General features: G+C 66.2%; 51 protein-coding genes, 2 tRNA genes and 1 pseudogene (2 of these 54 only partly in view). 17 read left to right on the top strand and 37 right to left on the bottom strand.

The window, feature by feature from the left end:
- Both LXE91_RS11755 and LXE91_RS11750 read left to right on the top strand, forming a co-directional pair.
- Nucleotides 1-339, top strand: partial view of a porin gene (locus LXE91_RS11755; protein WP_039347568.1) — the end only. Its footprint begins 822 nt before the window's first position; only the last 339 of its 1,161 coding nucleotides appear in the window; the start codon falls outside the window, past its left edge; its stop codon occupies nt 337-339.
- 403 nt (nt 340-742) lie between these two features.
- Nucleotides 743-1,969: a lytic transglycosylase domain-containing protein gene (locus tag LXE91_RS11750; RefSeq protein ID WP_039347571.1), complete on the top strand. Its 1,227-nt coding sequence runs from the start codon at nt 743-745 to the stop codon at nt 1,967-1,969.
- A gap of 31 nt (nt 1,970-2,000) precedes the next feature.
- On the opposite strand, the gene LXE91_RS11745 is transcribed toward LXE91_RS11750, so the two are convergent.
- The 3 genes from LXE91_RS11745 to LXE91_RS11735 all read right to left on the bottom strand — a co-directional run bounded on the left by LXE91_RS11745 (nt 2,001) and on the right by LXE91_RS11735 (nt 3,880).
- Nucleotides 2,001-2,588 carry a hypothetical protein gene (locus tag LXE91_RS11745; RefSeq protein WP_223274283.1) on the bottom strand — a complete coding sequence of 196 codons (588 nt, stop codon included), beginning with the start codon at nt 2,586-2,588 and terminating at the stop codon, nt 2,001-2,003.
- Nucleotides 2,585-2,914, bottom strand: coding sequence for a hypothetical protein (locus tag LXE91_RS11740; RefSeq protein WP_039347574.1), 330 nt, complete (start codon nt 2,912-2,914; stop codon nt 2,585-2,587). Before LXE91_RS11740 ends, LXE91_RS11745 begins: the two co-directional genes overlap by 4 nt.
- 219 nt (nt 2,915-3,133) lie before the next feature.
- Nucleotides 3,134-3,880 (bottom strand): MipA/OmpV family protein, encoded by a 747-nt coding sequence (locus tag LXE91_RS11735; protein ID WP_039347577.1) that lies wholly within the window; start codon nt 3,878-3,880, stop codon nt 3,134-3,136.
- Nucleotides 3,881-4,126: 246 nt separating this feature from the next.
- Between LXE91_RS11735 and LXE91_RS11730 the strand changes: the two genes are divergently transcribed.
- Together LXE91_RS11730 and LXE91_RS11725 are read left to right on the top strand one after the other, a co-directional pair.
- Nucleotides 4,127-4,852, top strand: coding sequence for a response regulator (locus tag LXE91_RS11730; RefSeq protein ID WP_039347579.1), 726 nt, complete (start codon nt 4,127-4,129; stop codon nt 4,850-4,852).
- Nucleotides 4,853-6,229, top strand: a complete 1,377-nt coding sequence (locus LXE91_RS11725; RefSeq protein ID WP_039347582.1) for an ATP-binding protein — start codon at nt 4,853-4,855, stop codon at nt 6,227-6,229.
- A 50-nt stretch (nt 6,230-6,279) separates the two neighbouring features.
- Here LXE91_RS11725 and LXE91_RS11720 read toward each other — a convergent pair.
- The 5 genes and pseudogenes from LXE91_RS11720 to LXE91_RS11700 all read right to left on the bottom strand — a co-directional run bounded on the left by LXE91_RS11720 (nt 6,280) and on the right by LXE91_RS11700 (nt 12,613).
- Nucleotides 6,280-7,319 (bottom strand): annotated as a pseudogene (locus LXE91_RS11720) (FecCD family ABC transporter permease).
- Nucleotides 7,316-8,335, bottom strand: a complete 1,020-nt coding sequence (locus tag LXE91_RS11715) for an ABC transporter substrate-binding protein (protein ID WP_046196045.1) — start codon at nt 8,333-8,335, stop codon at nt 7,316-7,318. Before LXE91_RS11715 ends, LXE91_RS11720 begins: the two are co-directional and overlap by 4 nt.
- 5 nt (nt 8,336-8,340) lie before the next feature.
- Nucleotides 8,341-9,138, bottom strand: a complete 798-nt coding sequence (locus LXE91_RS11710) for an ABC transporter ATP-binding protein (protein WP_039347880.1) — start codon at nt 9,136-9,138, stop codon at nt 8,341-8,343.
- Nucleotides 9,138-11,228: a TonB-dependent receptor gene (locus LXE91_RS11705; RefSeq protein WP_039347589.1), complete on the bottom strand. Its 2,091-nt coding sequence runs from the start codon at nt 11,226-11,228 to the stop codon at nt 9,138-9,140. Before LXE91_RS11705 ends, LXE91_RS11710 begins: the two co-directional genes overlap by 1 nt.
- Before the next feature lie 461 nt (nt 11,229-11,689).
- Nucleotides 11,690-12,613, bottom strand: a complete 924-nt coding sequence (locus tag LXE91_RS11700) for a LysR family transcriptional regulator (RefSeq protein WP_039347592.1) — start codon at nt 12,611-12,613, stop codon at nt 11,690-11,692.
- A 118-nt stretch (nt 12,614-12,731) separates the two neighbouring features.
- On the opposite strand from LXE91_RS11700, the gene LXE91_RS11695 reads away from it, so the two are divergent.
- Entirely contained in the window at nt 12,732-13,613 is an 882-nt protein-coding gene (locus tag LXE91_RS11695; protein ID WP_039347593.1) for an intradiol ring-cleavage dioxygenase, read from the top strand.
- 108 nt (nt 13,614-13,721) lie between these two features.
- On the opposite strand, the gene LXE91_RS11690 is transcribed toward LXE91_RS11695, so the two are convergent.
- Complete coding sequence (locus tag LXE91_RS11690; protein ID WP_039347596.1) at nt 13,722-14,162, bottom strand: nuclear transport factor 2 family protein; 441 nt, start codon at nt 14,160-14,162, stop codon at nt 13,722-13,724.
- Nucleotides 14,163-14,205: 43 nt separating this feature from the next.
- On the bottom strand, nt 14,206-16,230 hold the full coding sequence (locus LXE91_RS11685) for an NADPH-dependent 2,4-dienoyl-CoA reductase (RefSeq protein WP_039347599.1): 2,025 nt from the start codon (nt 16,228-16,230) through the stop codon (nt 14,206-14,208).
- A 150-nt stretch (nt 16,231-16,380) separates the two neighbouring features.
- Here LXE91_RS11685 and LXE91_RS11680 point away from each other — a divergent pair, with 150 nt between their 5' ends.
- Nucleotides 16,381-16,917: a PadR family transcriptional regulator gene (locus tag LXE91_RS11680; protein WP_172625589.1), complete on the top strand. Its 537-nt coding sequence runs from the start codon at nt 16,381-16,383 to the stop codon at nt 16,915-16,917.
- 30 nt (nt 16,918-16,947) lie between these two features.
- A complete protein-coding gene (locus tag LXE91_RS11675) occupies nt 16,948-17,592 on the top strand; it encodes an SGNH/GDSL hydrolase family protein (RefSeq protein ID WP_039347882.1) in 645 nt (214 codons plus the stop codon).
- A 71-nt stretch (nt 17,593-17,663) separates the two neighbouring features.
- On the opposite strand, the gene LXE91_RS11670 is transcribed toward LXE91_RS11675, so the two are convergent.
- The 9 genes from LXE91_RS11670 to LXE91_RS11630 all read right to left on the bottom strand — a co-directional run bounded on the left by LXE91_RS11670 (nt 17,664) and on the right by LXE91_RS11630 (nt 27,471).
- Entirely contained in the window at nt 17,664-18,644 is a 981-nt protein-coding gene (locus LXE91_RS11670; RefSeq protein WP_039347605.1) for an NADPH:quinone oxidoreductase family protein, read from the bottom strand.
- Nucleotides 18,645-18,792: 148 nt separating this feature from the next.
- Complete coding sequence (locus LXE91_RS11665; RefSeq protein ID WP_039347608.1) at nt 18,793-20,622, bottom strand: acyl-CoA dehydrogenase; 1,830 nt, start codon at nt 20,620-20,622, stop codon at nt 18,793-18,795.
- 107 nt (nt 20,623-20,729) lie between these two features.
- Nucleotides 20,730-21,497 (bottom strand): class II aldolase/adducin family protein, encoded by a 768-nt coding sequence (locus tag LXE91_RS11660; protein ID WP_039347885.1) that lies wholly within the window; start codon nt 21,495-21,497, stop codon nt 20,730-20,732.
- Nucleotides 21,498-21,565: 68 nt separating this feature from the next.
- On the bottom strand, nt 21,566-23,890 hold the full coding sequence (locus tag LXE91_RS11655) for a xanthine dehydrogenase family protein molybdopterin-binding subunit (RefSeq protein ID WP_039347612.1): 2,325 nt from the start codon (nt 23,888-23,890) through the stop codon (nt 21,566-21,568).
- Entirely contained in the window at nt 23,887-24,348 is a 462-nt protein-coding gene (locus LXE91_RS11650) for a (2Fe-2S)-binding protein (RefSeq protein ID WP_039347615.1), read from the bottom strand. The genes LXE91_RS11655 and LXE91_RS11650 overlap by 4 nt, the downstream gene beginning before the upstream one ends.
- A 233-nt stretch (nt 24,349-24,581) precedes the next feature.
- On the bottom strand, nt 24,582-24,830 hold the full coding sequence (locus LXE91_RS11645) for a hypothetical protein (protein WP_052760100.1): 249 nt from the start codon (nt 24,828-24,830) through the stop codon (nt 24,582-24,584).
- 87 nt (nt 24,831-24,917) lie between these two features.
- On the bottom strand, nt 24,918-25,568 hold the full coding sequence (locus tag LXE91_RS11640; RefSeq protein ID WP_135370767.1) for a hypothetical protein: 651 nt from the start codon (nt 25,566-25,568) through the stop codon (nt 24,918-24,920).
- A gap of 827 nt (nt 25,569-26,395) precedes the next feature.
- Nucleotides 26,396-26,472 (bottom strand) — tRNA-Arg (locus tag LXE91_RS11635).
- A 168-nt stretch (nt 26,473-26,640) separates the two neighbouring features.
- Nucleotides 26,641-27,471 (bottom strand): undecaprenyl-diphosphate phosphatase, encoded by an 831-nt coding sequence (locus tag LXE91_RS11630; RefSeq protein WP_039347620.1) that lies wholly within the window; start codon nt 27,469-27,471, stop codon nt 26,641-26,643.
- Nucleotides 27,472-27,948: 477 nt separating this feature from the next.
- Between LXE91_RS11630 and LXE91_RS11625 the strand changes: the two genes are divergently transcribed.
- The 5 genes from LXE91_RS11625 to LXE91_RS11605 all read left to right on the top strand — a co-directional run bounded on the left by LXE91_RS11625 (nt 27,949) and on the right by LXE91_RS11605 (nt 33,475).
- Nucleotides 27,949-28,860 (top strand): aldose epimerase family protein, encoded by a 912-nt coding sequence (locus LXE91_RS11625; RefSeq protein WP_039347623.1) that lies wholly within the window; start codon nt 27,949-27,951, stop codon nt 28,858-28,860.
- 152 nt (nt 28,861-29,012) lie between these two features.
- On the top strand, nt 29,013-29,714 hold the full coding sequence (locus LXE91_RS11620) for a peptidoglycan DD-metalloendopeptidase family protein (RefSeq protein ID WP_039347625.1): 702 nt from the start codon (nt 29,013-29,015) through the stop codon (nt 29,712-29,714).
- 367 nt (nt 29,715-30,081) lie between these two features.
- Nucleotides 30,082-31,701, top strand: coding sequence for an acyl-CoA synthetase (locus LXE91_RS11615; protein ID WP_039347629.1), 1,620 nt, complete (start codon nt 30,082-30,084; stop codon nt 31,699-31,701).
- Nucleotides 31,702-31,776: 75 nt separating this feature from the next.
- Nucleotides 31,777-32,100, top strand: coding sequence for a DUF2288 domain-containing protein (locus tag LXE91_RS11610; RefSeq protein WP_039347631.1), 324 nt, complete (start codon nt 31,777-31,779; stop codon nt 32,098-32,100).
- Between the two features lie 10 nt (nt 32,101-32,110).
- A complete protein-coding gene (locus LXE91_RS11605; RefSeq protein WP_039347634.1) occupies nt 32,111-33,475 on the top strand; it encodes an MATE family efflux transporter in 1,365 nt (454 codons plus the stop codon).
- A 19-nt stretch (nt 33,476-33,494) separates the two neighbouring features.
- On the opposite strand, the gene LXE91_RS11600 is transcribed toward LXE91_RS11605, so the two are convergent.
- Complete coding sequence (locus LXE91_RS11600; RefSeq protein WP_095146129.1) at nt 33,495-33,671, bottom strand: hypothetical protein; 177 nt, start codon at nt 33,669-33,671, stop codon at nt 33,495-33,497.
- Between the two features lie 136 nt (nt 33,672-33,807).
- Here LXE91_RS11600 and LXE91_RS11595 point away from each other — a divergent pair, with 136 nt between their 5' ends.
- Entirely contained in the window at nt 33,808-33,978 is a 171-nt protein-coding gene (locus LXE91_RS11595) for a hypothetical protein (RefSeq protein ID WP_171026759.1), read from the top strand.
- Between the two features lie 200 nt (nt 33,979-34,178).
- Here LXE91_RS11595 and LXE91_RS11590 read toward each other — a convergent pair whose 3' ends face one another.
- Entirely contained in the window at nt 34,179-34,985 is an 807-nt protein-coding gene (locus tag LXE91_RS11590) for a GNAT family N-acetyltransferase (protein WP_034206968.1), read from the bottom strand.
- A 170-nt stretch (nt 34,986-35,155) separates the two neighbouring features.
- Nucleotides 35,156-35,617: a phosphohistidine phosphatase SixA gene (gene sixA / locus LXE91_RS11585; protein WP_039347640.1), complete on the bottom strand. Its 462-nt coding sequence runs from the start codon at nt 35,615-35,617 to the stop codon at nt 35,156-35,158.
- Between the two features lie 159 nt (nt 35,618-35,776).
- On the opposite strand from sixA, the gene LXE91_RS11580 reads away from it, so the two are divergent.
- Together LXE91_RS11580 and LXE91_RS11575 are read left to right on the top strand one after the other, a co-directional pair.
- A tRNA-Pro gene (locus tag LXE91_RS11580) sits at nt 35,777-35,853 on the top strand.
- 358 nt (nt 35,854-36,211) lie between these two features.
- Nucleotides 36,212-36,646, top strand: coding sequence for a hypothetical protein (locus LXE91_RS11575; RefSeq protein WP_039347888.1), 435 nt, complete (start codon nt 36,212-36,214; stop codon nt 36,644-36,646).
- A gap of 87 nt (nt 36,647-36,733) precedes the next feature.
- Here the strand turns inward: LXE91_RS11575 and ppx are convergent, their stop codons facing one another.
- Entirely contained in the window at nt 36,734-38,248 is a 1,515-nt protein-coding gene (ppx, locus tag LXE91_RS11570; RefSeq protein WP_039347642.1) for an exopolyphosphatase, read from the bottom strand.
- 278 nt (nt 38,249-38,526) lie between these two features.
- On the opposite strand from ppx, the gene ppk1 reads away from it, so the two are divergent.
- A complete protein-coding gene (ppk1, locus tag LXE91_RS11565; protein ID WP_039347645.1) occupies nt 38,527-40,590 on the top strand; it encodes a polyphosphate kinase 1 in 2,064 nt (687 codons plus the stop codon).
- A gap of 126 nt (nt 40,591-40,716) precedes the next feature.
- Here the strand turns inward: ppk1 and phoR are convergent, their stop codons facing one another.
- The 11 genes from phoR to LXE91_RS11510 form a co-directional block, all read right to left on the bottom strand.
- A complete protein-coding gene (phoR, locus tag LXE91_RS11560; protein ID WP_039347647.1) occupies nt 40,717-42,036 on the bottom strand; it encodes a phosphate regulon sensor histidine kinase PhoR in 1,320 nt (439 codons plus the stop codon).
- Between the two features lie 57 nt (nt 42,037-42,093).
- Entirely contained in the window at nt 42,094-42,795 is a 702-nt protein-coding gene (phoB, locus tag LXE91_RS11555; RefSeq protein ID WP_027787869.1) for a phosphate regulon transcriptional regulator PhoB, read from the bottom strand.
- Nucleotides 42,796-42,825: 30 nt separating this feature from the next.
- The gene (gene phoU, locus LXE91_RS11550; RefSeq protein WP_039347650.1) at nt 42,826-43,530 is read right to left on the bottom strand and encodes a phosphate signaling complex protein PhoU; all 705 of its coding nucleotides are present in this window, start codon (nt 43,528-43,530) and stop codon (nt 42,826-42,828) included.
- Nucleotides 43,531-43,548: 18 nt separating this feature from the next.
- Nucleotides 43,549-44,397 (bottom strand): phosphate ABC transporter ATP-binding protein PstB, encoded by an 849-nt coding sequence (pstB, locus tag LXE91_RS11545; RefSeq protein ID WP_039347653.1) that lies wholly within the window; start codon nt 44,395-44,397, stop codon nt 43,549-43,551.
- A gap of 15 nt (nt 44,398-44,412) precedes the next feature.
- Nucleotides 44,413-45,306, bottom strand: a complete 894-nt coding sequence (gene pstA, locus LXE91_RS11540) for a phosphate ABC transporter permease PstA (protein ID WP_039347656.1) — start codon at nt 45,304-45,306, stop codon at nt 44,413-44,415.
- Entirely contained in the window at nt 45,303-46,289 is a 987-nt protein-coding gene (gene pstC / locus LXE91_RS11535; protein ID WP_039347659.1) for a phosphate ABC transporter permease PstC, read from the bottom strand. The genes pstA and pstC overlap by 4 nt, the downstream gene beginning before the upstream one ends.
- A gap of 94 nt (nt 46,290-46,383) precedes the next feature.
- Complete coding sequence (pstS, locus tag LXE91_RS11530) at nt 46,384-47,418, bottom strand: phosphate ABC transporter substrate-binding protein PstS (protein ID WP_039347662.1); 1,035 nt, start codon at nt 47,416-47,418, stop codon at nt 46,384-46,386.
- A gap of 449 nt (nt 47,419-47,867) precedes the next feature.
- Nucleotides 47,868-49,223 (bottom strand): phosphoglucosamine mutase, encoded by a 1,356-nt coding sequence (gene glmM, locus LXE91_RS11525; protein WP_039347665.1) that lies wholly within the window; start codon nt 49,221-49,223, stop codon nt 47,868-47,870.
- A gap of 28 nt (nt 49,224-49,251) precedes the next feature.
- On the bottom strand, nt 49,252-50,145 hold the full coding sequence (gene folP / locus LXE91_RS11520) for a dihydropteroate synthase (protein WP_039347892.1): 894 nt from the start codon (nt 50,143-50,145) through the stop codon (nt 49,252-49,254).
- A gap of 83 nt (nt 50,146-50,228) precedes the next feature.
- Nucleotides 50,229-52,127 (bottom strand): ATP-dependent zinc metalloprotease FtsH, encoded by a 1,899-nt coding sequence (gene ftsH, locus LXE91_RS11515; RefSeq protein WP_039347669.1) that lies wholly within the window; start codon nt 52,125-52,127, stop codon nt 50,229-50,231.
- Nucleotides 52,128-52,293: 166 nt separating this feature from the next.
- Nucleotides 52,294-52,956, bottom strand: coding sequence for an RlmE family RNA methyltransferase (locus LXE91_RS11510; RefSeq protein WP_039347671.1), 663 nt, complete (start codon nt 52,954-52,956; stop codon nt 52,294-52,296).
- Between the two features lie 193 nt (nt 52,957-53,149).
- Between LXE91_RS11510 and LXE91_RS11505 the strand changes: the two genes are divergently transcribed.
- Nucleotides 53,150-53,677, top strand: coding sequence for a YhbY family RNA-binding protein (locus LXE91_RS11505; protein WP_039347674.1), 528 nt, complete (start codon nt 53,150-53,152; stop codon nt 53,675-53,677).
- 79 nt (nt 53,678-53,756) lie between these two features.
- On the opposite strand, the gene LXE91_RS11500 is transcribed toward LXE91_RS11505, so the two are convergent.
- From LXE91_RS11500 to carB, 3 genes are all read right to left on the bottom strand, one after another.
- The gene (locus LXE91_RS11500; RefSeq protein WP_039347677.1) at nt 53,757-54,215 is read right to left on the bottom strand and encodes a DUF4149 domain-containing protein; all 459 of its coding nucleotides are present in this window, start codon (nt 54,213-54,215) and stop codon (nt 53,757-53,759) included.
- A 14-nt stretch (nt 54,216-54,229) separates the two neighbouring features.
- Nucleotides 54,230-54,706, bottom strand: a complete 477-nt coding sequence (greA, locus tag LXE91_RS11495) for a transcription elongation factor GreA (RefSeq protein WP_039347681.1) — start codon at nt 54,704-54,706, stop codon at nt 54,230-54,232.
- A gap of 118 nt (nt 54,707-54,824) precedes the next feature.
- A protein-coding gene (gene carB, locus LXE91_RS11490; RefSeq protein WP_039347683.1) for a carbamoyl-phosphate synthase large subunit crosses the window boundary here: on the bottom strand, nt 54,825-57,533 show its 3' portion. 546 nt of this gene lie beyond the right edge of the window; only the last 2,709 of its 3,255 coding nucleotides appear in the window; the start codon falls outside the window, past its right edge; its stop codon occupies nt 54,825-54,827.

Genomic DNA, 57,533 nt, shown 5'->3' with positions numbered 1-57,533 from the left:
GATGGCAGCTCGGTGTTCGGCTCGAACGAGCACTACAACACGGGGCAAGGCTTCGTGAACTACCAGGCGACCAATGCGCTGCTGGTCGGCGTCGGCTACAGCTACACGCGCTCGGGCGGCGACACGTCGGCCACTTATCACCAGGTATCGGCCGGCGCGGACTACAACCTGTCGAAGCGCACCGACGTTTACGTGAGCGCCGCGTACCAGCACGCAAGCGGCCAGACCGGCGACGGCAACGGCGGCTCGATGGCCGCGCAGGCGTCGATCGGTTCGTACGGCTATGCGGGCACGAGCTCGCAGACGATGGTCAACCTCGGCCTGCGTCACCGCTTCTGATACAACACGGCCGGCTGCGCGCCGCGCGGCCGGTGGAATCCGCTTTCACCGAAACGGCGGCTTCGGCTGCCGATGCTTTCGAACGGCCTTTTCTTCACCTTTTTCAACCCGCCTGCCGCCCGATTTCCGTCCGGTTTGATTCAGCACCGATTTCCCCATGCGAATGACGCAGCGCGTCATTATTCCGGCGCCGCCACTACCCCGGCATTCGCGCGAAAATCCGGCCATTTTTACCGATAATGCGTCGCCGAACCCCGTGATCGGACGCGATAAAAATGCGTAGCGAACGCATGGGGAAATGCAAAGGAAAGTTTGACGCGCGCCATTTGCCTGCCCGCTATGGCACACTTCGCGTCTGCGTAATTTCCTTGCATCGGGCGGACGGATTCCGCCCCATCCTGCCATGCCGCGTCATACAACCCGTTCGATCAGCCGAGCTACGCTGAAAATCGCCGCGACGATTGCGATGTCGTACGCGCTGCACGGTGTTGCGCGGGCCGATTGCCTCGACGACGCGGCCGCATTCCAGCACGTGAGCGTAAGCCTGATGCGCGGCATCGCGCAGGTCGAATCGGGCATGAATCCGCGCGCCGTCAACACCAACACGAACGGCACGGTCGACATCGGCCTGATGCAGATCAACAGCACCTGGCTGCCGACGCTCGCGCGCGAAGGCATCACGCGGGAAAGCCTGTTCGATGCCTGCACGAACGCGTATGTCGGCGCGTGGATCCTGTCGCAGAACATTCGCCAGCTCGGCGCCAACTGGAACGCGATCGGCGCGTACAACTCCGCATCGCCCGACAAGCGCCTCGCGTATGCGCGCAAGGTCTATGATGCAATCCGGACCATGCCGGATTCGCCGGATACTCCCATGCCCATCCTTCCACCGTCCTTTACGCCGCCGCAACAGGCCGAGGCGTACAACCCGTTCGCCAGCCTGAGCGTGTCCGCCCCGCAGCAGGTCACGCGTCCGCGCACGATTTCGTCGGCCCCGCCGCCGCCTCCGCCGCAGGGCGGCCCCGCCGGCCCGGCCGGCTCGTACAACTTCGGATGGACGGTCACCGGCGCGGACCAGGCAAAGCCGACCCAGGTCTTCGACGACGGCGCACGGATCTACGTGCAGTTCAGCGACATGAAGCACGTGCCGGCGATCTTCACCGAGACGTCGTCCGGGCGCGTGCTGATGTCGTGGGAGCTGCAGTTTCCGTATGCCGTCCTGACGCGCCCCGCGCAAACGTTAATCTTCCAGCTCGGGCCGTTCGAGGCGCGCGCGCAGCGTAGCGCGGGCAATGGCGCCGGCATGACGGCGCAGGCCGGGACGGGGGGCGCGGCTCCGGCCGCCGGATCGAAAAAGCCGGCGAACACGGCGACGAATGCAGCCGCCAATCCGACGGCAACGACCGCGACAGCGGCAAAACGCACGGCGTCGGCCGATGCGCTGTGGTACGTGAATACGCCGTCGACGTCGGGAACCACGGCGGCCTCGCCGTCGACCGCGAACATTCCGGCCACGCTGCCGACCGCGATCACGTCGAACACGCCGCCGCCCGCGCCGGCCCAGGTGCCGGCTGCAGCCGCTCAGCCTTCGCGCGCGAGCGCGGATGCGCTGTGGTACATCTCGAAGTAGCGCACCGCCGATCGCACGCGTCGCGTGGCGATCATTGCGCCACGGTCGGCGGCAGCTTGGGCGCGTTCATGTCGTCCACCCATTGCAGCTCGGCCGTGCCGTTCATCCTGAAATACACGCGCAGATAGCGCGACGTCGACGATTCCGGCTGCGGAATCGTCACGTCGATCGTCTTGTGCTCCGCCGCGACGCCGCGCTCGATCTCGTCCAGCGGTTGCGCGAACACCCACGCGAGCTTCGCCGCTTGCCCCGGCGTCACCTGGCAGCCGCAGGCGAACCCGCCCCCACCGCCGAAGGCCTCGCCTGCCTCCCGTGCAGAAGGATTGCCGAAGCATCCGGACCGGTGTTCGTTGTCGAGCCAGAACTCGTGAAGCTTGCGGGTGTACTCGTTATAGCCGGTGATGCAAACGGTGCGACGCGCCGACGACGCTGCGTCGTCATGTCGTCCGCATCCGGCCAGCACGCCGAGCACGACCAGCGCCGCCCGTGTCAGCGCGCGGGCACCTGCCCTGGACGGCGTCGAGCTCCGTGCAGACTCGTCAATGCCGGGCGCCGCACACATGCCGACGACATTCACGCGCGTACCCGCACGCACGCCGCCACCGGCCACACCGCTCACCCGCGCCGCACCCAGATCACCTTGCCGTCGCGAATGCCGAGATTGCGACGTTCCTGCCGGTAATCCATGGTGCCCGGCAATGACTTGCCGTCGCGCTCGAGCACGCGCCACAGGCAGCCGTCCAGTTGCGCCGCCGCATCGGCCTCGGTCTTGCCGACCAGCGCGTCATCCGGCCCCGCGTCTGCCTTGCAGGCCTGCGACGTGCGTGCCGGCTCGCCATTCATCACCATGCCGCCCGCGGTCGCGTTCTTCGTTTTCATGTCCGTGCACCCCGCAAACGTTGCGCCCGCAACCAGTGCCATCATCATCGCGATCGTCTTCTTCATCGGATTCTCCCTGTTGCGCCCCGTGGAACCTGTGCGGGGTTCCCGCCGACCGGGCGTTGCATGCATGTTCGGTCCGCGCACCCGGGCCACGCGATTCTGCGTGCCCCCGGCCGCGGGTTCGGCCTGCCGCCGAAGCCGCCTGCATGTTACCGCACGCCGCGCGGCGCGAAGGCACCTGCAGGCCGGCTGCGCCACACGATGCGTGCCGCGACGACTCGCTCAGAACTTGTAGGTCGCGCCCGCGATGGCGTAGTAGTTGCTGCGCGACTGGACGATCGGGCTGTCGCCGTAGCGACCGAGCAGCCGCGTCACGCCACCGGTCGCGAGCACCGACCAGTGCTGCGACAGCGTCCAGTTCCACGCGACCGCCATCGACGCGCTGTCGATCCCGCCGCTCGTCGAATACGGCCGGAACCGGCTCGTCATCGACTGCGCATCGGTCACGCCGTAGAACGTCTGCGTGTAGCGCCCCGAGCCCGCATGCACGGTGCCCGTCACGATGATCTCGTGCTGCGCGGTCTTGAACACCGGCACCGCGAGATCCATGTGCCCCGACACGCCGCGCGACGTGTGCGTCACGGGTGAGTCGATCGTGACGCTCAGTTCCGCCGCGTTGAACAGCGTCACGCCCGCGCGCACGCCCACCAGCACCGAGCCCGGAACCCGGCCCATGCCCTTCAGGTAGTCGGAGCCCGGCATGTCGAAGCGGTTCTCGTCGGCTCGACCCGCGTCGTAGCTCACGGCCGCCGACACGAACGCGCCGTGCGGCAGGTCCAGCCGGTAGCCCGCGCCCTGGGTACTGTCGATGAAGAAGCCATTGCCGAACTTCGCAGCGAAACCCGGTGCGGCGACGCCGCGATACTGGTTGCTGCCCGGGTAGCGCGGCGCGAAACCGCCACCGAGCGACAGCGAATACTGGTTTTCCGCGTGGGCGGCGGCGGCGAGGGTCAGGCCGGCGAGCGGCATGCAATAGCGGTAGCGGCGGAGTATTGGGCGCACAATATTGAGATAAGAGTGACGGAGCCCGCAGTCTAGGTGCCGCCCTGCGCCGCAACTGTCCTGAATATTCGGGGAATCTGTGCCCAATTGTGTTCGATTGTTCGAGATTGTCGCCCCGCTCCCCCGGCCTTCGGTGCACCGGATAGAATTCGCGTGCCGCGCCACGCACCGGCTTGCCAGGGCGTGAGTTCGCGCGTGCGCCCCGAGGAGACCATGAACGAAGACCCACTCAAATACCGTGTACTGCTGATCGAAGACGACGACCGCCTGGCCCAGCTCGTCCGCGAGTACCTCGACGGCTATGAATTCGCGGTGACGGTCGTGCGACGCGGCGACCTCGCCGTCGCCGCGGTGCGCGAGCACCAGCCGGCCCTCGTGATACTCGACCTGATGCTGCCGAACCTCGACGGCATGGAAGTCTGCCGGCGCATCCGTGCGTTCACCAACGTCCCCGTGCTGATCCTGACCGCGCGCCTGGACGTCTACGACCAGGTCGCGGGCCTGGAGACAGGCGCCGACGACTACGTGACGAAGCCGATCGAACCGCGCGTGCTGGTCGCCCGCGCCCGCGCGCTGCTGCGCCGTGCGCAGCGGGCCGCCGCGGAAGCGCCGGTGGCCGCGCCCGAAGCGCTCGTGTTCGGCGAACTGGCGATCTCGCCGCCGAACCGCACCGTCACGTGGCGCGGCGAGCCGGTCGACCTGAAGACAGCCGAATTCAACCTGCTGCTGATCCTCGCCCGCGCGGCCGGCACCGTGCTGAGCCGCGACGATATCCTGAAGCAGCTGCGCGGGATCGAGTTCGACGGTCTCGACCGCTCGGTCGATTCCGGCATCTCGAAGCTGCGCCGCCGCTTCGAGGATGCGTCGTCGGAGCCGCACAAGATCAAGACGATCTGGGGCCGCGGCTACCTGTTCAGCCCTTCCGCGTGGGACGAATAAATGCTCCGCCCGTTGATTCGGCTTTACCTCGTCGTGATCCTGTTCGTCGCTTCGTCGATCATCTTCGTCCAGCTGTCGTTCGACCGGATTTTTTACGATCGCAGCGCGCAGGCGGAGCGGGAATCGTTGACGACCTACGCGTTCGTGCTCAACGATTACCTCGAACGCCACCCGGGCGAGCAGCGCAAGTTCGCGCTGCGCGAGCTCGCGAAACACGGCAACGAACGATTCGACTTCATGCCGATGGCCACCGCCCGCGCGCAATTGAGCGGCGAGCCGCTGCGCGATCTCGACGCCGGCCGGATCGCGATCAGCTACGACCGCAAGGATTACTACATGCCGCTCGCGGATGGTTCGGTGCTGCATGCGCGGCCGATCGAAATATTCAGCCTCGACATCAAGATCTATGCATACATGCTGCTCGCGCTCAGCGCGCTGTTCGCGGTGGTGCTGTGGGTTCACTATCACTGGCGCGACCTGCGCAGGCTGCAGGAAGCCGCACGCGCATTCGGCGCCGGTACGCTGTCGACGCGCGTGAAGCTGTCCGGCAAGTCGAACATCTACGAACTGTCGCAACAGTTCAACGACATGGCCGAGCGCATCGAGGCATCGATCAAGCAGCAGCGCGAAATGATGCACGGCATCTCGCACGAGCTGAAGACGCCGCTCGCACGGCTCGAATTCGGGCTCGCGCTGCTCGCGGAAGCTGACGAAACGGGACGGATGCGCGAACGCCGCGATGCGCTGCGGCGCGACGTGCGCGAACTCGACGAGCTCGTCACCGAGCTGCTCACGATCGGCCGGCTCGAACAGGGCGCGAGCCAGCTCGCGCCGATGGAAGTCGTCGTCGATGCGCTGCTCGACAGCGTCGCCGGCAACGTCGCGAACGACGTCGCCGATCGCGGCGTCACGCTCGACGTGTCGGCGCTCGGCGCGCCCGCGACCCACGTATGCGACCCGAAGCTGGTCGCCCGCGCATTGCTGAACCTGATCCGCAACGGCGCGCGCTACGCATCGCGCACGGTGCTGCTCGCCGCCGAGCGCAACGCGTCGGGCGCGCTCGTGCTGAGCGTCGACGACGATGGCCCCGGCATTCCGGCCGCCGAACGCGCCCGCGTGTTCGAGCCGTTTCAGCGGCTCGACTCCAGCCGCGATCGGCAGACCGGCGGCTTCGGGCTCGGGCTCGCGATCGTGCGGCGCGTCGCGCAGGTGCATGGCGGCGACGTGCGGCTCGAGGATTCACCGCTCGGCGGCGCACGCTTCGTGATCACGCTGCCCGCGCTGTCGCTGCCGGACAACCTGTTCGACTTGCCGGATGCCCTCACGCACGCCGGCGCGTTCGGCGGCAGCACCGGCATGGCCATCCCGCGGCAATGAGGCGCGCGGCGGGAGGCGCCCCGGCCGCCCTCGCCTGACCTGCGCGCCGCTCAGCGGCGGCGCAGCAGTGCAACGAAGAACAGGCTGCCGAACATCGCGGTCACGATGCCGATCGGCAGATCCTCCGGCGCCGCGAGCGTGCGGGCGGCCACATCGGCCCAGACGAGCAGGATCGCACCGGTCAACGCGGCCACCGGCAGCAGCCGGCCATGCTCGGCACCGACGACGCGGCGGCACAGATGCGGCGTCACGAGCCCGACGAAGCCGATCGCCCCGCTCACCGCCACCATCGCGCCCGTCGCGAACGACGCGACGACGAACACCTCGCGCCGCATCCGCGCGCTCGGCACGCCGAGCGCGGCCGCGGCAACATCGCCCGACATCAGCGCATTCAGTTCGCGCCGGCGCGCGTACAACGCGCCGCCGGCGAACGCCGCGCAGATGGCCGGCACCGGCAGCAGATCCCAGCGCGCGAGCCCGACGCCGCCGAGCATCCAGAACAGCACCGACGACGCGGCGCGCTGGTCGCCCAGATACAGCAGCAGGTTGCCGAACGCGGCCATCATGAACGACACCGAGACGCCCGCGAGCAACAACCGGTCCGACTCGAGCCGGCCGCGCCGGTAAGCGAGCGCGATGACGCACGCGGTCGCCGCGAGTGCGCCCGCAAACGCGGCAGCCGACAGCGTGAACGGGCCGAATGCCGCGCCGGCCATCACCGTGACCGCGACAGCGCCGAGCATCGCGCCCGCGCTCACGCCGAGCAGGTGCGGATCGGCGGGCGGTTCGCGGTCGCTGCCTGCAGCGCAACGCCGACCGCCGCCAGCGTCGCGCCGACGATCGCGGCCAGCAGCGCGCGCGGCATCCGGATCAACCAGACGATGCTGTCGTCGCCCGCCCCCGCCGCAAATGCGCCGGCGTCGCCGAACGCCGACACGATGTGCACGGCGACGATCCGCACCGCAGCCGGCATCGCGATCGGCGCCGGCCCGAACGCGGCCGACGCGACGATCGACACGATCAACAGCAGCGCCAGCGCCGGCAGCACCACGCGCATGGCGGGCCGCGATGCACGCACGTGCACGCTCATCGCGCCGGCCCGGCGAACGCGGCCGGATACAGCGCGCGGGCGAGCGTCTCGACGGCCGCGACGTTCTCGGGGCCCGGCGTCGCCGCATCGTACGGAATCACGATGAAGCGCCGGTCGCGAATCGCGGCCACGCGCGCGAGCGACGGCTGGCTCAGCAGGAACTGCTGCTTCTGCGCGGCCGTCACGGCCGAATAGTCGACGATCACGATCACCTGCGGATCGCGCGCGACCACGCTTTCCCAGCTCACCTGCGTCCAGCTGCGCGGCAGGTCGGCCATCACGTTGCGCGCCCCGGCCGCCGCCAGCAGCGCGGTCGGCATCGCGAGCCCGCCGGCCGTCATCGGTTTGTCGGTGCCGCTGTCGTAGACGAACACGCGCAGCGGCTCCGGATGCCCGATCGCACGTGACACCGCCGCGAGACGCGTGCGCATCGCCGCGACGACCTGCGCGGCGCGCGCGTCGACGCCGAAGATCCGGCCGAGATTGTTCAGGTCGCGGAACACGTCGTCGAACGACGCGGCCGCCTGCTTCATCACGTGCGAGCACGATTCGGTCAGCTCGTACGACCGGATGCCGAACGGCGCGAGCGTCGCGGGCGTCACCGGGCCGCCGACATGCATACCGTAGTTCCAGCCCGCGAGATAGAAGTCCGCGCGCGCGGCCGCCAGCACCTCGAGCGACGGATACTGGCTCGCCAGCTCGGGCACGCCGCGCAGCGCATCGCGCACGCGCGCAGTGCCCGTCTTCCAGCCGCCGATCCCGGTGTAGCCGACGAGCCGGTTCTTCAGGCCGAGCACGAGCATCATTTCGGTCAGGTTCACGTCGTTGCTCACGGCACGCGTCGGCGCGCGCTCGAACGTCACGTCGCGATCGCAGCTGCGCACGGTGACGGGATAGGCTCCCGCCTGGGCGGCCGCGCAGCCGAGCACCGTCGCGGCAACCAGCCGGCGGAAAACGGGCGATAAGACGGGCGATAAAGCAGAAGACACAGCGGAGAACAAGACAGGAATCGGCATGACGGTCATTCCGGATGAAGCGGCGTGATGCGCGGGCGGCCCGTGACGGGATGGCGATCGACGAGCGCGACGACACCGAACACGTCGCGCAGCAGCGCTTCGGTCAGCACGTCGGCCGGCGTGCCCGAGGCAACGACCCTGCCGTGCGCGAGCACGTGGAGCCGGTCGCAATACGCGGCCGCGAGATTGAGATCGTGAATCGTGGCGAGCGTCGCGATGCCGAGGCGCCGCACGCGCGCGAGCAGTTCGAGCTGATGGCGCAGGTCGAGATGGTTGGTCGGTTCGTCGAGCAGCAGCAGTTCGGGCTGCTGAGCGAGTGCGCGGGCCAGCAGCGCGCGCTGCTTCTCGCCGCCCGACAGCGACGCGAAGCGTTGCGCACGGCGCTCGACGAGGCCGACGTCGTGCAGCGCGGATTCGACGATCCGGCGATCGTCCGCCGTCTCCGCATCGAACGGCCGCTGGTGCGGCGTGCGCCCCATGCCGACCAGTTCGTCGACCGTCAGCCCGAAATCGTCCGGCGTCTCCTGCTGCAGCACCGCGATGCGCTGCGCGACCGCGCGCGGCCGCATGCGCCACACGTCCTGCGCATCGAGCGCGACGCGGCCGGCATCGGGCCGCGCGTAACGGAACACGCAGCGCAGCAGGCTCGTCTTGCCGCTGCCGTTCGGGCCGACCAGCCCGACGAACTCGCCTTCGGCCACGCTCAGCGTCACCGAATCGAGCACGGTGATCGCCCCGCCGGGAGACCAGCTCACGCGTTCGATGTCGAGCATGTGCTTCACGGGAGGCTCGCCGCGCCGCATCAGAAGCGCATCGTCGCGACGAGCTCCGCCGAGCGCGACGGGCCGAGCAGCCATTGCTCGCCGCCGTTCGACGTCGTCACCGCATACGCTCGGTTTGCGAGGTTGCGCAAGGTCAGCGCCAGCTCGGTGCGCGACGTGGGCTGCCAGCGCAGCGATGCGTCGAACACCGTGTACGACGGCACCTGCACGCGGTTCGCGTCGTCGCCATAGGTCCCGCCGACGTAGCGCACGCCCGCGTTCGCCTGCCAGCGCTCGGCAAACGCCCAGCCGAGCCACAGGTTCGCCGTCTGCTGCGGCACGTTGGCCGGCGCATTGCCGGCGCGCGACACCGTCGCGCTGCCGACCTTCTGGTTGAACGCGTCATAGCGCGCGCGCAGCAGCGCGACGTTCGCATCGACTGTCCAGCCGTGCGGCAGCCGCGCGCCGCCCGTCAGCTCGATGCCGCGCGACGATTGCCGGCCGACCTGCTGGCGCAGCGCGGGATTGAACGGGTCGGTGCTCAGCAGGTTGCGCTTCGTGATGTCGTACACGGCGAACGTCCAGTATGCATGGCCGTCGAGCAGCGTCTGCTTGACGCCGGCTTCCCACTGTTCGCCGGTCGCGAGCCGGTAGTTCGCCTGCGACGCGGACAGCGTCACGAGCGAGCCGAGGCCCTCCGCGCCCGTCGTGTACTGCGCATACGCGCTGAGCGTCGGCGCGACCTCGAACACGAAGCCCGTGCGCCAGCCGACGTTCGCGAAGCGCTTGTCGAAGCCGGCGCCGGTTGCCGCCTGCTCGCGGCTGAACGCGATATGGTCGTAGCGCAGGCCGCTCACCCACGCGAGCCGCGGCAGCACTTCGAGCCGGTTCTCGGCGAACACAGCGGCCTGCCGCGCCCGCGTGCTGAACTGCGGCACCGTCGGGTCGGGGCTTGTGAACACGCCGGGATCGAAGCCGTGCGCGGGCACCGTCGATTCGCCGCCGTACGGCGAATTGTTGGTCCCGCTGAACGTGATCTGGCTGAATTCCGTGCCGACGACGAAGCGGTTCGCGCGGCCGAACAGCGTACCGTCGAAGCGCGCGCTCAGCCGATCGCCGATCTGCCGCTGATGGTGGCCGATGTCGAGATAGTCGCTTCGGGTGACGAGGCCCGTCGCGGCATCGAGCGCATACGATTCGGCATTGCGCCACTGGCGATTCGACGTCAGGTAGTAGAGCTGATTGTCGATCGTCACGCCGGCCGCCGGCCGGTAGCTGGCCGACAGGCGCGTCCACTGGTCGTAATAGGAAATCGACGCATCGCCGACGTTGTAGTTGACCTTGCGCAGCGACGGATCGAGCACGCCGTTCGGCGCCGGCACGCCGTAGTAGGTCGCCGGCATCTGGCGGCCATAGTCGAAGTCGAGCGTCAGCGTGAGCTTCGGGCTCACGTCGAACTTCAGCGCGCCGCCGACGGCCGTCGTGTGCGTATCGGCCCGCTCGGCGAGACCGTTCGCGCGTGCGTCGCTCGCATGGAAGCGATACGACAGCCGCGGGCCAAGCGCGCCCGTCGTATCGAACGCGGCGCGCTTCGCGCCGTCGGGGCCGACACCAACCTGCAGTGTCGTTTCTCTCGTGCGCTGCGGCCGCTTCGGCACCACGTTCACGACGCCACCGATCGCCCCTTCACCGTACAGCACCGACGCCGGACCGCGCAGCACCTCGATGCGCTCGACCGACCACGTATCGAACGGGAACGTGATCGTGTCGGCAGCCGGCATCAGCCGCACGCCGTCGAGCAGCGTCATCACCGATTCCTGCCCGCGGAAACCGCGCACGCTCGACGCGGTGCCACCCGTGCCGGGCGCCATCGCACTCGAGAACCCCGCGGTGCGCGTCACCGCATCGAGCACCGTGCGATCGCCGCGCGCGTCGATCGTGTCGGCCGTGACCGTCTCGACGCTCGCGGGCATGTCGAGGCTCGCGAGCCCGAGCCGCGAGCCCGTTTCGAGCGGTTGCGTCAGCGGGTCGGCCGGTGCGGATCGCGTGCTGACGTTGATCGCCGGCAGCGCATGCCGCTCGTCCGGTGCGGGTGCGCCCGCTTCGGCAGCCAACGCGCCGGAGGTCGCCATCGCGCAGCCCAGCAGGGTCGTACAGCCGCGTGCCGCGCGAACGCGCCAGGCGTCGGTGTTCCGGCGCGATGCGGCGGGGGCCGCTCCCCGCGCGCCGGGGTGTGTCTGGTCTTTGTCACGTCGTATCGATCTTCGGATGGAGGCGTCGCACGCGGCCGTGCCCGGCCGCCAGGCGCCGCCGGTGGCGCAAACGTCAGATGATACAATATATCATCTTGATTCGTCAGGATTTTGTCAGGTTGTCCCGGCCGGGTGCGCGGCCGTGGCCGCACGTCGCGCCTGCAAGGGGAAACAGAACTGCCTCCACGGCTTGTCGCCCTGCGGCCGGTTGTGCACCGCGAACGCGTGCTGGTATTTCACGACCGCGACCGACGCCGGCGCCCACATATCGCGCAGCTGCGGCCGATCGCGACCGCTTGCCCGCGAAAGCAGTCCGCCCCGGCCTTGGCGCCGGCCTCCAATCAACGGCCGACTTCCTTCCATTTGCGCGCGAGCCCGAGGCGTTCGAAACGCTCGATCAGGAACTCGGTGAACACGCGGATCTTCGCCGGCTGGTGACGACGGCTCTGGTACGCGATATTGACGGTGAGCGCCGGCAGTTGCCAGTCGGTGAGCACCGGCACCAGCTTCCCCGCAACGATGTCGTCGTGAACGATGTAGAGCGGCTGGATCAGGATGCCGAGCCCGGCAAGCGCCGCCGCGCGGATTACCTGCCCTTCGTTCGCATCGAGCACGCTCTTGATCGTGACCGACTGCTTCTTCGCGCCGTGGCGGAAATGCAGCACGTACGGATCGTTCGCGAGGTTATAGACCAGCATCCGGTGGTCGCATAGTGCATCGGGCGTCACCGGCGCGCCGTGCTTCGCCAGGTACCCGGGCGACGCGGCCAGCACGCGCCGCGTCTCGGCAAGCTTGCGCACGGTGATGCCCGAATCCGCCTCATGCTCGCGCGTGCGGATCGCCACGTCGATGCCGGCCTCGATGAAATCCGGATAGCGGTTCGCCGCGACGATCTGCACGTTCAGGTTCGGGTAGCGCCGGTGAAACTCCGGCAACGCGGGCGCGATATACATCGACGCGAACGATACCGACGCGGTCACACGCAGCGTGCCGGCCGGATTGACGCTCGCTTCGTTGACCGCCGCATCGGCCTCCGACAGTTCCATCAGGATTGCCACGCAACGCCGGTGGTATTCATGCCCGGCGTCGGTCAGCCACAAGCGCCGCGTGGTGCGCTCGACGAGCCGCGCCCCCAGCCGCTCCTCCAGCGCGTTCAGGCAGCGGCTCGCCGCCGCACTCGACATCCCGAGCCGCTCGGCGGCCTTCGACAGGCTGCCCAGCTCGGCCACCTGCACGAAAAATTCGATCTGCGTCCACTTGTCCATGCGCTCGATTCTTCCACCTGGCGGAGAACAAAACTCCCGCAAACCCTCTTTTTTACGATCCAGGGAGGAATTAATGTTACGTCAACGCGCTATCCAACGACATCAGGAGACACCCCCTATGCGCAATCTCGACGAAGACACCATCACACAGGCCGTGATCGCGTCGCTGGGCGGCTGTCGCGACGAGCGGTTGCACACGGTGATGACCAGCCTCGTCCAGCATCTGCATTCCTTTGCACGGGAGACGAAGCTCACCGAGGCCGAATGGCAAACCGCGATCGGCTTCCTGACGGCGGTGGGTCACATCACCGACGACAAGCGCCAGGAGTTCATCCTGCTGTCCGACGTGCTCGGGCTGTCGACCCTCGTCACCGCGCAGAATCACGCGAAGCCGGCCGGCTGCACGGAGGCGACCGTATTCGGTCCGTTCTACGTCGAAGGCAGCCGCGACTTCGGGATGTTCGACGACATCGCGAACGGCGCCTGCGGCGAGCCCTGCTTCGTGTCGGGCCATGTGCGCGGCATCGACGGCCGGCCGATCGCGCACGCGTCGCTGGAAGTCTGGCAAGCCGACGAGGACGGGCACTACGACGTGCAGCTTCCGGCCGACGACGGCTCGGTCACGCACCGCGCGCGCGGCCGGCTGCGCACTGATGCCGACGGCCGTTACGCATTCCGCTCGATCCTCGCCGAGCCGTATCCGATTCCGCACGACGGCCCCGTCGGCGCGATGCTCGACGCGCTCGGCCGTCATCCTTGGCGCCCCGCGCACCTGCACTTCATGATCGAGGCGCGCGGCTACGAAACGCTGATCACGCACGTGTTCCGCGACGGCGACCGCTATCTCGACTCCGATGCGGTGTTCGGCGTACGGTCGACGCTCGTCGCCGACTGGGTGCGGCACGCGCCCGGCATCGCGCCGGACGGCTCGCGCATGGACACGCCGTTCTACACCCTCGAATACGACTTCGTGCTCAACCCCGCGGAGCGCGCCGTGTGATCCGCCACGTCGTGAGGTGGAATGTTGCGGGCGCAACTGAATCCGAACGCGTGCTGGCACAACTCGGGCGCCAAGCGCGCGGCGCCCGCCGCCCCGCAATCGCCCCGCTCAGCCGCCGAGCTTGAACGCCGGCAACTGCTGCGCGAGCCGCGCGCCCATTTCGGCGCCGAGCGCCTGCAGCGCATTGAACGGCCGGATCATGACCTCGAATTCGACGATCCGCCCTTCGTCGTCGAAGCGGATCATGTCGATCCCCTTCAGCGCCTTGTCGCCGATGGTCGCGCTGAACTCCAGCACCACGCTCTTGCCGTCGTCGGTGACGAACTGCCGGTAGTAGGTGAAATCCTGGAGAATCGTGACTACCGTGCGCAGCGCCAGCAATAGCGCGGGCGCCGGCCCATAGGGCTTGAACGCCATCGGCGAACGGAACACGGCGTCCGGATGGACGATCGACTCCAGCGCGCCAAAATCCTTGCGCTCGATCATTGCATGCCACTTGTCGAGCGATTGCGCGACAGCGGGTTGAAGATGCAGCGGTGCGTTCGTCATCGAAGGCTCCAGTATCGTCGGGCGGAAAAGAAACGAATCAGTTTCAAAGGGTGGCGGCCAGCGTCGTGCCCTGGTGAATCGCGCGCTTCGCATCGAGCTCGGCCGCTTCGTACGCGCCGCCGATCACGTGCACCTTGCGCCCGGCGGCCTCCAGTTGCTCCGCCAGTTCGCGCTGCGGCTCCTGCCCCGCGCAGATCACGACGTTGTCCACCGGCAGCGTCTGCTCGACACCGTCGATCGTCACGTGGAAGCCCTCGTCGTCGATGCGCCGGTAGCTCACCGCCGACGACATCCCGACGCCGCGCGCCTTCAGCGCCGTGCGGTGGATCCATCCGGTGGTCTTGCCGAGGCCGTCGCCGACCTTCGACGCCTTGCGCTGCAGCAGATGGATTTGCCGCGCCGCCGGCTCGGGCCGCGCATGGCGCAAGCCGCCTGCGTTCGCATACGACGGGTCGACACCCCACTCGGCGAAGAAGCGGTCCGCGTCGACGTGCTCGGCGCCTTCGCGATGCACGAGATATTCCGCGACGTCGAAGCCGATCCCGCCGGCGCCGACGATCGCAACATTGCGGCCGACCGCCTTGCCGTCGCGCAGCACGTCGAGATAGCCGAGCGCCTTGACATGGCCGACACCGTCGATCGGCGGCGTGCGCGGCACGATGCCCGTCGCGATCACCACTTCGTCGAATTCGCGTTGCAGCAGCATCTCGGCGGTCGCACGCGTGTTGAGATGGAGCGTCACGCCGCGCAGTTCGATCTGCCGGCGGAAATAGCGCAGCGTCTCGTTGAACTCTTCCTTGCCGGGCACCTTCCTGGCGATATTGAACTGGCCGCCGATCTCCGCGCCGGCTTCGTACAGCGTCACCGCATGACCGCGCTCGGCCGCGGTGACCGCGAAGCCGAGGCCTGCCGGCCCGGCGCCGACCACGGCGATCCGCTTGCGCAGCTGGGCGGGGCGAATCACGAGCTCGGTTTCATGGCATGCACGCGGATTCACGAGGCACGACGTGATCCTGCCGCTGAACGTATGGTCGAGGCAGGCCTGGTTGCAGCCGATGCACGTGTTGATTTCGTCCGCGCGCCCTTCCCGCGCCTTGCGGACGAACTCGGCATCGGCGAGGAACGGCCGCGCCATCGACACCATGTCGCAGTAGCCGTCGGCCAGCAGTTGCTCCGCGACTTCCGGCGTGTTGATCCGGTTGGTCGCGACGAGCGGGATGCCGACCTTGCCCATCAACTGCCGCGTGACCCAGGCGTACGCGGCGCGCGGCACCTTCGTCGCGATGGTCGGAATGCGCGCCTCGTGCCAGCCGATGCCCGTATTGATGATCGTTGCACCGGCCGCTTCGATCGCCTGCGCGAGCCGGATCACTTCGTCGAGCGTCGAGCCGCCTTCGACGAGATCGAGCATCGACAGCCGGTAGATGACGATGAAGTTCGTGCCGACCCGCTCGCGCACGCGCCGCACGATCTCGACCGGGAAGCGGATGCGGTTCTCGTAGGCGCCACCCCATGCGTCGTCGCGATGGTTGGTACGCGCGGCGATGAATTCGTTGATCAGATAGCCTTCGGACCCCATGATCTCGACGCCGTCGTAGCCCGCGTGCTGCGCGAGCGCCGCACATCGGACGAAATCGGCGATCGTCTCGTCGACTTCATCGCTGCTCAGCGCATGCGGCGTGAACGGGTTGATCGGCGCCTTCAGCGCGCTCGGCGCGGCGAGTGCCGGATGATACGCGTAGCGCCCGAAATGCAGGATCTGCAGCGCGATCTTGCCGCCCTCCGCGTGCACCGCGCGCGTCACGACACGATGACGCTCGGCTTCCGCTTCGGTCGTCAGCATCGCGCCGCCGGGCGCCGGACGGCCCCGCTCGTTCGGCGCGAATCCGCCCGTGACGATCAGGCCGGCCTCGCCGCGCGCACGCTCCGCATAGAACGCCGCCATCCGCTCGAAGCCGTTCGGCGCTTCCTCGAGGCCCACGTGCATCGACCCCATCAGCACTCGGTTCCTGAGCGACGTGAAGCCGAGCTCGAGCGGGGTCGTCAGATGCGGATAACGCGACGTCATGAGGTGTCTCCGTTTTTATGCAACAAGTTGCACAGATAGTAGTCGACCACTTTCGTTTATGCAACCCGTTGCACAAACGCGTCCCTCATCTTGTACTGCGGCCCCGATATGGCAAGATGCGGTTCATTCCGCGGCCTCCTCCGATCCGACATGTCCCTGCCCCACGCACTCCTCACCGCTCTCGCCGAACGCCCGGGTTCAGGCTCCGAACTCGCCGACCGCTTCGATCGCTCGATCGGCTATTTCTGGCAGGCGACGCACCAGCAGATCTACCGCGAGCTGGGGCGTCTCGAGGAAACGGGCTGGGTCGAATCGCTGCCGGCCGAATCGGGGCGCGGCCGCAAGCGCGCGTACCGGATCCTGCCGGCCGGCAAGAAGGAGTTGCGGCGCTGGATCGCCGAACAGGAAGACCCGACGCCGCTGCGCGAGGCGTTGATGGTGCGCCTGCGTGCGGAAGCGGTGCTCGGCCCGGCCGGCCTCGAGGACGAAATCAGGCGGCGCATCGCGTTGCACCAGGAGAAGCTCGACCTGTATCTGCAGATCGAGGCACGCGATTTTTCGGAAGACGGGGATTCGCGCACGAAGCGCCTGCAGCATCTGGTCCTGCAGGCCGGCATCGCGAACGAGCGGTTCTGGGTCGAGTTCTCACAGCATGCGCTCGACGTGCTGCGCTTGCCGAAAGACTGAACGACTGAATGACTGACGGAGGACATGACGATGACGCAGAAAACCGTGCTCTGCTACGGCGATTCGAACACGCACGGCACACGCCCGATGACGCGCGCCGGCGTACTGGAACGGTTCACACGCGAAGAACGCTGGACCGGCGTACTGGCGCATACGCTCGGCGCGAGCTGGCGGGTCATCGAAGAAGGGTTGCCCGCGCGCACGACCGTGCATGACGATCCGATCGAAGGCCGGCACAAGAACGGCTTGTCGTATCTGCGCGCGTGCCTCGAAAGTCACTTGCCCATCAATGTCGTCGTGCTGATGCTCGGGACCAACGATCTGAAGACACGCTTCTCGGTCACTCCCGCCGACATCGCGACGTCGGCCGGCGTGCTGCTTGCCGAGATCGCTGCGTGCGGCGCCGGTCCGTCCGGTACGTCACCGAAGCTCGTGCTGATGGCGCCTGCGCCGATCGTCGAAGTCGGCTTCCTCGGCGAGATCTTCGCGGGCGGCGCAGCGAAGTCGCGGCAGCTCGCGAAGCGGTACGAACAGGTGGCAAGCGATGCCGGTGCGCACTTTCTCGATGCCGGCGCGATCATCGAGGTGAGCCCGGTGGACGGCGTTCACTTCGCGGCCGATCAGCATCGGGCGCTCGGGCAGCGCGTTGCGGCCCTTCTGCAGCAAATCGCCTAACCCGCACGAGCGCTGAACCGCAACCGCGCGGCGCGTGCCCAAACGCGACACGCCACGCGCGGGGAAACCGGTCACGCGTCCGGCAGGATCACCACCTTGCCCTTCACCTGCCGGTTGGCCATCCTCGCGATCGCATCGGCCGCGTCGGCCAGCGACACACGCTCGGTGATTGCGGGTCGTATCTTGCCGGCCGCGAACCATTCGGCAAGCACGCGCATGTTCGCGACATGCTGCTTCGGATCGCGGCGCACCGCGTCGCCCCAGAACACGCCCAGAATGTCGCGCTCCTTGAGCAGCGCCAGGTTCAGCGCGAGCTTCGGGATCTCGCCGGCCGCGAAGCCGACCACGAGGAACCGGCCGCGCCACGCGGTCGCGCGCAACGCCGCTTCGCTGTAGGCGCCCCCGACCGGATCGTAGACGACGTCCGCACCGCGCCCGCCGGTCAACTCGTCCACGCGGCGGCGCAGGTCTTCGGTCGCATAGTCGATCGTCTCGTCGGCGCCCGCATCGCGGCACAGCGCCAGCTTGTCCGCACTCGACGCCGCCGCGATCACGCGCGCGCCGAGCGCCTTCGCGATCTCGATCGCGGCGAGGCCAACGCCGCCCGCCGCGCCCAGTACGAGCAACGTCTCGCCTTCTTGCAGCCGCGCGCGCTGCTGCAACGCGTGCAGCGACGTGCCGTACGCAAGCACGAGCGCCGCGCCCTGCTCGAACGTCATGCCCGGCGGCAGCGCGGCAATCTGGTGCACATCGGCCACGCACTGCTGCGCGAACCCGCCGTGCCCGGTGAACGCAACCACCGAATCACCCGGCCGCCACGCGGTCACGCCCTCGCCCACCGCGTCGATCACGCCGGCAAATTCCGCGCCCGGCGAAAACGGCAACGACGGTTTCACCTGGTACAAGCCCTGGACGATCAGCGCGTCGGGGAAATTGAGCGATGCGGCCTTCACCTGAACCCGGACCTGGCCCGCGCCCGGTTCGGGGATCGCCACGTCCTCGATGCGCAAGCTGTCGATCGGGCCGAATGCGGTACACAACAGGGCTTTCATGTTCGTCTCTCTCCTTGTGCGGCGTCGCCGCGCATCGAGTCATCCCGCGGGGCACGCCCGCACGGCCGGTTCACGGCGAATACACAACAGCCGACGGATCCGGCATCCGCGACATCGTCTGCATTCCGGAATATCGGTGAAGCGACGATCAGAACCACGCGTCGCGCATGTCGAGCGTCGTCGTGTCGACGCTCGCGAGCAGATCGAGTTGCGCATCCACTTTCGGCAATTCCCAGTTGAAGAAATAGCGGGCCGCCGCACGCTTGCCGTCGTCGAAATCGTCGGCGTGCCCGTGCGCGGCAAGCGTCACGTCGAGCCACAGCCACGCAACGACGAGATGGCCGAACGCTTCCAGATAGACGCTCGCGTTCGCGAGCCGCGCCTGCGGATCGCCGATTGCGCCGAGTTGCCGCGTGACCTCGACGAGCCGCGCCCAGCGCTTTGCCAGCGCGTCGGCCTGTTCGCGCAGGCCGGCATCGAGCGTTCGCGCACGTTCGACCGTCGCGCCGATCCGCGCATCGAGTGCGTGCAGCAACGCGCCATCGTCCTGTGCGACCTTGCGGCCCAGCAGGTCGAGCGCCTGGATTCCATGCGTGCCTTCGTGGATCGGGTTGAGACGATTGTCGCGATAGAGCCGCTCCACCGCGTAATCGCGCGTGTAGCCATAGCCGCCGTGCACCTGGATCGCGAGGTCGTTCGCAGCGAGACACCACTGCGACGGCCAGCTTTTCGCGATCGGCGTCAGGATGTCGAGCAGGCGCGTCGCTTGGGCGCGTACGTCCGCATCGTCGTGCGCGCGTGCTTCATCGACCAGCTTCGAGCAATACAGGATCAGCGCGAGACCGCCTTCGACATAGGCCTTCTGCGCGAGCAACATGCGCCGCACGTCCGGATGTTCGACGATCGACGCCTGCGGCGCGGCGGCATCCTTGCCCGCCGGCCCGAGCGGGCGCCCTTGCGGCCGGTTGCGCGCATAGTCGAGCGCGTGCAGATAACCCGTGTAGCCGAGCGCCACCGCGCCCGCGCCGACCCCGATGCGCGCTTCGTTCATCATGTGGAACATGTATGCGAGGCCATGGTTCGGCTGGCCGACCAGATAGCCGATCGCGCCTGCGCGCCCTTCCGGGCGGTAGCGCGTGCCTTCGCCGAAGTTCAGCAGGCAGTTGGTGGTGCCGCGGTAGCCCATCTTGTGGTTCAGCCCGGCCAGCACCACATCGTTGTGCTCGCCCAGGGCCGCGCCGTCGGCGCCCGGCAGGTACTTGGGCACGACGAACAGCGAGATGCCGCGCGTGCCGGGCAGCAGCCGGCCATGTTCGTCCGGAATCTTCGCGAGCACGAGGTGGACGATGTTCTCCGTGAGCTCGTGTTCACCGCCCGAGATCCACATCTTGTTGCCGGTCAGCCGGTAGCGCGGGCCGAGCGGCGAGTCGCCTTCGAAATCCGCACGCGTCGCGATGTCGGACAGCGACGACCCGGCTTGCGGCTCGGACAGGCACATGGTGCCGAAGTAGCGCCCTTCGAGCTCCGGGCGCGCGAACGCGTCGATCTGCGCGGCGCTGCCGTGCGCGACGAGCAGGTTCGCGTTGGCGGCGGTCAGGAACGGATAGGCGGACGTTGCGATGTTCGCGGCCTGGAAGAACAGGAACGATGCGGCTTCGACCAGCTTCGGCAAGCGCATGCCGCCGAGCGCTTCGTCATGGCCCGCGGCGATCAGCCCGGCGTCCGCAAAGGCGCGCACGGCCGGTGCGACGTCCGGGATCAGCGTCACGCGCTCGCCGTCGAACTGCGGTTCCTCGCGATCGCCACGCGCCGCATGCGGCGCGAACAGGTCTTCGGCAATCCGCTCGCTGGTGTCGAGCACCGCATCGAACGTCTCGCGACCGTGCTCGGCGTAACGCGGCAGCGCGACGAGCGCTTCCGCGTCGAGCCAGTCATACAGCAGGAACGCGAGATCGCGTCGCGACATCAACAAACTCATCGTGCTGCCTCCCGGGGCCGGCTTCGTCAGCCGAATGAAGGGTTGCCTGACTGAAAGTGCTGGCAGGAATTTAGCACGATCGTTCTAAAACGACAACGACGGATCCGCTAGTCCGCGTAACCGGGATTGCGCCGATCGAGCCGGCGCAGCAAGCCGGGCCAGACGAGCGCCCCGGCGCCCATCCCGCGCGTCACCGCGGCGATCTGCTGCTTGATGCCGTCGAGAATCGGTTGCGCGATCGGCAGCAGCGCCGAGCCGCCTGCCTGCGCACGGACCTGGATCATGCAGGCCGCTTCGAAGAAATACATCGCGACGAACGCGTCTGCCGGCGTCGCACCGACGGTCAACAGGCCGTGATTGCGCAGCATCAGGTTCGTGTGGGCGCCGAGGTCGTGCACGAGGCGCGCCCTCTCGGCCTCGTTGAGCGCAATGCCCTCGTAGTCGTGATAGCCGAGCGACGCCAGCACGCCGAGCGACTGCTGCGACAGCGGCAGCAAGCCGCCTTCCTGCGCCGACACGGCGACGCCATTGATCGAATGCGTATGCATCACGCACAGTGCGTCGTCGCGAGCCGCGTGCACCGCGCTGTGGATGGTGAAGCCGGCAGGGTTGATCTCGTAAGGTGATTCGGACACCTTGCGTCCGTCGAGATCGACCTTCACCAGCGACGACGCCGTGATCTCGTCGAACATCATGCCGTACGGGTTGATCAGGAAGTGATGCTCCGGGCCGGGCACGCGCGCGGAAATATGGGTGAACACGAGATCGTCCCAGCCGAACAGCGCGGTGAGGCGGTAAGCCGCCGCCAGATTGACTCGCGCGTCCCATTCGGTGGGGGAAACCGCCTGCTTCACACTGACATCGGATGAGGCCACGTCCACACTCCTTGTTCAAGGATGGTTGCGTATCGGGCCGCACGAAGCGGCCCGGCCCGGAGATTGTGTCACCCTGCCCGGGGCTTCGCGAGCTGATCGGCAACCGGCAGGCTGCGGATGCGCGTGCCGGTCGCCGCGAAGATCGCATTGGTCAGCGCCGGCGCAACGGGCGGCAGGCCCGGCTCGCCCACACCGCCGAGCGGCGTCGCAAAATCGTCCGGCGCGACGAGATGCACGCGGATTTCGCGCGGCGCCTCGTTCATCCGCAGCACCTGGAAGCCGTTGAAGTTGCTCTGCTCCGGATGGCCGTCCTTGAACGTGATCTCGCCGTGCAGCGCGATGCCGAGCCCCATCACCACCGCGCCCTCGAGCTGCGAGCGTACACGCTCCGGATTGACCTGCGGCCCGCAGTCGATCGCGATGTCGACACGCGGCACCGTGATCTTGCCGTCGGCATCGACCTGCACCTCGCACACCGCCGCCGTGTACGACACGAAGCTGCGATGCGCGGCAATTCCGAGCCCGTGGCCCTTCGGCAGCTTGCGCCCCCAGCCTGCTCCGCGCGCGACCGTCTCGACCACACGCCGCAGCCGGCCGGTATCGATCGGATACAGCGCCGGATCCTCGCCGTAATTCGCGTTCTTCACCGTGATGTGCGGCTCGAAACGCCGCGCGGGCCCGATCAGTTCGAGCAGGAAATCCTTCGGGTCGCGACCGGCCGCGTGTGCCAGCTCCGACACGAAGCTCTGGATGCCGAACGCATGCGGGATGTTGTAGACCGAGCGGAACCAGCCGATCCGCGTGTGCGCTTGCGCGGCCGGATTCTCGATCCGCACGTTCGGAATCGCGAACGGCAGGTCCGCGATGCCCTGCGCGAGCTCGCCCGGCTGCTCATGCACGATACCGGCCCTGAACGTCGACTGGATCGACGGCGCGACCGTGCGATGCTGCCACGCGACCACCTTCCCCGATGCATCGATCCCGCCGTCGAACGCCTCGAGCGACACTGCGTGGAAATAGTCATGCGCGATGTCATCCTCGCGCGTGAACGTCAGCTTGACGGGCGCGCCCGCTGCCTTCGACAGCAGCGCCGCCTCCACCACGTAGTCGGGCTTCGACTTCCTGCCAAAACCGCCGCCGAGCAGCGTCACGTTGACCGTCACGCGTTCCGTCGGCAACCCGAGCGCCTTCGCGACCTCGTCGCGCGTGGTCTGCGGCGCCTGCGTGCAGGTCCACACTTCGCAGCGGCCGTCGGCCACGCGTGCAACGGCCGCGGGCGGCTCCATCGTCGCGTGCGCGAGATGCGGGATGTAGTACGTCGCGCGCACACGCTTCGCGGCACCGGCCAGCGCTGCCGCTGCATCGCCGTCGTTGCGGATCACGTCGCCCGGTTGCGCGACAGCCGCTTCGAGCGTCTCGCGATACGCGGCGGAATCGTAGTTCGCGTTGGGCCCGCGCTTCCAGTCGACCTTCAGTTGCGCGCGTGCCTGGATCGCCGTCCACGTATCGCGCGCGACGACGGCCACGCCGCCGAGCGGCTGGAAACCGGACGGCAGCGGTGTCGGCGCAAGCTGCACGACCTTGACGACACCCGGCAGCTTCTCCGCCGCCGATGCATCGAACGATGCGACCGTGTCACCGTAGGCAGGCGGTCGCGCGACGACCGCATACAGCATCCCGTCGAGCCGCGTGTCGATCCCGTAGTGCGCACTGCCGCCGACGATGTCGCGCCCGTCGATCAGCGCCGTTTCGCCCTTGCCGATATAGCGGAATTCCGCCGGCGCCTTCAGCGCCACCGTGGCCGGATCCGGCGTCGGCAACGCGGCTGCCTTCGCGGCCAGTTCGCCGAAGCCGAGCTTGCGCCCGCTCTTCGTGTCGACGACCTCGTGCACCGTCGCCTTGACCTGACGCGCATCGACGCCCCACGCCGCGGCAGCCGCCTGTTCGAGCATCGTGCGCGCGGCCGCACCCGCGCGGCGCAGCGCGGCGAAGCTCTGGCGCAGGCTGCGCGATCCGTCGGTGTTCTGGTTGCCGTAGCGCGGCTCGTCGCCCACGGCCTGCGCGACCTTCACGCGCGCCCAGTCGGCGCCCAGTTCGTCCGCCACCACGAGCGCGACGCTCGTGCGCACCCCCTGCCCCATCTCGGACCGGATGCAGGTCACGGTGACCGTGCCGTCCGGCGCGATCGCGACGAACAGGTGCGGATCGTCGCGCAACCCGTGCGGCATCCCGGCGCCGCCGAATTGAGGATTCGCGCTGACGGGCGGCTGCACCGGCACGGCCGCGTGAACCAGCGACGGCACGCCGAACGCGAGCAGCAGCCCGCCGGAGGCGAAGCCGAGCAGCAGCGCGCGACGGCTTTCGTTATGGACGGAGAGTTCGGGCGCGCTCATGCGGCACCTCCGCGGCGTACAGCCAGGCGGATCGCCGCACGAATGCGCGTGTAGGTGCCGCAGCGGCAGATGTTGCCCGACATCGCATCGTCGATGTCGGCGTCGGTCGGATGGGGATTCGTCTTCAGCAGCGATGCGGCCTGCATGATCTGCCCGGACTGGCAGTAGCCGCACTGCGCGACGTTCAGTTCCTGCCAGGCCTGCTGCAGCGGATGATCGAGGTTCGTCGACAGTCCCTCGATCGTCGTCACGCGCTTGCCGGAAGCGGCCGCGACCGGGGTGATGCACGACCGGATCGCAACGCCGTCGACGTGCACGGTGCATGCGCCGCACAGCGCCATGCCGCAGCCGAACTTGGTGCCGGTATGGCCGAGGACGTCGCGCAGATACCAGAGCAACGGCATGTCGGGATTGCCGTCGAAGTGCTGCTCGCTACCGTTGACGGTCAGCGTGATCATCGTTCACCTCCTGGTCGAGGCGCCCGCATCGCACCACGGGTGCCGGGTGGGGATTCGAACGGCGGCGGGTGCGCACTGCTGCGCCGGCCCGATGCCGTCTTGTGGACTGCTCCGCCGGCAGGACCGGCGGTCAATGCATTGTTGTCGGTGCAGCTGGCCAAGGATGGCTATCGGGCATGCGATCCGGATTGATAGCGGGCCGCACCAGCCCGGATTCTGCCCCATGCAAACCGTCACTCAGGCAACGCGATCATGGCGGGACTGCCAGAAATGGCGGCTCGGCGCTGTCCTGGCTTCCCTCGAACCCTATCGGTGTAGCGATACGAGCCGGCACCGTCGGGCACGATGAGATACACGGTGTCTCCCCCTGCGATCGGATTGGCAACATCGTGACTGGCCATCGCCCTGCCCGTATCCAATCCGATGTTTCCGCCCTTGTCCTTGCCGAGCTGACGCACCTTTGCCTCGGCCACTTCGCCCACCGCTATCGCTGAGTTGTCCAGCGCACGTCAGCTCTGCAGTCCCGTGCAGAAATCTCTATCGAATTCCGGCCCGGAGTGCGCGACCAACTATGAGCGCGGCGTTACAACGCAGGCAACACTGGTCGTTTGTTCGGAAGGCATAGAAATACATGCGAATGCTCCGCCGTGGTTGAATGCTGAAACCGGCTGCCCTATGGATGCGTCGGCATCGCCCCTCAAAAGGCCTAGAGACGCGAGAAAGTCCATATTCGCTTTTTTATCCGAGCCCGGATTCAGGATGTTATTGACCATGCCCACGGCACCGACAAAGTGCATAAGATTAACGGGATCGGACCGGTCTCCTACCACGCCAATTCTTGTAATCTTGTTAGCACTATTGACGTAAAGGTGAATTCCAATCTGGCTCTCAAAATGCCCATTCGCCAAATCAAGCTTCTTCAGTTCCGCTATCCCTCGTTGAAAACGTTCATCATTAAGCGTTACTTCGATTCCATCCTTTGTCTTGCTCATTCTCCGGATCGTGTCATCCCCGCCGGCCATTGCCAGCTCGTCATACTGCTTTCGGAACGTTTCTGGTTCAAAGTCGACCCAAACGTCTGCTGACTGCGGCTGCACGCTAACAGCCGAAACCGCTGGCGCATTAGGGCTGGATACTGGCGATACCGTAGGCGATTGGTCCGATTCACTGCAGGCGGTCAGAACAATCGCAGCCGAACATACCAAAATCAACGCTTTCATGATTCCCCGTAATGTGGTTTCGAATTATCTGTTCACATTCTGACTCAATTGCGAAACACACTGCAACTTCCAATTCAAGTCCGGGAGAAATGATGGCGGACGGCAATGCAGCATTGATCGCGTTCATCAGCGTACTCGCTGGTGGCGACGCTGGTGCCGCTGAAGATAACGGATCTCGACACCGAGCGAGTGGCTATTTGGCTTGAAGCCGAAGCAGAAAAGCGACCAACGAGCGCTGAGCAGAGTTACCGAAAGCTGCACGCATTCATTCGGGAGTGTGATGACACGCTGGCACCCCCGCTCCCTCGAGAGATACGCTCCCTATAACGGTGAATGAACGCATAAGCACTGCCGGGTCATCGATGCCAAGTTTAAGGAATGCGGTCTTCAGAGCGCTATGATGCTCATCCACAAGCGCCTTCTCCATGCCACTAACCCAAGCTAGGCCGCCAACATCCCACTGCGTGCGCATCATCGATTCGACGCTGCCATTTTGGAAAAGCTGCATGTGCGAGTACAACTCGTTTGCCGCTGTCGAGATGGTCACGGACTCAGTAAAGGAAGAACTCGAAGAGTCAACGCCGGTGGCAGACGCCGCAATGGTCACACACGCCAAAGACCAAGTGACGGCGCATTCCTGGCAACTCTAGTGAAGCGCCTTCATCCTCGGTGGACTTCTACTTTGGCGCCGGTGAGAAACTGGCTCGTCAAACGGGCAGCGTTGCGAATTTTCACCGATTGACCAAATCCTGGTTACGCCATGGTTACATGGACGACAGATTGATGGCTGACGCAGCGAGAAAGCGAATGTAAGTGCTTGATTCGACTGGCCCGCCCTACACGATTCGAACGTGTGACCTACGGCTTAGAAGGCCGTTGCTCTATCCAACTGAGCTAAGGGCGGTCGGGGAGAAAAGACACGGCTGGCGCGGGCCGCATTTGACACCGGGCATCGAGCAACGACAAAACCACGCACCTCGAAGCCCCGAAACAAAACGGGCCCGGCATGAAGCCGAGCCCGAAATTATACCCGATCATCGCGTCAGATCACGCGAAGTGAGCCATCCCAACCTCAAACCGGCTGCGGATGCAGCATGAACCAGCCGAGACAGAACACACCGGCGATCACGCAATACACGCCGAACGAAGCCAGCCGGCCACGCCCTTCGAAGTAGCGCATCAGGAACCGCACGCTCAGGTACGCGGCGATCGCCGTCAGCACGCCGCCGAGCAGCGCATCGGCGAGCTGGTCGCGCGCATGGAACAGCTTCGGCAGTTCGAGCACACCCGCCGCGAAAATGATCGGCGTACCGAGCAGGAACGAGAATTCCGCAGCCTTCTCCGCCGTCAGCCCTGCAGCATTGCCGGCGATCATCGTCAGCCCGCTGCGCGAGAAGCCCGGAATCAGCGCGCCGATCTGCGCGAGACCCACGAAGAACGCCTGCTTGAACGTCATCTTCTCCGGTGCCTGATGCGCGCGGCTGCGCTGGATGCGATCGCCGAGCCACAGCAGCACGCCGTTCACGATCAGCGCGACCGCGACGATCCGCAGGTCGTGGAACACGCGTTCGATGCGCTTCTCGAGGAGCAGGCCCACGATGCCGGTCGGGATCGTGCCGATGATGAGCGCCCACATCAGGTGCCCGTCGTCGTTCTTGCGGCCGCCGAGTTGCGCGAAGAAACCGCTGATCAGCGCGATCCAGCGCGCGCGGAAATACCACAGCAGCGCCAGCGCGGTGCCGAGGTGCAGCGCGACGAGAAACGGCAGCAGTTGCGGTGCGTGCTTGTCGATGTGCATGCCGAACAGCGCCGGCACGAGCAGCGTATGGCCGAGGCTGCTGACGGGGAAGAGTTCGGTGACGCCCTGCAGGACGCTCAGGAATACCAGAAACCAGAGACTCACGCGTCGGTCCTTTTAGTGAAGTTTGAGCGGAAAGAGAAGCGGACGACGCGATGCGCGTCCGAAAAACGCGCCCCGATTATGCCGAGCCCGGATTACTGCGCCAAGGCATTTGGCTGGATATTGCGGCAATGCACACAAACGCTTGCATCTTGTAAGCAGTCAGAAAGCAAAAGGCCCGCCATTTGCATGGCGGGCCTTTCGATTTCGGCAGGAATTGCCGTCAGCGGCCGAGCTGATAGAAAAATAATACCGTGCTGCCGGTGAACATGCCGAACAGTGCGATACCCATTGCCATTGCCAGATCCATGGCCCCCTCCACGAAGTGTCATGACCCGGCAACATCACCGGTTTAGAGCCATTATCCCGACCGTCGACAGTCTTAAAAACTCGCGATTTCCCGAGAAGGGTTTTCCCCGAGCCTCCATGGCCCGATAATGGAGCGCGCCGTTCCCGTCCACCCGCCCAACCCGATTCGCCATGCCGACCTTCCAGCAACACGACATTCACGAACTTCATGCCGGCCCGTCGCTCGTACGGGTCGCTCCGCAATTCGGCGGCCGCCTGCTGTCATGGGATGTCGACGGTGAACCGGTAATCTTCTGGCCGGACACGGCCGACTGGAGCAATCTCGCGCGCGTGCGCGGCGGCAACCCGCTGCTGTTCCCGTTCCTCGGCCGTCATCGCGTCGATGGCGAACTCGGCCGCTGGCGCGACGCCACCGGCGTGGTGCGCGACCTGCCGATGCACGGCTTCGCGCGCGACCTGCCGTTCGCCGCGCGGCCGTCGGCCGATGGCGCCGCGCTGTCGATGACGCTCGACGCGACCGACGCGCTGCGCGCAAGTTACCCGTTCGACTTCCGGTTCGAGGCGACCTACCGGCTGGCCGACTCGCACACGCTCGAAGTCGCGCTGACGACGACCAATCGCGGCGACACGCCGCTGCCCTACTACGCCGGCCACCACTTCTATTTCGCGCTGCCGCACGGCGAACGCGCCGAAACCACGCTTGAGCTGCCGCCCACGCATCGTTGCGCGCAGCAGGCCGACGGCTCGATCAGCACGCCGGAACCGGGCGAAGCCCGATATCGCCTCGACAACCCGGATATCGTCGACCGCTTCCACTGCCTCGACGGCGTACCGGCCACGCCGGTGCGCATCGTGATGCCGGGCCGCCGCCGCACGATCGAGATCGCGCTCGACGTGCCGGGTTCGATCCCGTGGTACGCGGTGACGACCTGGACCGAGAAGCCGGATTCGGACTTCTATTGCGTCGAGCCGTGGCTCGGTCTGCCGGATGCGATCCACAACGGCCTCGGGCTGCGCATGCTGGCGCCCGGTGCGACCGAAACGGCCACGCTGCGGATTCGCGTCCTCCCGCTCGCCGGCTGATACGCAGGCTCGATACGCAGGCCGAGGCGCCGTCAGGCAGCGCGCCGCAGCGTCGATAACGGCCCAAACTGCGGTACGCGGGTCGAACCCGTTAAAATCGGACGTTTTGTGTTGCCTGCCGCGTCACGAGCGGCAGGGTTTTGCGAGGTTCAATGTTCGGAACAACAACGAAGCGACTCTTCGCAGCCGCCTGCGCCGCCCTGCTCGTCGCGTGCGGCTCCGCGCCTGTCGGCCCCGGGTTCTATCGCGTCGAGCGTGGCGATACGCTCTACAAGATCGCGCGCGACAACCGCACGTCGGTATCGAACATCGTGCGCTGGAACCAGATGACGAACCCCGATGCGATCGAAGTCGGCCAGGTGCTGCGCGTCGCGCCGCCGCCCGGCACGACCACCGCATCGACGCCGTCGACCACCGGCACCGGCAGTGCCGGCCGGGCCCGCCCCGCGCCTTCCGCACCGGTCGAGTCGGCCGTCAAGCCGGCCTCGAGCATCGCGCTGATCTGGCCGGCAGCCGGCAATGTGGTCCGCACGTTCGACGGCTCGAAATCGAAGGGCATCGACATCGCGAACTCGCCGGGCACGCCGGTGGTCGCGGCGGCGCCGGGTGTGGTGGTCTATGCGGGTAACGGGCTGCGCGGCTACGGCAACCTGATCATCCTCAAGCACAACGCCGACTACCTGACCGCCTACGCGCACAACCGCGCGCTGCTGGTGAAGGAAGGCCAGTCGGTCACGCAAGGGCAATCGATCGCCGAGATGGGCAACAGCGACAGCGATCGGGTCGCGCTGCATTTCGAGTTGCGCTACGGCGGCCGATCGATCGACCCGTCACGCTACCTGCCGGCGCGCTGAGCACCCGACAGACGACACGCGATGCCGGCACGCATCGCGTGTCGTCGCGGTGAAAACCGGGAAAGGTGATGTCAGCGCTTGCGCAGACGTCCGGTGAACCGGCCGGACAACGGATCGACGTGACGGGCAAACGCCACCAGTACGCCGATTCCGATCAGGCTGAACCCCGCAGCTATCAGAAGCAAATCCATGGTCACACACTGATTTTTTCGTGATCTTATGCGTCATTGTGGAATCGTGCACCGAGCCGTGGCTATTGGACGAGTACGAAGATTCCCTACCCTCGGACATCATTGTGGATTCGTCTGCGTGAAATCCTGATGTAAGCCGTTCGCGCGACGCCACGTTCGCCCCAGGAGACATCTCGATGCTACCCGCCGCCGACCGTTACGACGACCTGCTCTCCCGCTTCGCGTGGGACGTCCCGGCGCGCTACAACATCGGCGTGGACGTCTGCGACAAATGGGCCGACGGCAGCGGACGCCTCGCGCTGATCCACGAAACGGCGCAAGGCGACGTTTTCCGGATCACGTTCGACGACCTGAGGAATGCTTCTAACCGGCTCGCGAACAGCTTCGTGCGCGCCGGCCTTCGGCGCGGCGACCGCATCGGCATCTTTCTCGCGCAGGGCCCCGAAACGGCCGTCGCGCATCTCGCCGCGTACAAACTCGGCGCGATCGCGGTGCCGCTCTTCACGTTGTTCGGCGTCGATGCGCTCGAATACCGGCTCGCGAACAGCGAGGCGGCTGCGCTCGTCACCGACGCAGCTGGCTACGCGAAAATCGCACCGCTGCGCGCCCGGTTGCCGGCACTGCATACCGTCTACTGCATCGGCGACGATGCGCCCGATCAGCCGGGCGTGCTGCGCTACGACGCGGCGCTCGCCGCCGAAACACCCGACTTCGTGCCGGCCGATACGGCCGCCGACGATCCGGCGGTCATCATCTATACGTCCGGCACGACGGGCAAACCGAAAGGCGCGTTGCACGCGCATCGCGTGCTGCTGGGCCACCTGCCGGGCGTCGAGATGTCGCAGCAGTGCTTCCCGCGCGACGCGCGCCTGTTCTGGACACCCGCCGACTGGGCATGGATCGGCGGCCTGCTCGACGTGCTGCTGCCGTCATGGCATCACGGCGTGCCCGTACTCGCCCGCCGCTTCGAGAAATTCGACGGCGACGCGGCGTTCGCGCTGATGGCACGGCACGGCGTGACCCATGCGTTCCTGCCGCCCACCGCGCTGAAGCTGATGCGCACCGTCCCGGCACCGCGCGAACGCTACGCGCTGTCGCTGAAGTCCGTCGCGAGCGGCGGGGAATCGCTCGGCACCGAGCTGACGGCCTGGGGGCGCGATGCGCTCGGCGTGACGATCAACGAGTTCTACGGGCAAACCGAGTGCAACATGGTGCTGTCGTCGTGCGCGGCGCTGTTCGATGCGCAGCCCGGCGCCATCGGCAGGGCCGTGCCCGGCCATGCGGTCGCGATCGTCGACGCGGACGGCACGCCGCTGCCGCCCGGCGTCGAAGGGCGTATCGCAGTGCGCCGCCCCGACCCGGTGATGTTCCTCGAATACTGGCGCAACGCCGACGCGACGCGCGACAAGTTCGCCGGCGACTACCTGCTGACCGGCGACACGGGCACGATCGACGCCGACGGCTTCGTGCGCTTCGTCGGCCGCGACGACGACGTGATCACGAGCGCCGGCTACCGGATCGGCCCGGGCCCGATCGAGGACTGCCTGCTCACGCATCCGGCGGTGCGGATGGCCGCCGTCGTCGGCGTGCCCGACGCGACGCGCACCGAGATCGTCAAGGCGTTCGTCGTGCTGAATCCCGGCCACACCGGCGACGATGCGCTCGTGCAGGCGCTGCAGGCACATGTGCGCACGCGCGTCGCCGCGCACGAGTATCCGCGCGCGATCGCGTTCGTCGACAGCCTGCCGATGACCGCGACCGGCAAGATCGTGCGCCGCGCGCTGCGCGACGCGTAGGCCGGTGGCCCCCGTGCCGCCGGCCTTGCCGGATGGTTTATAGTGGCGCCACTACGCAGTCTTTCCTAGAAAACGATGTCCTCTGATCACCACTCCGACGCGGGCGCGTCACACAGCCCGCTCTACGCCAAACTCCTCGGCGAAACCGCCAAGATCGACTGGTGCGATCTCGAACGCTTCTTCGCGCAGGGCAAGTTGCTGTCCGTGGCGCGCGACCTCGATCTCGTCAGCGTCGCGGAAGCCGTTGCCGACGACGATGCCGAGCAGGTCACGCGCTGGCTGTCGGCGGGCCTCGTCGCACGCATGCCGGCCGAAACCGCTGCCGATTACGCGACGCGCAACCCGGAGCTGTGGGCGGTCGTCGTCTCGCCCTGGGTCTGCGTGCAGGAACGCGCCTGACGCGTCCGCCATGTCCGAAACCGCGTTACCGCACGGGGCCGGCACGGCTGCCGTCACGCACCGGCGTGTCCTCGCGCTCGCGTTCCCGATCGTCCTCGCAAACCTGACCCAGCCGATCCTCGGTGCCGTCGACACGGCCGTCGCGGGCCACCTCGACGGCACGCAGTACCTGGGCGGCGTCGCGCTCGGCGGGCTGTTCTTCAATTTCGTGTTCTGGGGATTCGGTTTCCTGCGGATGGGGACGACCGGCCTCGTCGCGCAGGCGCACGGCGCGGGCGACGCCGCCGGGATCCGCCTGAACCTGCTGCGCGCGTTGATCGTCGCGTTCGCACTCGGCGCAGCGGTGCTGGTGCTGCAGGTGCCGCTGCTGTCCTTTGCGCTGTCCGCGCTGGGCGGCAGCGACGCCGTCCGCACCACGGCGCTTGCCTACAGCCATGCGCGAATCTGGAGCGCACCGTTCGCGCTCGCGAACTACGTCGTGCTCGGCTACCTGCTCGGCATGCAGCGCGTGCGGCTCGCGCTCGTCGCGCAGGTATTCATCAATGCGGTGAACATCGGCGCCGTGCTGCTCTACGTGTATGGCTTCGGCTGGGGCATCGCCGGCATCGGCGCCGCGACGGCCACCGCGGACACATGCGGTTTCGCGCTCGGCGCATGGATGCTGTGGCGGCTGCGGCCGCGCGGCCTTGCGCCGATCGCGGTACATGCACTCGCCGACCGCGTCGCGCTCAAGCGGCTGATCGTCCTCAATCGCGACATCTTCCTGCGTACGCTGTGCCTGCTCGGCGCATTCGGCTGGTTCGCGCACCTCGGTGCAAAACAGGGCGATGCGACGCTCGCGGCAAACGCGCTGCTGCTGAATTTCCAGACGTTCATGGCGTACGGCCTCGACGGCTTCGCGCATGCGGCCGAAGCGCTCGTCGGCGCGGCCGCTGGCGCGCGCGACCGCAGCGCGTTCCGGCAGGCCGTGCGGGTCACGCTGTTCTGGTCGGCGCTCGGCGCGCTGCTGTTCGCACTCGTTTACTGGGCCGCCGGCGGCTGGATCGTCGCGCGCCTGACCGACCAGGCCGAGATCCGTGAAATGGCGTTGCGCTACCTGCCGTGGGCCGCGCTTTCGCCGATCGTGTCGGTCTGGGGCTTCCTGCTCGACGGCGTCTTCATCGGCGCCACGCAGACGCAATCGCTGATGCGCGCAATGGTCGCGTCGTTCTCGATCTTCGTCGTGGCCACGCTCGCCGCGGTCGGCACGTTCGGCAATCACGGCCTCTGGTTCGCGCTGCTGCTGTTCATGGCCGCACGCGGCGCGACGCTGGCGCGCTACCTGCCGGCGCTGTTGCGGCACATCGGCGCCGACGCGCCCGCGGCCCGCGCCTGACGGCAGGCCGACCCAGCCGTTATTGCGCGGGTTTCGGCGGCGGCGCGTCGAGCATCGACGGCGGCGTCATGTCGGTCGGCACGCCGTGATAGTCGGCCGGATCTTCCGGCGGATGGCCGCGACGGGCCTGATGCGGATCGCTGGTACAGCCGGCGAGAAAAGATGCGGCCAGCACGGCCAGCATGAAACGGGTCATCGGGTATGGCTCCGGAAATCGGCGCGCCCATCGCGCGCCGGGACCGCGCCGAGTCTAGCGGAAATCCTGCTTCGGAGTCGCGCCACGCATGTCCTACTATGTACGCATGGCGCTGTGCCGTGGAAAGGAGGCTGCCATGTCGTCTGAAGAAATTGCCGGCCTGATCGGGCTGTTCGTCGGTCTGATGGTGCTCGTCGCCCTGTCGTTCTTCGAGTCGCGCGAATACAAGCGCAACCATGAAGGCGAAGGGATGATCCACCACTGGATGGCCGAACACCACCTGCTCGACTGGCGGCGCAAGCACTAAGCGCGCCCCTGCCGTCCGGCCCTTCCCCGGGCCGTTCTCGAACGTGCCGTCGCGCGGCACGCCGGTGATCGCGTATCGCCGAAATTAACGGGGTCCGATTCACACACGTTGATCAGATGACGAACGCCGTCGCGCGGCTCGTGCCACGCGACGGCGCTCGCTTGCGCGCGCCCGGACGGGCGCGACGCGATTCAGACGGCTCAGCCCAGGAAGTGGCGGGCGTAGCGCGCGTTGATGTCGGACAGGCGGAACAGCGTCAGGAAATCCGCGCAGTTGAAGTCGGGATCCCAGGCCGGCGCACCGCAGATCTTCGCGCCGAGGCGCAGGTAACCCTTGATCAGCGGCGGCGGCGCCACGACGGTGCCCGTCTGCAGTTCGTCGACCGGCAGAGCCGTGTGCGGGAACGCGCGATATTCCGGCGCCGTCAGCGAGCCGGCCGACAGCGACTGGTACAGGTTCGCCGCGTAATGGCCGCCGTCGGCCATCGACACGCTCGCGCAGCCGAGCATCGTCTCGTAGCCGTTCTGCATCATGTACGCGCCAAGGCCGCCCCACAGCGCCATGATGACGGCGCCGCTGCGATAGTCGCTGTGCACGCACGAGCGGCCGACCTCGACCATCTTGCCGCGCAGGTGCGTGAGGCGCGACAGATCGAATTCGCCTTCGGCATACAGGCGGCCGACACGCGCCGCCTGGTGCGGCGGCAGCACGCGATACGTGCCGACGACCTTCAGGGTGTCGAGATCGCGAACCAGCAGGTGGTCGCAGTACGCGTCGAACGGATCGACGTCGAGACCGGAGGGGCCGCTGACCTGCGCGCCCATCTCTTCGGCGAACACGCTGTATCGCAGGCGCTGGGCTTCGCGCAATTCGTCTTCGGTACGCGCCCACGCGGCGCGCAGGCGATACTCCGATGTGACGGTTTCACTGGCGCGCGGCAGGTGGCGCCGCGACGTGTCGAGGGGCAGCGAGGCAAAAGGGAGCGTAGGCGTCGGCAGTTCTCGCATTAGGCTTTCCTGGTCGTAAGGAATAGGACGACATGCCCGCCAATGTAGTAATCGGCCGTGACCGTTATGTGGCACGACCGTGTCCTTTCAATGACGTGTCGCCGAATTGACTTTAGCAGAAAGCTTGCGAAACCGTACGACGAATCCCTTCAAAGCCCTTCAGACGGGCCTCACAGCAGGTCGGGCGTCAATACCGCGCGCAGTACGGCCTGCCGGCTGCCGTCACGCGTGCGGCTCGCGAGCCACACGATTCCGCCCTTCTTGACGCTCCAGCTGTCGTCGCCGCCGGCGATCAATTGCGCGGCAACGCTGCCAAGCGTCGGCTGGTGCCCGACGACCACGACCGTCGGTGCAATGCCTTCCGGCCAGCCGGTCGCCGCCAGCACGTCGTCGACGCTGCCGCCCGGCGCGAGCACGTCGACCGTCCGGTACTGGTCGGTCAGCGCCTCGACCGTCTGCACGGTGCGTGCCGCCGGGCTCGCGAGGATCACGGCGTTCGTCTCGAGCCGCCCACGCAGCCATTTGGCCATCGCCTGCGCGTCCTTGCGGCCCCGCACGGTCAACTGGCGCGCGAGATCGCTCGTTGCGTAGTCTTCGGCTTCGGCGTGGCGCCACAGGATCAGGTTCATCATGATGTTCTCCTTGCTTCGGCGAGCGGCCCGCGCCCTTGCGTCCGGGCCCGCCGATGACCGGGCGAATTGTCGCAAATTGCTGACGTTTGCCGCCGCGGCATTTACCCGCATATAGGGATTGACCGGATCAGACCTTCAACGATACAATCTTTGGCTCGTCGGAGCGTAGCGCAGCCTGGTAGCGCATCTGATTTGGGATCAGAGGGTCGTAGGTTCGAATCCTATCGCTCCGACCAAGGAATCAAGGGGTTACGGTTAATACCGTAGCCCCTTTTCCGTTTCCGGGCCCTTCAAGCGTCAACCGGGATTCCTTCCCGGTTCGCAACACCTCGATTCATTGTAGGGATCAATTGCGGCATCGACGCTACAACGATCCACGCACCCCTCGGCGGCCCTGTTTCGAAAGTCGGCGCAAGGCAAATGGCTCATGGCCATTCGCTTTCAATGCAGGAAAGGCTGACAGGGAAGGATCGAGCGCCCGCCTGGCCGGCCCGTCGAATTACCGACGGCGTACGGGCCAACGAGTCACCCGCGGCCCGCATACGGCACTTGCCGGAACACGCGATAATGCGCGTGGACAACCCGCCCTCGCGCATGAAAAACAACATTCTGAAGACCGCCCTCTGCGCATCGCTGCTCGCGTTCGCGACTGCCGGCACCGCGTCGGCCAAGGCGCTCGACGATGCACTCGACTGCCACTCGACCGGCCACAAATTCGTCGCGCCGCTGCTCGCCGCCGGCGACATCCAGTCGGAGCCGATGCACGTCGAATCGAACTCGGTCAATGCATTCCGCACGAGCCACGCGCTGACGGCGTACGGCTTCGGCGTCTATGTCGTACTCGGATACCAGGCGAACGACCCGATCTTCCGCCCGGGCGACGGCACGCCGATCGGCGACTGGGCCTATGGCGTCGTGGTGCGGGGCACGAAGAGCGCGGTGGAGGAAGCCGTGCGCAAGGCCGGCAGCGACGCGACCGTCAAGCAGGCGTTTCCGTTCCTGACCGCGATCGTCTGCTCGTCGGACTGAGCGCCCGTCAGGACGATCATGCGGCCATCCTGAGGGGTATCGAGCCGACCCCTCTGCCCAGCCCCTCCGAGCCCCGCCATCGACCTCTTACGCGCCGGTATACACCACGCGATACGGGATTCCGACCTTCTCCCACTCGGCTGCCTCCTGGCTGAGGCTGTAGTCGGTCAGCGGGTTCTGCTCGACCCACGCGCTCGGCAGGCGCACTTCATACCCACCCTTCTTCATCTGCGACACGGAAATATCCGGCAGCCCCGCATCGGTCCGGCGCCGGCACAGCAGCGCCGCGAGCCGCAGGCAGAACAGCAGCGGCCACTCGACCTCGCGCGCCTGCGACAGCTTGCCGAGCTTGCCCGCGTGACCGAGCACGAGCGCGGCGAGGCGCGCCTGGTCGGTGCGCGAAAAACCCGGCATGTCCGCGTTGCTCGCGATATAGGCCGAATGCTTGTGATACGCGCTGTGCGAAATCGACAGACCGATCTCGTGCAACGCGGCCGCCCAGCCGAGGAACATCCGGCCTTCCTCGCGCGCCTCTTCGTCGGCTTCCTCGAGTTCGTCGTAGAAACGCGCCGCCAGCGCGCCGATCCGTTCGGCCTGCGCGCGATCGACGCCGTAGCGGCGCGTGAAGCCCTCGACGGTCACAGCACGCATGTCCTCGTGCTGCGTCCGGCCGAGCAGGTCGTACAGCACACCGAGGCGCAGCGCGCCGTCGGTCGTATCGACGTAGTCGACACCGAGCTCCTCGAACACCGCGAGCATGATCGCGAGGCCGCCTGCGAGCACCGGCACGCGATCGGGCTTCAGTGCGATCAGCTTCAGCCGGTTGACGTTCTCCGACTTGATCAGCGCGCGCTTCAACCGCTCGAGGCCGCCGCGCGAAATACCGTGCGTGATGCCCGGATCATTGAAGCCGTTTGCCTCGACGAGTTCCGCGAGCGCACGCGCGGTGCCCGACGAGCCGATCGCCTGGTCCCAGCCGGCCTTCTTGTACTCGCTCGAAATGATCTGGATCTCGCGCTTGGCCGCGAGCTCGGCCTGCCGCATCGTGTATTCGTCGACGTTGCCGGCCGGGAAGAACGTACGGCTGTGGCTCACGCAGCCGATATAGAGGCTCTCCATCACGATCGGCGTGTAGTGCGAGCCGATGATGAATTCGGTGGAGCCGCCGCCGATGTCGACGACGAGCCGCTTGCCCGCGCTCGCCGGCACCGAGTGCGCGGCGCCCGCATAGATCAGCCGCGCTTCTTCGCGGCCCGCAATCACTTCGATCGGGAAACCGAGCGCCGCTTCGGCCTCGCCGAGAAATTCGCCCGCGTTCTTCGCGACGCGCAGCGTGTTGGTCGCCACCGCGCGCACGTGATCGGGATGGAAATCGCGCAGGCGCTCACCGAACCGCTTGAGCGCTTCCCAGCCACGCTCCTGTGACGCGCGATCGAGCATCTTGTCGCTCGACAGGCCCGCGGCCAGCCGGACGGGCTCGCGCAGCGCGTCGACGGGATAGATCTGGCTGCCCGCCGGCGTTTCCTCGACACGACCGACGATCAGCCGGAAGCTGTTCGAGCCGAGATCCACGGCAGCCAGCAAGTGGGGGGTTGTAACCATCAGAAGGGGCTCCGTGCGCGTTCGCCCGCGGCGGCCGGTGCGACAACCGTAGGCGGTCAATCAAAGGCGACATTTTAAGCGTGGAACGCTTGCCATTGCCACGCTTCACGGGCATACAACCTGCTCGATTGCATATAGCCGAAACATTTATGAGACGAAACGGTTACGGCGTAGAATTTCCCGATATAAATACATGATTGTCATCAGCACGTCATCGTACCGTGAGAGTTTCCGAGCGTCCTTTCGAATCATCGCCCGAATCACCCCCTACTCTGCCGATGTCCGTCCGTTACCCGCTTCTCAATCGTGAACTCGGCATCCTCGGTTTCAACGAGCGCGTGCTGGCCCAGGCAGCCGATCCTCAAGTCCCGTTGCTCGAGCGTCTCCGCTTCATCTGCATCACCAGCAGCAACCTCGACGAATTCTTCGAAGTCCGGATGGCGGGCCTGCAGGAGCAGATCCGCGACAACCCCGGCGCACTGACGCCCGACGGCATGTCGTTACAACATGCTTACGACCTCGTCGTCGAACGCGCGCAGCGGCTCGTGCATCGACAGTACACGATGCTGCACGAAACCGTGCTGCCCGCGCTCGAACAGGAAGGCATCTACTTCCATGCGAGCGACACGTGGAACGACGAGCAGCTCGAATGGGCGCGGAATTACTTCCTCGACGAGTTGCTGCCGGTGCTCACGCCGATCGGCCTCGATCCCGCCCACCCGTTCCCGCGCGTGCTGAACAAGAGCCTGAACTTCGTCGTCGAGCTCGAAGGCCGCGACGCATTCGGCCGCCAGGCCGTGATGGGCATCGTGCAGGCGCCGCGTGCACTGCCGCGCGTCGTGCGCATGCCGCACGCGCTGTCGGGCTTCGAGCACGGCTTCGTGCTGTTGAGCTCGTTCATGCAGCGCTTCGTCGGCGAACTCTTCCCGCAGCTGAGCGTGAAGAGCTGCAACCAGTTCCGCATCACGCGCAACAGCGAGCTGTTCGTCGACGAGGACGAAATCACGAACCTGCGCGTCGCGCTGCAGGGCGAGCTGCCCGCGCGCCACCTCGGCAATGCAGTGCGCCTCGAGGTATCGGCCGACACGCCGCCGCATATCGTGCGCCGCCTGCTCGTGGAAAGCGAACTGAGCGAGAAGGACTGCTATCGCGTGTCCGGATCGGTGAACCTCGTGCGGCTGATGCAGATTCCCGATCTCGTCGACCGTCCCGACCTGAAGTTCGCGCCGTTCACCGCGTCGACCCCGTCCGCGATCACGAACGCGCCGACGATGTTCGACGCGATCGACAACGGCGACATCCTGCTGCACCACCCGTACGAGAGCTTCCAGCCGGTGCTCGAACTGCTGCAGCAAGCCGCGAGGGATCCGAGCGTCGTCGCGATCAAGCAGACGATCTACCGCACCGGCACCGATTCGCCGCTGATGGACGCGCTGATGGAAGCCGCGCGCAACGGCAAGGAAGTGACCGTCGTCGTCGAGCTGCTCGCGCGCTTCGACGAGGAAACCAACATCAACTGGGCGTCGCAGCTCGAAGCGGTCGGCGCGCATGTCGTGTACGGCGTGGTGGGCCACAAGTGCCACGCGAAGATGATGCTGATCGTGCGGCGCGTCGTGCAGGCCGGCAAGGCGTCGCTGCGCCGCTACGTGCACCTCGGCACCGGCAACTACCACCCGCGCACGGCACGCCTCTACACCGACTTCGGGCTGATGACGGCCGACCAGAAGATCTGCGAGGACGTTCATCACGTGTTCCAGCAACTGACCGGCATCGGCGGCGAACTCACGCTGCACGAGCTGTGGCAGTCGCCGTTCACGCTGCATCCGCGCATCATCGACTCGATCCGCGCAGAGATCGACAATGCACGCGCCGGCAAGCGCGCACGCGTCGTCGCGAAGATGAACGCGCTGCTGGAGCCGACGGTGATCGCGGCGCTGTACGAAGCGTCGCAGGCCGGCGTCAAGGTCGACCTGATCGTGCGCGGTGTCTGCGCGCTGAAGCCCGGCGTGCCGGGGCTGTCGGAAAACATCACAGTGCGCTCGATCGTCGGCCGCTTCCTCGAGCACCACCGGATCTACTATTTCCACGCGAACGGCACCGAGGACGTCTATCTGTCGAGCGCAGACTGGATGGACCGCAACCTGTTCCGCCGCGTCGAAGTCGCGTTCCCGATCCGCGATCGCAAGCTGAAGCGGCGCGTGATCGCAGAAGGCCTGTCGGTGTGCCTCGGCGACAACCAGTCGGCGTGGCAGATGCAAAGCGACGGCCACTACCGCCGGCGCCGCGCCGGCAAGACGATCCGCAACGCGCAACTCGGGTTGCTCGCGAAGTTCTGCTCCTGAACCGGCCGCGCGGCGCAAGTCGCGCGCCGCGTCGCTCCAAATAAAAAACGCAGCCGGCTGGCTGCGTTTTTTTTCGACCCCGGCATGCCGCCGCTTGCCGAACGAGCGACGGATGCCGTTACGCGATCATGCCTCGTAAGCGGCCGGCCGGATCGCGATGATGCGCGAGCCCGGGAAGCGCGCGGTGAACGTGCTGCCACGCCCTTCCTCGCTCTGCACGTACAGGTGCGCGTCGTGACGCTGCAGCACGTGCTTGACGATCGCAAGGCCGAGCCCCGTGCCGCCGGTGTCGCGCGAACGGCTGCGGTCGACGCGGTAGAAGCGCTCGGTGAGCCGCGGCAGGTCGGCGGCCGGAATCCCGAAGCCGCTGTCCGTGACGGAAAACACGCCCTGCGCGCCCTCACGCCGCCAGGTCACGACGATCTTGCCGCCTTCCGGCGTATAGCGGATCGCGTTCGTGACGAGATTCGCGAACGCGCTGAACAGCTCCGTCTGCGCGCCGGTGACGCCGAGCGTCTCGTCGATCGAGAACGCGATGTCGTGATGCCCGTTCGACAGCGTCTGCGCGTCTTCCTTCAGATGGTCGAACACGGCACGCATGTCGATCGCGCGATCGAGCGGCGGCTTGCTCTCGCCCTCCAGCTTCGCGAGCACCAGCAGGTCGGTCACGATGTGCCGCATCCGCGAGGCCTGCTGCTCCATCATCTCGAGATAGCGCGCGCGGTCTTCCTCGTTCAGCGGCAGCTCGCGCATCGTCTCGAGGAACCCCGACAGCACGGTGAGCGGCGTCTTCAATTCGTGCGACACGTTCGCGACGAAGTCGCGCCGCATCGCATCGGTCCGCTCGAGCTCGGTGATGTCCTGCGTCAGCAGCAGCTTGCGATTCTCGCCGTACGGAAACACCTGCACTTCCAGCACGTTCTGCCGCGAATCGCCCATGCCGCGCATCACGAGCGTCTCTTCGTAATGCTGCGCATTCAGGTAGCGGACGAACTCGGGATGGCGAACCAGGTTGGTGATGTGCTGGCGCAGGTCGCGCTTCGCGTCGAGGCCGAAATGGACCTCGGCGATCGCGTTGCACCACTCGATCTGGTCGTGGTCGTCGAGCATCGCGACACCGTTCGGCGACGCCTGGATCGCCTGGATGAAGCGCGAATGCTGCTGCTCGACCTGACGCACCTGTGCGTGCCACTGCTTCGCGAGCTTGTGCAGGCGATAGTAGATCTCACCCCAGATGCCCGGCGCGCTCGGCACCTCGCCATAGACCGGTGCATCGAGCAAACGCCACAGACGCTGCGTATGAAAGGTACTGAAAAAGCCCTGCGCGACCAGCATCACGACCACGAACACGAGGCCCGCGGTCGGGCCGGCGAAGACGCCGACCAATACGCCGATCAGCACGAGCAGCACGAGCGACACCAGAAAGCGCGCCCAGATGATGTTCATGATTCAGCGCCCGAAAGAATGAACGGCATGCCGTGGCACACGGCATGCGTGGATACGTTACGCGTGCTTGGCGAGCCGGTAGCCGCTGCCGCGCACGGTCTCGATCATCGCATCGCAGCCGGCCGGTTTCAAGGCCGCACGCAATCGTTTGATGTGCACGTCGACGGTACGCTCCTCGACGAATACATGATCGCCCCACACCTGGTCGAGCAGTTGCGTGCGGCTGTGCACGCGTTCCGGATGCGTCATGAAGAAATGCAGCAGGCGGAACTCGGTCGGACCGAGATCGAGCTTGATCTCGCTGCCTTCCGCATGCGCGGCGACGCGATGCGTGGCCGGGTCGAGGCGCAGCCCGTTGATCGACACGACGTCCTCGGTCAGCTGCGGCGCGCGACGGCGCAGCACGGCCTTGATCCGCGCCATCAGTTCCTTCGGCGAGAACGGCTTCGTCACGTAGTCGTCCGCGCCGATTTCGAGGCCGAGCACCTTGTCCTGCTCGTCACCGCGGGCAGTCAGCATGATGATCGGGATGTGCTTGGTCCGTTCGTTGTTGCGCAGGTCGCGCGCGAACGCGATACCGGACTTGCCCGGCAGCATCCAGTCGAGCAGTACGAGATCGGGCAGCACGTCGCTGATCAGGTTCTGCGCCTGTTCGGCGTTGTACGCCCGAATCGGGCAGTGACCGGCGTGCTGGAGATTCACCGAGATCAGTTCGGAAATCGCGGGCTCATCTTCAACGACGAGAATGTTGCTGGGCATCGGCACCTCTGTTCTTCCTTACGGAGTCGATTAACTGTTGGCTTCGCGATCGAGCGTGTCGCGCGGCTGGTGCCGCACGTCGGTGCCCTTCACGATGTAGATGATGAATTCGGCGATGTTCTTCGCGTGGTCGCCGATCCGCTCGATCGCCTTCGCGATGAACAGGTACTCGAGGCCGACCGAGATCGTGCGCGGATCTTCCTGCATGTACGACACGAGCTTGCGCACGAACGCGCGGAATTCCTGGTCGATTTCCTTGTCGTCCTTGACGATCTGCGCGGCGGCCACCGTATCGAGACGCGCAAACGCGTCGAGCGCGCGGCGCAGGATCGTCACGGCCATCTCGCCCGACACCTTGATCTCGGCGATGTTGACCGTGCGCGCAGCGGGCTCGTCGACCAGGCGGCGTACGCGCTTCGCGATCTTCTCGGCCTCGTCGCCGGCGCGCTCGAGGTTCGTAATCGTTTTCGAAATCGACATCAAAAGGCGCAGGTCACGCGCGGCAGGCTGTCTCCGCGCGATGATGTTGCCGCACTCCTGGTCGATGTCGACTTCCATCGCGTTCAGCGTTTCCTCGGCCGTGATGACCTTCTCGGCCGCATCGCGATCGAATTCGTTCAGCGCGTGCATCGCGCCGACGATCTGCGACTCGACGAGCCCGCCCATTTCCAGCACTTTCGACGACACCGCGTTGAGATCGGCGTCGAACTGGCTCGACAGATGTTTATCCGACATGGCTGTTGTTCTCCGTCATCAGCCGAAGCGGCCGGTGATGTAGTCTTCCGTTTCCTTGCGCACCGGCTTGATGAAGATCTTTTCGGTCTCGCCGAATTCGATCAGCTCGCCCAGGTACATGTAGGCCGTGAAATCCGAGCAGCGTGCGGCCTGCTGCATGTTGTGCGTGACGATCACGACCGTGTAGTCGCTCTTCAGCTCCGCGATCAGCTCTTCGATGCGGCCCGTCGAGATCGGGTCGAGCGCCGAGCACGGTTCGTCGAGCAGCAACACTTCCGGACGGATCGCGATGCCGCGCGCGATGCACAGACGCTGCTGCTGGCCGCCCGACAGGCCGTAGCCGCTCTGGTTCAGCTTGTCCTTCACTTCGTTCCACAGCGCGGCCTTCGTGAGCGCCCACTCGACGCGATCGTCCATTTCCGAGCGCGTAAGCTTCTCGAACATCTTCACGCCGAATGCGATGTTGTCGTAGATCGACATCGGGAACGGGGTCGGCTTCTGGAACACCATGCCGATCCGCGCGCGCAGCAGCGAGATGTCGCGCTTCGTCGTCAGCAGGTTCTCGCCGTCCATCAGGATTTCGCCTTCGGCGCGCTGCTCCGGATAGAGCGCGAACATCTTGTTGAACGTGCGCAGCAGCGTCGACTTGCCGCAGCCCGACGGGCCGATGAACGCCGTCACCTTCCCTTCGGGAATGCTCAGGTTGATGTTCTTCAGCGCATGGAACTTGTTGTAGAAGAAGTTGAGGTTGTTGACCTCGATCTTCGCGTTCAGCGGCTCGAGCGGACGGCCGTGCGCCGCTTCTTGCGTGCCGGCCGGCGCTGCAGTGCGTTCGACCGGATTCAGGTGGCTTTCTGCCATATTCATCGGATTGCTCCGCCGTTACTTTTTCGAGAAGATCGAGCGCGCCAGGATGTTGAGTCCGAGCACCCCGAGCGTAATCAGGAACACGCCCGCCCATGCGAGCGACTGCCATTCCGCGAACGGGCTCATCGCGAACTTGTAGATCGTGACGGGCAGGTTCGCCATCGGCTGACTCATGTCCCACGAGAAGAACTGGTTCGACAGCGCGGTGAACAGCAGCGGCGCCGTTTCGCCGGCGATCCGCGCGACGGCGAGCAGCACGCCCGTGATGATCCCGCCGACCGACGCGCGCAGCGTGATCTTCAGCACCATGCGCCACTTCGGCGTGCCGAGCGCGAAGGCCGCTTCACGCAGTGCGTTCGGCACGAGCTTCAGCATGTTCTCGGTCGTGCGGATCACGATCGGAATCTGCAGCAGCGCGAGTGCGATCACGCCGGCCCAGCCCGAGAAGCGCCCCGACTTCGCAACGACGATCGCGTACACGAACAGGCCGATCACGATCGACGGCGCGGACAGCAGGATGTCGTTGATGAAGCGGATCGTGCTCGCCAGCAGGTTCTTCTGGCCGTATTCGGCGAGATAGACGCCCGCGAGGATGCCGATCGGCGTGCCGACCAGCGTGCCGAAGCCGCACAGCAGCAGGCTGCCGACGATCGCGTTCGCGAGACCGCCGCCTTCCGTGTTCGGCGCCGGCGTCGATTCGGTGAACAGTTGCAGCGACAGGCCGCCGACGCCGAGGTGCACCGTCGTGTAGAGAATCCACACGAGCCACAGCAGGCCGAATGCCATCGCGGCGAGCGACGCGGTGAGCGCGATCGCGTTGATGGCCTTGCGCTTGCGCTGCAGGCGGTTGCGCATCGCGTCGAGCGCGGCGCCGCTCGGCCCCGGGAAATTCATGATGGGCTCGCTCATTTCTTGCCCTCTCCCTTCTCGAGACGAAGCAGCAGCAGTTTGGAGATGGACAGCACGATGAACGTGATCACGAACAGGATCAGGCCCAGTTCCATCAGCGCGGACGTATGCAGGCCCGGTTGCGCTTCCGCGAATTCGTTCGCCAGCGCCGACGTGATGCTGTTGCCCGGTGCGAACAGCGACACGCTGTCGAGCAGGTTCGTGTTGCCGATCACGAAGGTCACGGCCATCGTCTCGCCGAGCGCGCGGCCGAGGCCGAGCATCACGCCGCCGATCACGCCCGTCTTCGTGTAGGGCAGCACGACCTTCCACATCACTTCCCAGGTCGTGCAGCCGATGCCGTACGCCGATTCCTTCAGCAGCACGGGCGTGACTTCGAACACGTCACGCATCACCGATGCGATGTACGGGATGATCATGATCGCGAGGATCACGCCGGCCGCGAGGATGCCGATCCCGATCGGTGCGCCGGACGTCAGCGGGCCAATGACCCACACGTCCTTGAACAGGCGGCCGATCGGCTTCTGGAAGTACTCCGCGAAGATCGGGGCAAACACGAGCAGGCCCCACATGCCGTACACGATCGACGGAATCGCGGCGAGCAGCTCGATTGCGATGCCGAGCGGGCGGCGCAGCCACACGGGCGACAGCTCGGTGAGGAACAGCGCGATGCCAAAGCTGACCGGCACGGCGATGACGAGCGCGATGACCGACGTCACGATCGTGCCGTAGATCGGCACGAGCGCGCCGTAGATGTCCGAGTTGGGATCCCACTCGGATTGCCACAGGAAGCCGAGGCCGAACTTCTGGATGGTCGGCAGCGACGCGATGATCAGGGAAACGATGATCCCGCCGAGCAGCAGCAGGGTCACGATGGCGGCAAGCCGTGCAAGACCGCCGAATACGACATCCCCGAGGCGGCTCGGCGCGCGTTGCTGCGCAACGTCGGCGGACCGTGAGGACGTATAGGAAATATCAGACATGGGTGCCTGCTTTTGATTGCCGGGCGCCGTAACGCCCGGCTTTACCGCACGCACTGCCCGACCGGCACGGCCGGGCAGCGAACCGCTGCAATGCTTACTCCGCGGCGACCGGCTTGCCCGAAGCGTCCGTCACCTTGATCTTCCACTGCTTGCGGATTTCCGCTTCGACTGCCGGCGGCAGCGAGATGTAGTCGAGGCTGTCAGCAGCCTTCTCGCCGTTCTTGAACGCCCAGCTGAAGAACTTCAGCGTTTCCACGCCCTGCTCCGGCTTGTCCTGCTTCGCGTGCAGCAGCACGAACGTCGCGCCGACGACCGGCCATGCTTCCTTGCCCGGCTGGTTCGTCAGGATCTGGTAGAACGACTTCGACCAGTTCGCGCCGGCCGCAGCGGCCTTGAACGTTTCCGTCTTCGGCTCGACCACCGTGCCCGTCGAGTTCTTCAGGGCCGTGTAGACCATGTTGTTCTTCTTCGCGTACGCCCATTCGACGTAGCCGACCGCGCCCGGCAGGCGCTGCACGAAGGCTGCGACGCCGTCGTTGCCCTTGCCGCCCGTGCCCGTCGGCCAGTTGACCGTCGTGCCTTCGCCGACCTTCGACTTCCACTCGTCGTTGACCTTCGACAGGTAGTTCGTCCAGATGAAGCTCGTGCCCGAGCCGTCAGCGCGGCGAACCACGGCGATGTCCGTGTCCGGCAGCTTGACCTTCGGGTTCAGCGCGGCGATCGCCGGGTCGTTCCACTTCTTGATCTTGCCGAGGTAGATGTCGCCGAGCACCGGGCCCGACAGCGTCAGCTCACCCGGCTTCACGCCCGGCACGTTGATGACCGGCACCACGCCGCCGACCACCGTCGGGAACTGGAACAGGCCTTCCTTCGCGAGCTCGTCATCCTTCAGCGGAGCGTCCGAACCGGCAAAGTCGACCGTCTTCGCGACGATCTGCTTCAGGCCGCCCGACGAGCCGATACCTTGGTAGTTGACCTTCGCGCCGCCGGTCTGCTGGTAGTCAGCAGCCCATTTCGTATAGATCGGCATCGCGAACGTGCTGCCTGCGCCCGTGATGTCGGCAGCGTGGGCGGCGACGGCGAAAAGCGCGCCAGCCAGGCCGGCAATCGCGGTTTGCATCAATTTCATGAGACCTCCAGTGTGTGAGCGGATGACTACGGCACCGCGAAGGTTAGGGGCTCCTCATGACGGTAATGTGACAATCGATGAAACTGGCGTGACAGTAACATGACTGGTTGAAAGGGAGTATCGGGTGCGGCGCGTGCGGCGCGCGGACGCTGCCGGAACCGCGATGGCGGCAAGAATTGCCTGCCTGGAAGGAACGGGAGACTTCCCGTTTTAAATCGGTGCGAGCGGATCGTAGCGCTGTATCCGCGCCACGGAAAGCCTCGTTTGTGGCTGCACCGTTATCAGGGTCTGACGATTTTCCGACCCGGGATTGCGCTGGCGACGCGCCCTTCCTTATAGGTATCGCAAACCTTTGCGTCTGACGAAATCACGGCGCCCCGAAGGTGCCGTGTGCGGGTTCACCGGAACACCGGCGCGCAGGTGCTTGACCTGACGCGCCGGGCCCAGCGTCAGGTCGTGGCCGCGCGCACAGCGTCGGCGATCGTCTCCGCATGGCGGACCGCGTCGGCGGCCTGCTGTGCTTCGACCATCACGCGCAGCACGGGCTCCGTGCCCGATGCGCGGATCAGCACGCGGCCGCTGCCGGCGAGCGCGGCCTCGGCTGCGTCGATCGCGGCGCGAATCGACGTGCTGCCCTTCCAGTCGGCGCCCGGCTTCATCCGCACGTTGATCAGCTTCTGCGGGAACAGCGTGACGCCGTCGAGCATCTGCGCGAGGGTCTTGCCGCTGCGCTTCAACGCGGCCAGCACGAGCAGCGCCGACACGATGCCGTCGCCGGTCGAGTGGCGGTCGAGCGACAGGATGTGGCCCGAGCCTTCCGCGCCGAGCTGCCAGCCGTGCTCGCGCAACTGCTCGAGCACGTAGCGATCGCCGACCGCCGCGCGGACGAACTTCACGCCCTCGCGCTGCAGCGCGACTTCGACCGCGAGGTTCGTCATCAGCGTGCCGACCGCGCCTTCGACGTTGCCGTCGGTCGCGATCCGGTCCTTCACGAGCACGTAGAGCAGCTCGTCGCCGTTGTACAGGCGACCGGTCGCGTCGACCACTTGCAGGCGGTCCGCATCGCCGTCGAGCGCAATGCCGAGATCGGCGTGGTTCGCACGCACCGCGCGCACCAGCGCGTCCGGCGCGGTCGCACCGACACCGTCGTTGATGTTGAAGCCGTTCGGCGCGACACCGATCGGGATCACGTCCGCGCCGAGTTCGTGGAACACGTGCGGCGCGATCTGGTACGCGGCGCCGTGCGCGCAATCGATCACGAGCTTCAGCCCGCGCAGGTTGAACGCGGCCGGGAACGTGCTCTTGCAGAACTCGATGTAGCGGCCGGCTGCGTCGTCAAGGCGGCGCGCCTTGCCGAGGCCGTCGGACGACGCGCAATCGAGCGGCTTGTCGAGCCACGCTTCGATCGCGGCTTCGGTGTCGTCCGGCAGCTTGTTGCCGTCGGCGGAAAAAAACTTGATCCCGTTGTCGTGATACGGGTTGTGCGATGCGCTGATCACGACGCCCGCCGACAGGCGCAGCGCGCGCGTCAGGTACGCGACGCCCGGCGTCGGCATCGGGCCGGCCAGCATCACGTCGACGCCCGCCGCCGAGAATCCGGCCTCGAGCGCGGCTTCGAGCATGTAGCCCGACACGCGCGTGTCCTTGCCGATCAGCACGGTCGGACGCGAACCTGCCGCGACATCGGCCGAGCCTGCCAGTACCTTGCCGGCCGCATAGCCGAGACGCAACACGAAATCCGGCGTGATGGGTGCCTCGCCCACCGTGCCGCGAATGCCGTCCGTGCCGAAATATCGACGTCCCATGGTGATTCTTCCTCCTTCGTCTTCTGACTTATCGTTGCCGCGCGGCTTCGCGCACGGCATTCCAGATTTTCAGCGCGTCGACCGTCGCCGCGACGTCATGCACGCGCACGATCGCCGCCCCGCGCTCGACCGCGCACACTGCGGCCGCCACGCTCGCCGCGACGCGCTCCATCGGCGGCTTGCCGCCGATCACCGCGCCGAGCATCGACTTGCGCGACATGCCCGCGAGGATCGGATACGCGAGGCCGTCGGGCCGCACGGGTGCCGTGTCGGGCAACGCGGCCAGCAGCGCATAGTTGTCGTCGACAACCGCCTTGCCGAATCCGAAACCGGGATCGACGCAGATCCGCTCCGGCGCAACCCCCGCATCGCGCAACGCCTGCGCGCGCTCGGCGAGAAAATCGCGCACGTCGGTCACGACGTCGCCGTAATCGGGTTCGCCGACCTGCATCGTCTGTGGCTCACCAAGCATGTGCATCGCACACAATCCGCAGTTGCCGTCGCGCACCGCGTCGATCGCGCCCGGCTGGCGGAACCCCCAGATGTCATTGATCAGGTCGGCGCCTGCGGCCAGCGCCGCACGCATCACGGCCGGCTTGTAGGTATCGATCGACAGCGGCACGTTCAGCGGCCGCAGCGCTTCGACGAGCGGAATCACGCGCGCGAGCTCCTCGTCGAGCGGCACGGGCGGCGCGCCGGGGCGCGTCGATTCGCCGCCGATATCGAGAAGGTCGACGCCTTCGGCAATCATCCGCTCGGCCTGGCGCAGCGCATCGTCACGCGCGAGGAAGCGGCCGCCATCGGAGAACGAATCAGGCGTGGCGTTGAGAATGCCCATCACGAGCGGGCGTTCGAACGTCAGTTCGAAGCGGCCGCACTGGAGTGGCGCGGGAATGAATGGGGAAACAGCGGAATCGGACACGAGCAACTGGTGTGAATGAATGCAAAACGGGCCGGTGTGAAGCCACACCAGCCCGTGAACGGCGCTAAAGCGCTAGAGCGGGATTATGCCGCCGGCGAAGCAGGCGCCGGCGCGTTGGCAGGCTTCACCTCGGCGCTGCTGCCACCACCCGACGAATCGCCGCCGACAGCCGGCGAGCTCTTCGGGGAGCGCGGCGGACGCCCTTCCATGATGTCGTTGATCTGATCGGCATCGATCGTCTCCCACTCCATCAGCGCGGCGGTCATCGCTTCGACCTTGTCGCGATTCTCTTCGAGCAGGCGGCGCGCAAGGCCGTACTGTTCGTCGAGCACGCGGCGGATTTCCGAATCGACCTTCTGCTGCGTCGCTTCCGAGATCGTGCGCGTAAAGCCGCGGCCGAACGGCGATGCATCGTTCTCGTCGTCGACGTAGACCATCGGCCCGAGCGCGTCGGTCATGCCGAAACGGGCCACCATCGCACGTGCCGTCTGCGTTGCCTTGTTGAAGTCGTCCGATGCACCGGTGCTGACGAGGTTCATGAACAGCTCTTCCGCCACCCGGCCACCGAACAGGATCGCAAGGCGGTCCATCAGGTAGTCCTTCGAGTACGTTTCGTTGTCATGCTCCGGCAGCTGCCACGTGACACCCAGTGCGCGACCGCGCGGGATGATCGTGACCTTGTGCACCGGGTCGGCCTTCGGCAGCAGCTTCGCGATCACCGCGTGGCCCGACTCGTGATAAGCGGTCGCACGCTTCGCTTCTTCGCGAATCACGGCCGACTTGCGCTCCGGACCCATGAAGATCTTGTCCTTCGCGTCTTCGAAATCCTGCATCTCGACGATGCGCTTGCCGCGACGTGCGGCGAACAGCGCCGCCTCGTTCACGAGGTTCGCGAGATCGGCGCCCGAGAAGCCCGGCGTGCCGCGTGCGATGACTGCCGCATCGACGTCGTTCGCGATCGGTACCTTGCGCAGGTGCACGCGCATGATCTGTTCGCGGCCGCGGATGTCCGGCAGGCCGACGTAGACCTGGCGGTCGAAACGGCCCGGACGCAGCAGCGCCTTGTCGAGCACGTCCGAACGGTTGGTTGCGGCGATCACGATCACGCCCGAGTTCGCCTCGAAGCCGTCCATCTCGACGAGCATCTGGTTCAGCGTCTGTTCGCGTTCGTCGTTGCCGCCGCCCATGCCGGCGCCGCGATGACGGCCGACCGCGTCGATTTCGTCGATGAACACGATACACGGTGCGTGCTTCTTCGCCTGCTCGAACATGTCGCGCACACGAGCCGCGCCGACACCGACGAACATTTCGACGAAGTCCGAACCGGAGATGCTGAAGAACGGCACCTTCGCTTCACCCGCGATCGCGCGGGCCAGCAGCGTCTTGCCGGTACCCGGGGGGCCGACGAGCAGCACGCCGCGCGGAATGCGACCGCCCAGCTTCTGGAATTTCTGCGGATCGCGCAGGAAGTCGACGAGCTCGGACACTTCTTCCTTCGCTTCGTCGCAGCCCGCGACGTCGGAGAAGTTGACCGCGTTGTTGTTCTCGTCGATCAGCCGCGCGCGCGATTTCCCGAACGAGAATGCGCCGCCTTTGCCGCCCCCCTGCATCTGCCTCATCATGTAGAACCAGAACACGATGATCAGGATCGTCGGCCCGAGGTAGTACAGCGCGGACATCAGCGCATTCGGCTCGTCGTCGGCCTTGCCACTGACCTGCACGCCGTACTTCATCAGATCGCCAACCATCCAGATGTCGCCGGGCGACACGATCTGGTATTTCTGGCCATCAGCCGGAGTGACGGTGAGGTTGCGCCCCTGAACGATGACGTTCTTGACCTTGCCGTTCTTGGCGTCGTCCATGAACTGCGAATAGGACACGCCTTCCTGGACGCGGGGCTTGTCGAACTGCTTGAACACCGTAAACAGCACCAGTGCGATCACCAGCCACACCGCTGCCTTCGAAAACATATTGTTGTTCAAAGCACCACTCCTTCACTCGTAGACGAGCGCCTACATTTTCCTTGCGGCGCCCCTCGGTCATTCTAATCCAGTCCGACCACCCTCGCCATAAGCATTGACAACCGTCGCGATAGCGCTTCGCTTGTCTGGCAAGGGCCGGAGCCCGTTTGCGGCACCTCGTTGCGCATCAGCGCGGACGTTTCAGATGCCGACCCAAAATGAACGTTTCAGACGATTTGTCGCGGGACGCCTTCGGCTTGCGCGGCGCGACGGTCTTAAACTGCTGTTTGAATTTCTCGACGATCTGGCTGTAGCCGCTGCCGTGAAAGCATTTCACGAGCAGCGCACCGTCCGGCTTCAGATGATTCTGCGCGAATTCGAGCGCCAGATCGCAGAGATGCTCGATGCGCGCCGCGTCTGCCGAGGCCACGCCAGAGAGGTTGGGGGCCATGTCGGAAATAACAAGGTCGACCTCGCGCCCTTCGAGCACTTCTTCGAGCTGGTGAAGGACTTCGTCCTCGCGGAAGTCGCCCTGCAGGAAGTGGACGTCGGCGATCGGCTCCATCGGCAGGATGTCGAGCGCCACGATCGTGCCGTCGATACCGCCTTCGCGCTCCGCGTCACGCTTCTTGCCCTGCGCGAGCTTGTTGCGGGCATACTGGCTCCAGCTGCCCGGCGTCGCGCCGAGGTCGACGATCACCTGGCCCGGACGGATCAGCTTGTCCTGCTCGTCGATTTCCTTCAGCTTGTACGCGGCGCGCGCGCGATAGCCCTCCCGCTGCGCCATTTTGACGTAGGGATCGTTGATGTGGTCGTGCAGCCAGTGCTGGTTGAAGCGGTTTTTTGCCATTCGAGAGAGAGATTGCTGCCCATTGCTTCGTGAAGCCGCGCTTTTAGCGGATAATACGCGTCTTCTTCGCGCGGCTGCGGCCCCTTTTCAGGCCCAAGCCGCGATTTTACGTGGTTTCGGCGCACGGCTGACGCGGTAACTTCCCGCGATCGCTATTCAGTCAGCGCGCCCTTATTTAGATTTCGACATTTCCATGCCCGCCCTTTCGCTTTCTCCCGCCGAGCGCTCCGCGCTGCGCTCCCAGGCCCATGCGCTCAAGCCCGTCGTGCTGATCGGGGCCGAAGGGCTGACCGACGCCGTGCTGAAGGAAATCAAGGTGCACCTCGACGCGCACCAGCTGATCAAGATCCGCGTGTTCGGCGACGAGCGCGACGAGCGCATCGCGATCTACGACGAGATCTGCGACCGCCTGAGCGCGGCGCCGATCCAGCACATCGGCAAGCTGCTGGTGATCTGGAAGCCCGAAGCCGCCGCAGCGGCCCCGTCCCGCGGCCGTCGTGCCGGCACCGTGCCCAGCGCGGCCGAAGCCGTCGACGACAAGAAAGGCCGTGCTCCGCGCACCGTCAAGGTCGTCAAGGTGTCGCCGAACGCGAGCCCCGTACGTCGCCCGCGGCCGGTCAAGGTCACGGTGCGCGGCAACGAACGCGTGACGGCCGGCGGTAACGTGAAGCGCGCCAAGAAGCGCCAGGCCAGCACGAAGCGTCCGTTCCAGGACAAGTAAGCATCGTGGCGGCACGGCTACGCCGTACCGCCGCCCTGCCCGCGGGCCCGGCATCGACCGGGCCTGCGCAGCATTCGCGTCAGGCGTCGCGCGCCGGCAGACGCCAGATCAGCATCAGCCCCAGCACGCTCTCGACGAGGTAGAACACGCTCGAGACGCCGTGCAGCATCCCGAAGCGGCTCGCGTAAGGCGAGTTCGCGATATCGGTGCCCGCGTCCATCGCGGCCATCCGCAGCGCATTCATGAACGGCTGCAGCGCGAAATACCCGACCAGCACGCACACGACCATCGCGGCGACGATCCAGCGCACGCGGCGATAATCGCTGCTGCCGCGCCGCACCTGCTGGTTCGACAACGCGAGCAGCAGCACGCCGCACACGACTCCGAGGATCGCCTCGATACGGAACAGCTTGGCGGCGACCGAACCGGCCGTCATCCGCTCCAGCGTCTTGAACAGCACGGGCGCGACCGCATACCCGATCGTCAGCAGGCTGCCGACCCACACGGCCGACAGCAGACGGAACACGCGATGCGGCATCACGTCGCCCCGCTTCAGATGTAGCTGACCGAGATGATTTCGTACTCGCGCACGCCGCTCGGCGCCTGCACGGCCGCGACGTCGCCTTCGGACTTGCCGATCAGTGCGCGCGCGATCGGCGAGCTGACCGAGATCAGGCCGTGGTCGATATCGGCTTCGTCGTCACCGACGATCTGGTACCTGACGGTGTCGCCCGACTCGAGATCCTCGAGTTCGACGGTCGATGCGAAAACCACGCGGCCTTCGGCATCGAGCACGGTGGGATCGATGACCTGCGCGGCCGACAGCTTCGATTCGAGTTCCGCGATACGACCCTCGATGAAGCCCTGCTTTTCCTTCGCGGCATCGTATTCGGCGTTTTCGGACAGGTCGCCCTGTGCGCGGGCCTCCGCGATCGCGTTGATCACGGCCGGCCGCTCGACGGACTTGAGGCGCTGCAATTCATCGCGCAGGAGTTCCGCGCCACGCTTTGTCAACGGAATGGTGCTCATAAACGGCTCAATCGCTAAAAACGGCTATAAAAAAAATCACCGCGATTAAGCGCGCTTCCGATGCACTGGAAACACCGCCTAATCGCGGCACGTGTTGCTTCGACAGGTAACTGACTGCTTAGTTTAGGCGAGCGTGAAGACCTTGTAAATCATAGACTTCCAGATCCTTCAGGTAGCGCAAGCCTTCCACCGCCGCGCGCGCGCCCGACATCGTCGTGTAGTACGTGACCTTGTGCGCCTGCGCGCTCATGCGGATCGAACGCGAATCGGCGATCGCCTGGCGCGTCTCGTCGACCGTCGTGAACACGAGGGCGATTTCGCCGTTCTTGATCATGTCGACGATGTGCGGACGGCCGTCCTTCACCTTGTTCACGACCTTCACCGGCACGCCGGCCGCTTCGATCGCGGCGGCCGTGCCCTTGGTCGCAACGATCGGGTAGCCGAGGTCGTGCAGCATGCGCGCGACTTCGACGGCCTTGGGTTTATCCGCGTCCATCACGGTCAGCAGCACCGTGCCCGACTCCGGCAGGCGCGAACCGGCCGCGAGCTGCGACTTGAACAGCGCTTCGCCGAACGTCTGGCCGACACCCATCACTTCGCCGGTCGAACGCATTTCAGGCCCGAGGACCGGATCGACGGTCGGGAACTTGACGAACGGGAACACCGCTTCCTTCACGCTGAAGTACGGCGGCTCGACTTCCTTCGTCACGCCCTGCTGCGCGAGCTTCTGGCCGACCATCGCACGCGCCGCGATCTTCGCGAGCGGCAGGCTGGTCGCCTTCGACACGTACGGCACCGTGCGCGAGGCGCGCGGGTTCACTTCCAGCACGTAGATGATGTCCTGCTTCGAACCGTCCGCCTGCGGCACCTGCTGGATCGCGAACTGCACGTTCATCAGGCCGACCACGTTCAGCGCCTTCGCCATCGCGCCCGTCTGGCGCTTCAGCTCGGCCACGGTTTCCTTCGACAGCGAGTACGGCGGCAGCGAGCATGCCGAGTCGCCCGAGTGGACGCCCGCCTGTTCGATGTGCTCCATCACGCCGCCGATGAACACGGCTTCGCCGTCGCAGATGCAGTCGACGTCGCACTCGATCGCGTCGTTCAGGAAGCGGTCGAGCAGCACCGGCGAATCGTTCGACACCTTCACGGCCTCGCGCATGTAGCGCTCGAGGTCGCGCGGCTCGTGGACGATTTCCATCGCGCGGCCACCCAGCACGTACGACGGGCGCACGACCAGCGGGTAGCCGATTTCGGCCGCCAGCGCGAGCGCTTCGTCTTCGGCACGCGCGGTGCGGTTCGGCGGCTGGCGCAGGCCGAGGTCCTGCAGCAGCTTCTGGAAGCGCTCGCGGTCTTCGGCCGCGTCGATCATGTCCGGCGACGTGCCGACGATCGGCACACCGTGCGCCTCGAGGTCGAGCGCGAGCTTCAGCGGCGTCTGGCCGCCGTACTGGACGATCACGCCGACCGGCTTTTCCTTGTCGACGATCTCGAGCACGTCTTCCAGCGTCAGCGGCTCGAAGTACAGGCGGTCGGACGTGTCATAGTCGGTCGACACCGTTTCCGGGTTGCAGTTGACCATGATCGTTTCGTAACCGTCCTCGCGCATCGCGAGGGCCGCGTGCACGCAGCAGTAGTCGAACTCGATACCCTGGCCGATCCGGTTCGGGCCGCCGCCCAGCACCATGATCTTCTTGTTGGTGGTCGGCTGCGCCTCGCACTCTTCCTCGTAGGTCGAGTACATGTACGCGGTTTTCGTCGCGAACTCGGCCGCGCAGGTGTCGACGCGCTTGTAGACCGGGCGCACGTTGAGTTCGACGCGGCGCTTGCGGACGTCTTCCGGGCTCGCGCCGAGCAGCTTCGCGAGGCGGCGGTCGGAGAAGCCGCTCTGCTTCAGGTAGCGCAGCTCGTCGAACGTGAGCGACGCGAGCGTGCGGCCGCCGAGCGCCTTTTCCTTCAGGATGATCTGCTCGATCTGCTCGAGGAACCACGGGTCGATCGCGGTTTCCGCGTAGATTTCCTGGGCCGTCATGCCGATCCGGAACGCGTCGCCGACGTACCAGATGCGGTCCGGGCCCGGCTCGTGGATCTCGATCGCGATCTCGTCGCGGTCGGTCGACTTCTCGTCGAGACCGTCGACGCCCACTTCGAGGCCGCGCAGCGCCTTCTGGAACGATTCCTGGAACGTGCGGCCGATCGCCATCACTTCACCGACCGACTTCATCTGCGTCGTCAGGCGCGAATCGGCTTCGCGGAATTTCTCGAATGCGAAGCGCGGGATCTTCGTGACGACGTAGTCGATCGTCGGCTCGAACGACGCCGGCGTCTGGCCGCCGGTGATTTCGTTCTTCAGCTCGTCGAGCGTGTAGCCGACCGCCAGCTTCGCCGCGACCTTCGCAATCGGGAAGCCCGTTGCCTTCGATGCGAGCGCCGACGAACGCGACACGCGCGGGTTCATTTCGATGACGACCATGCGGCCGTCCTTCGGGTTGATCGAGAACTGCACGTTCGAGCCGCCCGTGTCGACGCCGATCTCGCGCAGCACCGCGAGCGACGCGTTACGCAGGATCTGGTATTCCTTGTCGGTGAGCGTCTGCGCCGGCGCGACCGTGATCGAGTCGCCGGTGTGCACGCCCATCGGGTCGAGGTTCTCGATCGAACAGACGATGATGCAGTTGTCGGCGCGGTCGCGCACGACTTCCATCTCGTATTCCTTCCAGCCGAGCAGCGATTCTTCGATCAGCAGCTCGCGCGTGGGCGAGAGATCCAGGCCGCGCTTGCAGATCTCTTCGAACTCTTCGCGGTTGTAGGCGATGCCGCCGCCCGAGCC

The organism is Burkholderia contaminans (assembly GCF_029633825.1).
GTDB classification, from domain to species: Bacteria; Pseudomonadota; Gammaproteobacteria; order Burkholderiales; family Burkholderiaceae; genus Burkholderia; species Burkholderia contaminans.
This window is presented reverse-complemented; position numbering and strand designations above follow the sequence as displayed.

Coding starts and splice junctions, on each gene's coding strand:
- LXE91_RS11750 (WP_039347571.1), top strand. CDS start 743: ATGCCGCGTCATACAACCCGTTCGATCAGCCGAGCTACGCTGAAAATC.
- LXE91_RS11740 (WP_039347574.1), bottom strand. CDS start 2,914: ATGAAGAAGACGATCGCGATGATGATGGCACTGGTTGCGGGCGCAACG.
- LXE91_RS11735 (WP_039347577.1), bottom strand. CDS start 3,880: ATGCCGCTCGCCGGCCTGACCCTCGCCGCCGCCGCCCACGCGGAAAAC.
- LXE91_RS11730 (WP_039347579.1), top strand. CDS start 4,127: ATGAACGAAGACCCACTCAAATACCGTGTACTGCTGATCGAAGACGAC.
- LXE91_RS11725 (WP_039347582.1), top strand. CDS start 4,853: ATGCTCCGCCCGTTGATTCGGCTTTACCTCGTCGTGATCCTGTTCGTC.
- LXE91_RS11715 (WP_046196045.1), bottom strand. CDS start 8,335: ATGCCGATTCCTGTCTTGTTCTCCGCTGTGTCTTCTGCTTTATCGCCC.
- LXE91_RS11710 (WP_039347880.1), bottom strand. CDS start 9,138: ATGCGGCGCGGCGAGCCTCCCGTGAAGCACATGCTCGACATCGAACGC.
- LXE91_RS11705 (WP_039347589.1), bottom strand. CDS start 11,228: ATGGCGACCTCCGGCGCGTTGGCTGCCGAAGCGGGCGCACCCGCACCG.
- LXE91_RS11700 (WP_039347592.1), bottom strand. CDS start 12,613: ATGGACAAGTGGACGCAGATCGAATTTTTCGTGCAGGTGGCCGAGCTG.
- LXE91_RS11695 (WP_039347593.1), top strand. CDS start 12,732: ATGCGCAATCTCGACGAAGACACCATCACACAGGCCGTGATCGCGTCG.
- LXE91_RS11690 (WP_039347596.1), bottom strand. CDS start 14,162: ATGACGAACGCACCGCTGCATCTTCAACCCGCTGTCGCGCAATCGCTC.
- LXE91_RS11685 (WP_039347599.1), bottom strand. CDS start 16,230: ATGACGTCGCGTTATCCGCATCTGACGACCCCGCTCGAGCTCGGCTTC.
- LXE91_RS11680 (WP_172625589.1), top strand. CDS start 16,381: ATGTCCCTGCCCCACGCACTCCTCACCGCTCTCGCCGAACGCCCGGGT.
- LXE91_RS11675 (WP_039347882.1), top strand. CDS start 16,948: ATGACGCAGAAAACCGTGCTCTGCTACGGCGATTCGAACACGCACGGC.
- LXE91_RS11670 (WP_039347605.1), bottom strand. CDS start 18,644: ATGAAAGCCCTGTTGTGTACCGCATTCGGCCCGATCGACAGCTTGCGC.
- LXE91_RS11665 (WP_039347608.1), bottom strand. CDS start 20,622: ATGAGTTTGTTGATGTCGCGACGCGATCTCGCGTTCCTGCTGTATGAC.
- LXE91_RS11655 (WP_039347612.1), bottom strand. CDS start 23,890: ATGAGCGCGCCCGAACTCTCCGTCCATAACGAAAGCCGTCGCGCGCTG.
- LXE91_RS11650 (WP_039347615.1), bottom strand. CDS start 24,348: ATGATCACGCTGACCGTCAACGGTAGCGAGCAGCACTTCGACGGCAAT.
- LXE91_RS11640 (WP_135370767.1), bottom strand. CDS start 25,568: ATGAAAGCGTTGATTTTGGTATGTTCGGCTGCGATTGTTCTGACCGCC.
- LXE91_RS11625 (WP_039347623.1), top strand. CDS start 27,949: ATGCCGACCTTCCAGCAACACGACATTCACGAACTTCATGCCGGCCCG.
- LXE91_RS11620 (WP_039347625.1), top strand. CDS start 29,013: ATGTTCGGAACAACAACGAAGCGACTCTTCGCAGCCGCCTGCGCCGCC.
- LXE91_RS11615 (WP_039347629.1), top strand. CDS start 30,082: ATGCTACCCGCCGCCGACCGTTACGACGACCTGCTCTCCCGCTTCGCG.
- LXE91_RS11610 (WP_039347631.1), top strand. CDS start 31,777: ATGTCCTCTGATCACCACTCCGACGCGGGCGCGTCACACAGCCCGCTC.
- LXE91_RS11605 (WP_039347634.1), top strand. CDS start 32,111: ATGTCCGAAACCGCGTTACCGCACGGGGCCGGCACGGCTGCCGTCACG.
- LXE91_RS11600 (WP_095146129.1), bottom strand. CDS start 33,671: ATGACCCGTTTCATGCTGGCCGTGCTGGCCGCATCTTTTCTCGCCGGC.
- LXE91_RS11595 (WP_171026759.1), top strand. CDS start 33,808: ATGTCGTCTGAAGAAATTGCCGGCCTGATCGGGCTGTTCGTCGGTCTG.
- LXE91_RS11590 (WP_034206968.1), bottom strand. CDS start 34,985: ATGCGAGAACTGCCGACGCCTACGCTCCCTTTTGCCTCGCTGCCCCTC.
- sixA (WP_039347640.1), bottom strand. CDS start 35,617: ATGATGAACCTGATCCTGTGGCGCCACGCCGAAGCCGAAGACTACGCA.
- LXE91_RS11575 (WP_039347888.1), top strand. CDS start 36,212: ATGAAAAACAACATTCTGAAGACCGCCCTCTGCGCATCGCTGCTCGCG.
- ppx (WP_039347642.1), bottom strand. CDS start 38,248: ATGGTTACAACCCCCCACTTGCTGGCTGCCGTGGATCTCGGCTCGAAC.
- ppk1 (WP_039347645.1), top strand. CDS start 38,527: ATGTCCGTCCGTTACCCGCTTCTCAATCGTGAACTCGGCATCCTCGGT.
- phoR (WP_039347647.1), bottom strand. CDS start 42,036: ATGAACATCATCTGGGCGCGCTTTCTGGTGTCGCTCGTGCTGCTCGTG.
- phoB (WP_027787869.1), bottom strand. CDS start 42,795: ATGCCCAGCAACATTCTCGTCGTTGAAGATGAGCCCGCGATTTCCGAA.
- phoU (WP_039347650.1), bottom strand. CDS start 43,530: ATGTCGGATAAACATCTGTCGAGCCAGTTCGACGCCGATCTCAACGCG.
- pstB (WP_039347653.1), bottom strand. CDS start 44,397: ATGAATATGGCAGAAAGCCACCTGAATCCGGTCGAACGCACTGCAGCG.
- pstA (WP_039347656.1), bottom strand. CDS start 45,306: ATGAGCGAGCCCATCATGAATTTCCCGGGGCCGAGCGGCGCCGCGCTC.
- pstC (WP_039347659.1), bottom strand. CDS start 46,289: ATGTCTGATATTTCCTATACGTCCTCACGGTCCGCCGACGTTGCGCAG.
- pstS (WP_039347662.1), bottom strand. CDS start 47,418: ATGAAATTGATGCAAACCGCGATTGCCGGCCTGGCTGGCGCGCTTTTC.
- glmM (WP_039347665.1), bottom strand. CDS start 49,223: ATGGGACGTCGATATTTCGGCACGGACGGCATTCGCGGCACGGTGGGC.
- LXE91_RS11510 (WP_039347671.1), bottom strand. CDS start 52,956: ATGGCAAAAAACCGCTTCAACCAGCACTGGCTGCACGACCACATCAAC.
- LXE91_RS11505 (WP_039347674.1), top strand. CDS start 53,150: ATGCCCGCCCTTTCGCTTTCTCCCGCCGAGCGCTCCGCGCTGCGCTCC.
- LXE91_RS11500 (WP_039347677.1), bottom strand. CDS start 54,215: ATGCCGCATCGCGTGTTCCGTCTGCTGTCGGCCGTGTGGGTCGGCAGC.
- greA (WP_039347681.1), bottom strand. CDS start 54,706: ATGAGCACCATTCCGTTGACAAAGCGTGGCGCGGAACTCCTGCGCGAT.